The organism is Sphaerisporangium sp. TRM90804, assembly GCF_029846175.1.
Classification (GTDB): Bacteria; Actinomycetota; Actinomycetes; order Streptosporangiales; family Streptosporangiaceae; genus Sphaerisporangium.
The window spans coordinates 172,148-228,796 of sequence record NZ_JARWAC010000017.1; the positions used below are offsets into that span (position 1 = coordinate 172,148).

A 56,649-nucleotide genomic window follows, 5' to 3' on the forward strand; every position below is an offset into this window, starting at 1 on the left:
GGAGGGGGAGCCGGGCACGCCGCTGGGCTGGCCGACCATCCGCAAGCAGTTCAGGTTCTGCGTGCCGCCGGGCTACACGGCGGTGCTGTACTCCGACGGCCTGGTCGAGAACCGCAAGCGCGGTCTGGACGCCGGGCTGGCGGAACTTTGTTCGGTCGTCGGCGAGGCACCCCCGGAAGTCGTAGGAAATCCTCATATGTTGCTTGACTTCCTGGTGGACCGCATGCTGGCGGGGTATGAGCAGGACGATGACGTCACGGTGCTCGCCGTCCACGTGCCGGCCGCCACAAAGAGTGACTGAATGAAACAGTCATAACGGTTGCTTTCGGGTATCGGTGACCCGCTTCCGTACGCACTACTGTTTCGGTCGGCCTAGGGTGGAGAGGCAACCGCCGTGAGGCGGGCGTACGGAGTGCGGGGTCATGCCAGAATGCTGGGCAGGTACGTCGCGGTTCGCACGGCCCACCACCGAAAGAAGCAAGCGCCCCTAGCGGGCACCTGGGTCCATTCTCACCATGCGTTCGTTCGAGAGGTGTTCGTGTCGCCTGCAAGTTCGACTCGCTCGAAGCCGTCTGAGCTGAACGAGCCCGTCATTCAGCGGCTCATCGAGCGTGGCCGCTCGCAGGGTTTCCTCGAGTCTGAGGATGTCCGCAAGGCCTTCGAGGAGGCGGACATCCCGATGTCGCACGCCGCTGGGTTCCTTCGGAACCTCAGCAAAGAGGGTGTGACCGTCGTGGTGACCGCCGCGGACTCGGCGGCGCCCAAGAGGTCTCGTGGCCCGGCCAAGCGTCGCACCGCCGCCCCCGTCAAGAAGACCAAGTCCGCCACCGCGGCGGCCAAGGAGCAGCCCGATACCGTCACGGCCGTGGTGAGTGGCGCCGGGGGCGATGCCGCGGCGCCGGCTGACAAGCCGCCCGCCGGGAAGCCCGCGGCGAAGAAGGCCGCGCCGGCGAAGAAGCCCACGCCGGTCCCCGCCGCTCCCGCCAAGGTCGCCACCCCTGCCGCCCTCGCCAAGAAGGCCAAGCCGGAGGTCGCCGTGCCCGCGTCGCCATCGCCAAAGATCGAAACCAAGCCCAAGGTCGCCTCGGAAGACGACGAGGAGATCGACATCGAGGGTGATCTCGAGCTGGAGGACTTCGACATCGACGTCGAGGTGGACGCCGAGGTCGCCGAGGTCGAGGCCGAGCCCGACGCCGAGGTCGCCGAGGCCGAGCCGGACGCCGAGGTCGCCGAGGTCGAGGTGGAGGCCGAAGAGGAGCCCAAGCCCGACGTCGAGGTCCAGAGCGACGACGAGGTCCTGATCCTCTCCGACGACGACGACGACGCGCCGGTGGCGCAGGTCGCCGCCGCCGGGGCCACCGCCGACCCGGTGAAGGACTACCTCAAGCAGATCGGCAAGGTCCCCCTGCTCAACGCCGAGCAGGAGGTCGAGCTGGCCAAGCGCATCGAGGCCGGCCTGTTCGCCGAGGAGCAGCTCGCCAACGACGGCGAGCGGCTGCCGGTCGACGTCCGCGCCGAGCTCGAGTGGATCGCCGAGGACGGCCGCCGCGCCAAGAACCACCTGCTGGAGGCCAACCTCCGCCTGGTGGTCTCGCTGGCCAAGCGCTACACCGGCCGCGGCATGCTGTTCCTCGATCTGATCCAGGAGGGCAACCTCGGCCTGATCAGGGCGGTCGAGAAGTTCGACTACACCAAGGGCTACAAGTTCTCCACGTACGCCACGTGGTGGATCCGCCAGGCGATCACCCGGGCCATGGCCGACCAGGCGCGCACCATCCGCATCCCGGTCCACATGGTCGAAGTGATCAACAAGCTGGCCCGGGTGCAGCGGCAGATGCTGCAGGATCTCGGGCGCGAGCCCACCCCCGAGGAGCTGGCCCGCGAGCTCGACATGACCCCCGAGAAGGTCGTCGAGGTGCAGAAGTACGGCCGCGAGCCGATCTCCCTGCACACGCCCCTCGGTGAGGAGGGCGACAGCGAGTTCGGCGACCTCATCGAGGACTCCGAGGCCATCGTCCCGGCCGACGCCGTGAGCTTCACCCTGCTGCAGGAGCAGCTCCACTCCGTTCTGGACACCCTGTCCGAGCGTGAGGCCGGGGTGGTCTCCATGCGGTTCGGCCTCACCGACGGCCAGCCCAAGACCCTCGACGAGATCGGCAAGGTCTACGGCGTGACGCGTGAGCGCATCCGGCAGATCGAGTCCAAGACCATGTCGAAGCTCCGTCACCCGTCGCGCTCGCAGGTCCTGCGCGACTACCTCGACTGATCTTCGCCGCCACGGCTCCCGCCCTCGAAGGGTGGGAGCCGTTGGCGTGTGCGGGGGCCTTCGCGGCAGATAGGGGCCACCCGTAACGGCCGGGTCACGAGGGCGGCGGTGTCACTCTCCGTGCCGTGGGCCGTGGCGGCGTCCGTCGGCGCGGGGGCGCCCTCCCACGGGGGAGACGACACGGGGTTAACCCACCCGTAACGTCACAGTAGCCTCACGAGTCACGGCCGCTTCTACGCTCACCCCTCATGGGTGTGATCGAAGTGGATCGGGCTCGTGCTCGGGGGCCACGACTGATCGCAAGCCGGCCATGGATCGACCCCGTCCTCGACGAGGCGGTGAAGGCGCTGGCGCACGGGTACCTCGAACCCGCGCTTCCCGCGCTCGTCGGCTCGCGCGCCGACCCGGAGCTGCGCGCTCTGCGGGTGGAGGCGCTGGGCAGGGCGGCCGTGGGCCTGACCGAGGGCATCGAGGCCCTTCTCGCGCGAGATCCCGCCAATCCGGAGCTGTGCCTGTGGCTGGGCCGCGCCCGTGTCGAGGAGGCGTGGACGCTCAAGCCCGACGTCCGGGCGCGGGCGGTCCAGGCCGGCCGGATCCGGCTGTTCCACCAGGCGATGGAGTCCGCGCGCGGGCCGCTGCTGACGGCGGCGCGCGTGATGCCGTACGACCCCGCGCCGTGGGTCTGCCTGATGTGGCTGGCCCTGGGGCTGGAGGCGTCGCGGCAGGAGAAGGACTCCCTCTGGGAGGAGGCGTCCGGCCGCCACCGCGGGCTGTACGCCGCCCACGCGGCCAGGCTGGTCACGCTGTCCCCGGGGTGGGGCGGCACCAGCCACGAGATGTTCGACTTCGCCCGCGCGACGCTCTCGTGGGCGCCCTCCGGCGACCCGATCGCCGCCCTGCTGCCGCTGGCCTACTTCGAGCACATCGCGGGGGAGGGGGCGGGACGGACGCGCCTGTGGTACTCCTACGAGGTGCAGCGCGAGCTCACCCTGGCGGCCGGCCGGTGGAACGGCAGCCGCGCCGCGCAGCCGCACCCGAGGGCCGTGGAGGCGCACAACGCGTTCGGGGCGGCGTTCTACCTGGCCGACATGCGCCGGCCGGCCAGGGGCCATCTGACGCGCACGGCGGGGCGGTTCAGCGTGCTGCCGTGGTCCCACCTCGGCGACCCCGGCAAGGAGTTCCGCCGGGCGTGCGGGCGGCTGAACGTCGTCACGCCCGGATGACGACGTCCACGTTCCAGGGCCGGCCCTTTCCCGGCGGGGGGCCGAGCTCGGCGGCGTGGCCGAGCGAGACCAGCAGGTCGGCCAGGTCGCGCGGGGTCGCCGGCTCGGCGCCCGCCTCCAGCAGGGAGCGGGCGACGGCGCCGCGGGTGGCCTTGGCCATGTGGCTGACCACCGAGCGGGAGCCGTCGGCGGTCTGCCTGAGCACGCGCACGGTGACCGCCCGCGAGCCCGGACGCCACGCCTGCGCGTAGGTGGAGGAGCGCAGATCGACCACCAGGCCGTCCTCGGGGCCGAGGACCTCCGCCAGGCAGGGGCGCCAGTGGGCCGCCAGGCCGCCCAGCGGGGGCAGCGTGACGCCCATCGAGAGCCGGTAGGGGGGAACGCGGTCGCGCAGGCGCAGGGCGCCCCACAGCCCCGAGAACACGATCACCGAGCGGTCGGCGCGGGCGCGGGCGGCGGCGCCGAGCGTCTGCAGGCCGAGGTTGTCGTACAGCACGCCGGTGTACAGGCGCGCGGCGGCCAGCGTGGGGGCGGTGCGCAGCGCCCGGTTGGCGGCCAGCGCGCCCGCCAGGCCGGGTGACAGGCCGAGCACGGCGAGCGCGGCGTCGCCGGGGCCCTCGGCCAGGGTGACCAGGGCGTCGAGGGCCTTCTCGCGTGCGGAGGTGAGGGCCGGGAAGCTCAGGCCGCCAAGGTCGAGCGGCGGCCCGTCCCCCCGGACGGCCTTGCCCTCGGACGGCGGCAGCAGGATCGGCACGAGGCCAGATCGTAGCCCTCCGCCGTCCGAGGGCATCGGCCGGCCTGAGAGATGGACGCGGCGAGCCCGGAGGACGTCCGGGGGGACGTCGTCCGAGATCGCCGCGTATGTTGAGGTATCGGATCAGAACTATCAGTCAGAGCGGGGGGCGGATGCTCACCGCTCACTGGTGGCTGTTGAGGGGGTTTCGCTGAGGCGCGCCGACTCGTCCTGGATTTCGGCACCCTTGTCGCGCAGAGCCGCGACGTGCCGACGCCCGTGGTGGGCGCAGAACAGCAGCTCCCCGCCCAAGGGGAGGCACGCACGGATGTACGCCTGGGCGCCGCAGCGGTCGCATCGGTCCACGGCGGTCAGCGGCTTTGTGGGGGCGAGAGCTCCAGTCACGTATCGCCTTTCGGGTCACCCCACTGACGTGGGATTTGGCGTCAGTCACTTGGCTCAACATCTAACCGGATGCGTACGTTCCCAATCATGGTCCGGATACGCCGAGAGCAGAATGGGCCCTCACATGGCGGGAATCCGATCGTGTCGAACGCGGGGCTCCCGGTTGGTGGCACGCTGATGGCACGCTGAGGCGCACGAGAAATCAAGAAACGGTAGGCTACGCACACATGTTCGATGCTCGGTGGGAGTGGGAGTGACCGCAGTCAGCACGGAGACGGGCTACACGGCCCGTCATCTGTCGGTGCTGGAGGGCCTGGAGGCCGTCCGCAAGCGCCCCGGAATGTACATCGGGTCCACTGACAGCCGCGGTCTGATGCACTGCCTCTGGGAGATCGTGGACAACGCCGTCGACGAGGCCCTGGCGGGCTTCTGCGACCGCATCGAGGTCGAGCTGTTCCCCGACGGCTCCATCGAGGTCCGCGACGACGGCCGGGGCATCCCCGTCGACGTCGAGCCCAAGAGCGGCCTGCCCGGCGTCGAGCTCGTCTACACCAAGCTGCACGCCGGCGGGAAGTTCGGCGGCGGCTCCTACAGCGCCTCCGGCGGTCTGCACGGCGTCGGCGCCTCCGTGGTGAACGCGCTGTCCGCGCGCCTCGACGTCGAGGTCGACCGCGACGGCCGCGTCCACGAGATCAGCTTCCGCCGCGGCGTGCCCGGCGTCTTCGACGGCGACGGCCCGACGGCCAAGTTCAAGAAGAAGTCCGGCCTGCGCGACGGCGGGTCCGTGCCGAAGAAGACCACCGGCACCCGCGTGCGCTGGTGGGTCGACCGGCAGATCTTCCTGCCCGAGGCCGAGGTCGCGCTCGACGAGATCAGCGTCCGCGCCCGCCAGACGGCCTTCCTGGTCCCCGGCCTCACCATCTCGGTGCGCGACAGCCGGGGGGAGGAGCCGGTCGAGGAGGAGTTCCGCTTCGACGGCGGCATCTCCGAGTTCACCGAGTTCCTCTCGCGCGACGAGGCCGTCTGCGACGTCATGCGGCTGCAGGGCGTCGGCCACTTCCACGAGACCGTCCCGGTGCTCGACGAGCAGGGCCACATGACCTCCACCGAGGTCGAGCGCGAGCTCACCGTCGACGTCGCGGTCCGCTGGGGCAAGGGCTACGAGACCACCGTCCGCTCGTTCGTCAACGTGATCGCCACGCCCAAGGGCGGCACCCACATCAGCGGTTTCGAGCGCGCCCTGGTCCGCACGGTGAACGAGCAGCTCAGGGAGACCCGCCTGCTGAAGAACGGCGACGACCCGGTCACCAAGGAGGACATCCTGGAGGGCCTCACCGCGGTCGTCACGATCCGGGTGCCCGAGCCGCAGTTCGAGGGGCAGACCAAGGAGGTCCTCGGCACCTCGGCGGCCACCCGCATCGTCTCCCACGTGGTGTCCAGGGAGTTCAAGCAGCTCTTCGCCAGCACCAAGCGGGCGCACAAGCTCCAGCTCCGCGCGGTCCTCGAGAAGATCGTCTCGGCCGCCAAGGCGCGCATCGCGGCCAGGGAGCACCGCGACAACCAGCGGCGCAAGAGCGCCCTGGAGAACTCCGCACTCCCGGCCAAGCTGGTCGACTGCCGCAGCGACGCCATCGACCGCAGCGAGCTGTTCATCGTCGAGGGCGACTCCGCGCTCGGCACCGCCCGCGCGGCGCGCGACTCGGAGTTCCAGGCGCTGCTGCCCATCCGCGGCAAGATCCTGAACGTGCAGAAGGCCTCGGTCGCCGACATGCTGAAGAACGCCGAGTGCGCGGCGATCATCCAGGTCATCGGCGCAGGCTCCGGCCGCGGCTTCGACATCGAGGCGGCCCGCTACGGCAGGGTGATCCTCATGGCCGACGCCGACGTCGACGGCGCGCACATCCGCTGCCTGCTGCTCACGCTGTTCCACCGCTACATGCGCCCCATGGTCGAGGCCGGGCGCGTGTTCGCCGCCGTGCCGCCGCTGCACCGCATCGAGGTCACCAACCCCGGGCGCGACAAGCAGAAGTACATCTACACCTACAGCGACGCCGAGCTGCAGAAGGTGCTGCGCGACCTCGAGCGCAAGGGCAGGCGCTGGAAGGACCCCATCCAGCGGTACAAGGGCCTGGGTGAGATGGACGCCGACCAGCTCGCCGAGACCACCATGGAGCCCCGCCACCGCACGCTGCGCCGGGTGCGCATCGAGGACGCCGAGGCGGCCGAGAACATCTTCAGCCTGCTCATGGGCAGCGACGTCGCCCCGCGGCGCGAGTTCATCGTCACCAACGCGGCCGAGGTCGACCGCGACAGCATCGACGCCTGAACCGGCCGGGCCCGGCGGGCCCGGCCGCGTCCTCACAGCTCCACGGGCATCAGTTTGCCGGTGTGGACGTCGTACACGGCGCCGCCGACGGCGACGCGCTCGGGAAGGTAGGGGTAGGTCCGCACGCGCACCAGGTCACGGCGGAGCGCGGCGTCCTGGTCGGCCACGGTGTGGAACTCCAGGCTGCGCGTGTCCATGCCGTACTCCCGGCTGATCAGCTCGTGGACGTCCTCGTCGGTCGACTTGGCCATCCGGCAGTCGGTGTGCGGCATCACCAGCACCCGTTCGACACCCAGTAGGTAGACCCCCAGCACCAGTGTGCGGAGCACGTCGTCGGTGACGCGCGCGCCGGCGTTGCGCAGGATCTTGGCGTCCCCGGCTTGGAGGCCGAGGAGGCCGAGGGGGTCGATGCGCGAGTCCATGCAGGTCACTACGGCGAGACCGCGCAGGGCGCGGCCGGTGAGCGTCGAGTTCTTGAACGCGCGGGCGAACTCCTCGTTGGCGGACAGCAGGTCGTCGAAGGCTCCCATCATGGCGCCAATATTCCCGGATGCCACATTCCGCAACAGCGCCGGGGCACCCGGAATGGCCTTCGCAAAGATCCCACGATCATCCGTCACCCTGGGTGATGATGAGGTCGCTGAAGGTGGAAGATCGTGGAGAGGGCCTCTGGTGGGGATGACCGAATCGCTGTCCGGCTACCTGCGCGCCCGGGCCAGGTGGCGGCTCGACCGCGTCCAGCACAAGGACGCCGGCTGGAACGCGCGCTGCGCCCTGGCGCTGCTGGACGCCGCCGCCTATGTCGAAGTGCTCCCGGAGGACGATCCCCTGGTGCTCGCGCTGGAGGAGGCCGGGTGCTTCGGCGCCCACGGGGGCGGCGAGTTCGAGCCCGGCGAGGCCGTGGCGAGGTTCATCGACTTCTGGCACGAGGGCGAGCCCTGGGAGCTGCTGACCGCCCTCCCCCCGGTCTCCCGGGGGGAGCCCGTGCCCGCGCGCCGCTGACCGCCGGGGCGGTGCCTCGGGGCCCTTGGGCGGCCTCTCACGGGCGGCCCCGCGCACGTCCCCGTCACTCGTTGCCGGGCTTCCACTTGATGCTGCAGCCCAGGCTGGGGTTCTGTGGCCCGGGAACCGGCTGCCCGGCCAGCACCGCGTCGATCGCCGCGCGCAGCGACGCCCCGGTCACCGGCACCCGGTTCGACGGGCGCGCGTCGTCGAACTCGCCGCGGTAGGCCAGGCGCCGGTCGGCGTCGTAGAGGAAGAAGTCCGGCGTGCAGGCCGCCTTGTACTCCTTTGCCACCCGCTGCGTCTCGTCCACGAGGTACGGGAAGGCGAACCCCGCCCGCTCGGCCTGGGCCACGAGGGCGGGCCTGTCGTCGTCCGGGTACCTGACGACGTCGTTGCTGCAGATCGCGAGGGTGGTGAGCCGGTCGTGGTAGTCGGAGGCCAGGGCGCCGATGCCCTGCTCGATGCGCCGCACGTACGGGCAGTGGTTGGACAGGAAGACGACCAGCGTGGCCGGGGTGCTCTTCAGATCGGACAGCGCGACCCGGCCGCCGTCGATCGAGGGCAGGTCGAAGTCGGGCGCGGGGGTTCCCAGCGGAACCATGAGCGAGGTCACAGCCATGCCGCCATTGTCCGTCATGGGGTGACGGGCCCGGCCGGTGCCCCGCTCCGTGGTGCCGCCGCCTGGTTTGGGTGGCGTCACGGGGGAAGCGGGAGGTGCGGGCCCCGGCCAAAGCGGACGGTCCGGAACCCGGATAACCGGTTTCAATCGAAACCGACACCGGTGTAAGTTCAACGCCGGTGTCGGTCATGAGCACACGGGAGTGGCGATGAGCGGAATCGCGGCGATGCGGGCGGTCGTGCTGGACTGCCCCGACCCCAAGGCCCTGAGCGAGTTCTACTCCGCCGTGGTCGGGTGGAAGCCGGCGTACGAGAGCGACGACTGGGTGAGCCTGGCCGACGAGACCGGGAGCTTCAAGCTCTCGTTCCAGCGCGCGGACGACTACCGGGCGCCCGACTGGCCGTCGCCCGAGAAGCCCCAGCAGTTCCACCTCGACCTGACCGTGACCGACCGGGAGAAGGCGGGCGCGGAGGTCGTCGCCCTGGGCGCGGTGAAGCACCCGCACCAGCCGGGTGAGAAGGACGAGGGCTTCACGGTCTACCTGGACCCGGCCGGCCACCCGTTCTGCCTCTGCGACGCCTGACGGCTCACGCGGCGGCGGGTGCCGAGCCCGGCCGCGAGCGAGCCGAAGGGCCCGCCCCCGTGACCGGGGGCGGGCCCTTCGGCATCCGGCGAGGGCCCGCACCGCAGCGGCGGCGGGCCCTTCGTCCGCGCTAGACCTCGGTGTCCAGGGCGACCGCCGCGGCCGAGGCGGGGGTCGGCGAAGCGGCCAGATCGGTGCCCAGGGCCCCGCCGATGGCGGCGACGCCCTGGGCGAGCCGGACGCCCGAGCCGTCGCGGCGGCCCAGCTCGGCCGGAAGATCGACCGGCTTGCCGGTGGAGGACACGGCCTTGACCGGGACGGGCCCGGCCCAGGCCATGATGAGGAGATCCTCGCCCTTGAGGAAGCGCTGCGCGCGGACGCCGCCCGTCGCCCGGCCCTTGGGCGGGAACTCGGCGTAGTCGGACACCTTGGCGCCCCCGGCGTCGGTGCCGGGAAGCGCCGTGGCCGAGCCCGCGATGGTCACGACCCGCGACTCGCGCCCGGGGTCGACCACGCCGAACCAGACCGCCCTGGCGCCTCCGTCGAGCCGGATGCCGGCCATGCCGCCGGCCGGCCGCCCCTGGGGCCGCACCGCCGAGGCGGGGTAGCGCAGGAGCTGCGCGTCGGAGGCGATGAACACCAGATCGTGCTCCTCGGAGGTCAGCTCGACCGCGCCGATGACGGAGTCGTCCGGCTTGAGGCCGATGACCTCGAACTCGTCGCGGTTCACCGGGTAGTCGGGGACCACCCGTTTGACCATGCCCTGGGCGGTGCCCAGCGCCAGGCCGAGGCCCTGCGGGTCGAGCGAGCCCAGGCCCACGACCCGCTCGCCCGGGCTGAGCTCGACGTACTCGCTCACCGGGTGGCCGCCCGACACCGAGGGAGGCGAGGCCGACGGCGGGAGCGCGGGCAGGTCGAGCACGGAGACCCGCACCAGGCGCCCGGCCGACGTCACCACGCCGACCTCGCCGCGCACCGTCGAGCGCACGACCGAGACCAGCACGTCGTGGGAGGAGCGCTCCTCGCCCGAACCGAGCGGGGAGACGCCGGACGTGCGGGCCAGCAGGCCGGTCGAGGAGAGCAGCACCAGGCAGGGGTCGTCGGCGACCTCCAGCGGGATGGCCTCGGAGGCCGGCGTGCCGGCCTCCAGCAGGACGGTGCGGCGGGGCGTGCCGTAGGTCTTGGCGATCTCCTGCAGCTCTCCGGACACCACCCGGCGCAGCCGGTCGTCGGAGGACAGGATGGCGGTGAGCTCGTCGATCTCGCGCTGGAGGGTCTCGCGCTCGCGTTCGAGTTCGAGGCGGTCGAAGCGCGTGAGGCGGCGCAGGGGGGTGTCCAGGATGTAGGTGGCCTGGATCTCCGACAGGTCGAAGACCTCCATGAGACGGGCGCGCGCCTGGGCGGTGTCGTCGGAGGAGCGGATGACCTGGATCACTTCGTCGATGTTGAGCAGCGCGACGATCAGGCCGTCCACCAGGTGCAGGCGCTCCTCGCGCCGGCGGCGGCGGTAGGACGAGCGCCGGCGCACCACTTCGAGGCGGTGGTCGACGTACACGCGCAGGAGCTCGCGCAGACCGAGCGTGCGCGGCTGGCCGTCGACCAGCGCCACGTTGTTGATGCCGAAGGTCTCCTCCATCGGCGTCAGGCGGTACAGCTCGGCGAGCACGGCCTCGGGGTGGTAGCCGTTCTTGATCTCGATGACCAGGCGCAGGCCCTTGTGCCGGTCGGTGAGGTCCTTCAGGTCGGAGATGCCGGAGATCCTCTTGGAGGTCACCAGCTCCTTGATCTTGGTGACCACCCGCTCGGGGCCGACGTTGAAGGGCAGCTCGGTGACGACGATGCCCTTGCGGCGCGGCGTGACCTGCTCGATCGTGGCCTTGGCCCGCATGCGGAACGTGCCGCGGCCGGTCTCGTAGGCGTCCCTGATGCCGGCCAGGCCGATGACGGTGCCGCCGGTCGGCAGGTCGGGGCCGGGGACGAACCGCATGAGCTCGTCGAGCGTGGCCTCCGGGTGCGCGACCAGGTGCCGGGCCGCGGCGATCACCTCGACCAGGTTGTGCGGCGCCATGTTGGTCGCCATGCCGACCGCGATGCCCGCCGCGCCGTTCACCAGGAGGTTGGGGAACGCGCTCGGCAGGACCGTGGGCTCGGTCTCCTGGCCGTCGTAGTTGGGCTTGAAGTCGACGGTCTCCTCGTCGATCGACTGCACCATCAGCATCGCGGCGGGCGCCAGGCGCGCCTCGGTGTACCGCATGGCGGCCGGGAGGTCGTCGGGGGAGCCGAAGTTGCCGTGGCCGTCGACCAGCGGGAGCCGCATCGAGAACGGCTGCGCCATGCGTACCAGCGCGTCGTAGATGGCGGTGTCGCCGTGGGGGTGCAGCTTGCCCATCACGTCGCCGACGACGCGTGAGGACTTCACGTGCCCCCGGTCGGGCCGCAGGCCCATCTCGCTCATCGAGTAGAGGATGCGGCGCTGCACGGGCTTGAGCCCGTCGCGGGCGTCGGGGAGCGCGCGCTGGTAGATCACCGAATAGGCGTACTCCAGGAAGCTGGTGCGCATCTCCATCGAGACGTCGATGTCGACGATGCGCTCCTCGAAGTCCTCGTCCAGCGGGGGTGTGGTAGTCCGTCGGGCCATATCGAACATTGTGCCGAAGGAGCGAACCCCTCCGCGACTCGGCGGCGTTTCCCCCGCCCTCGACCTGCTCGCGGCGCCCCATATCCGCCCGTACCACGGGGCCGTCGGGCCGCGAGGGCCGAAAGTGTCCCACCGAGCTGGTACGAAGGACTCCATGGGCGACGAGAGCGAACCGCGGGCCGCGATGCCATCCCCGACCGCCGCCGGAGGGCCGGCGGCCGGCGAGAGCGAGGCGTCGCTCAGGGAGGAGGCCGAGCGGCGGCTGCGGGCGCTGGCGGGGCAGGACGCCCGGCTCCGGGAGGACCAGTGGGTGGCCATCCGCGCCCTGGTGGTCGAGCGGCGGCGGGCCCTGGTGGTGCAGCGCACCGGCTGGGGCAAGTCGGCGGTCTACTTCGTGGCCACCTCGCTGCTGCGCGCACGCGGGGCCGGCCCCACGGTCATCGTCTCCCCGCTGCTGGCGCTGATGCGCAACCAGATCGCCGCCGCCGAGCGCGCCGGGGTCCGCGCCGCGACGATCAACTCCGCCAACGTCGACGAGTGGGAGCTCGTGCACGCCCAGGTGGAGCGGGGCGAGACCGACGTCCTGCTGGTCAGCCCCGAGCGGCTCAACAACCCCGACTTCCGCGACCTCGTGCTGCCCAAGCTCGCGGCCGGCGCGGGTCTCGTCGTCGTCGACGAGGCCCACTGCATCTCCGACTGGGGCCACGACTTCCGTCCCGACTACCGGCGGCTCCGCACGCTGCTCGCCGGCCTGCCCCCCGGCGTGCCGGTGCTGGCGACCACGGCCACGGCCAACGCCCGCGTCACCCGCGACGTCGCCGAGCAGCTCGGCACCGGCGGCGGCCGGGAGCCCGAGACCGCCGAGACCCTGGTGCTGCGCGGGCCGCTGGAGCGCGACAGCCTGCACCTGAGCGTCGTGCGCCCGGCCACGGCCGAGCAGCGGCTCGCGTGGCTGGCCCAGGCGATGCGCGAGCTTCCGGGGTCCGGCATCGTCTACACGCTCACGGTCGCCGCCACGCAGGAGATCGCCGCCTACCTCCGCGAGCAGGGCCACGAGGTCGCCGCCTACTCCGGCCAGACCGATCCGGCCGACCGCCTCGCCGCCGAGCAGGCGCTGCTGGGCAACCGGCTGAAGGCCCTGGTGGCCACCTCGGCGCTGGGCATGGGCTTCGACAAGCCCGACCTCGGGTTCGTCATCCACGTCGGCGCCCCGGCCTCGCCGGTGGCCTACTACCAGCAGGTGGGCCGGGCCGGGCGCGGCGTCGAGCGGGCGGAGGTCGTCCTGCTGCCCGGCCAGGAGGATCGCGACATCTGGGCCTACTTCGCCTCGCTGGCCTTCCCGCCCGAGGCGGTCGTGCGCGCCACGCTCCAGGCGCTCGGCGAGCGGGGCACGATGTCCACCGCCGCGCTGGAGACCCGCGTCGACCTCAGCCGCACCCGCCTGGAGTCGATGCTCAAGGTGCTCGACGTCGACGGCGCCGTGAAGCGGGTCAAGGGCGGCTGGCAGGCCACCGGGCAGCCCTGGGCGTACGACTCCGAGCGGTACGCCAGGGTGGCCGCCGAACGGGCGGCCGAGCAGCGGGCGATGCTCGGCTACATCGCCACCACCGAGTGCCGCGAGGAGTTCCTGCGCCGCCACCTCGACGACACCACCGCGCGCCCCTGCGGGCGCTGCGACAACTGCACGGGCGTGCACCGCACGGCGGAGGTCGCGCGGGCCGCCGTCGAGGGGGCCAGGGAGCGGTTGCGCCGTCCCGGCGTCGAGGTGGAGCCCCGGCGGCAGTGGCCCACCGGGCTCAAGGAGCTCGGCCTGTCCGGTCGCATCGCGGCCAAGGTGGCGGCCGAGCCGGGCCGAGCGCTCGGGCGGCTGACCGACATCGGCTGGGGCAACACGCTGCGCCGCCTGCTGGCCGAGAGCGCTCCCGACGGGCCGGTGCCCGACGAGGTGTTCGCCGCCGTGGTGGCCGTGCTCAGCTCCTGGGGCTGGGAGCGACGCCCGGGCGCCGTCGTGACGATGCCGTCCGCCACCCGTCCGCTGCTGGTCGCCTCGCTGGGCGAGCGGCTGGCCGCCGTCGGCAGGCTGCGGTACCTCGGCTCGCTGGCCTACCGCCTCGGCCCGCCCGGCCGCCAGCACAACAGCGCCCAGCGGGTGCGCGCCCTGCACGCCACGCTCGGCCCCCCTCCGGCCGACGCCGCCGACCTCGCGGCCGGCCCGGTGCTCCTGGTCGACGACCGCGTGGACACCGGCTGGACCATGACCATGGGCGCCGCCGTGCTGCGCGAGGCCGGGGTCCCCGCCGTCCTGCCGCTGGCCCTCGCCACCACCACCTGACCGCCGGCGGGCACCGATCCCAGACGGTTCTCCGGGACCGGCGGCACGCCCGGCGCTACCCCGTGCGGCTCCTCAGCCTCGTGGGCGGATGAGGGTGTTCTGGAACGAGGTGATCATCCACTGGCCGGCCTGCTTGACGGCGACGTTGGTGTTGATCGAGAGGGCGTCCGGCCGGCAGGCCTTCTCCTGGTTGTAGAGCACGCAGCTCTTGCGGACGATGACCGCCATCGTCGGCGTGATGAACCGCACCTTGTCGTCCATTTCGAGAAGGCGGGTGTTCTTGAGCTGGGTGTTGAAGTACTGCTGGAGCTTGGTGGCGATGGTCGCGCGACCGTGCAGGTGCTCGCCCAGGATGTTCACCAGGTCGGCGTCCGGAGAGTAGATCGAGGCGTACGCCTTGCCGTCCCCCCGCGCCCAGGCGGCTTCCTGGTGCTGCCGCATCTTGGTGAAAGCGGCGAGATCGGACTCGTTGTGCGCCGCGCCCGTGACGGCGGGCGTCGCGCCGCTGGTCGCGGGCGTCACGGCGGCGCCGGTGAGCGCGATGCCGAGCCCGCTCATGAGCGCGATGCCGATCGATTTCCGCCCGTGTCGATGAATGCCCATCGTAAACTCCCGTCGGATGTTGGTCGTCGTCAAACGTGCGAACGTCATCTGATCGACCGTCGACATCCACCACGTGTGCTCCTGCCAGCCCGGCGGATCGCCCGGGCTTACACGGATGGGATCACCGCCCGCTCCGCTGAATACCCGCCGGACGCGGGTGGGCGAAAGCGGTTCCGGTGTGGTGATGTAGGCATGGCGTGTCTTCCGATGCGCGCCCTTGGGCGGGCGTGCCGACGTGGCCTCCTTAGCGAGAAACCTCGATACGTGTCTTACCCCGTTTGTCCGATTTGCTACACATGAATAGAAATGGAGCAATAGGGGCGGAAGGCCCGACTTTCTGGCCGGAGTATCGGCGGGGGATCACGGGTGCGGGAACGCCGGAAGACGTCTCCGCACGCGGAGACGTCCCGTGACCAGGCGGTTACAGGCGGGGGCGGGCGCCGAGGTTGCCGATGGCCTTGGCGGCGAGGGCGTTGCCGGCGGCCAGCGCGTCGGCGGGCTGCTTGCCCTCCAGCCATGGCTGCAGGAACCCGGCCGTGAAGGCGTCGCCGGCGCCGGTGCCGTCGACGATGCGCTCGATGTGGTCGGCCGGGGCGCGCACGGGCTCGGGCCGGTTGTTGGTGTACCAGAGGGAGCCTTCGGCACCCATCTTGATCACGACCTGGGGGAACCAGGCGGTCAGCACCTTGGCGGCGGAGGCGGGATCGTCGCGCCCGGTGAGGACCTTCGCCTGGGACTCGTTGGCCAGCAGCAGCTTGGCGCTGTGCGTCCACTCCAGGAACGGCTCGGCGCCGTTGCGCTCCAGCGGCGCCGCCGAGGCGCAGTCGACCGAGATCGACATGCCCGCGCGGCGCGCGTGGTCGAGCGCGGCCATGCCGGCGTCCCGCGAGCCCTCGTTGAGCAGGGTGTAACCGGAGACGTGCAGGTGACCGCCCTGCATGAACAGGTCGCGCGGCAGGTCTTCGGGGGAGAGGGCGGCGTTCGCGCCTGGATCGGAGAGCAGCGTGCGCTCGCCCTTGTGGGTCACCAGCACGACACAGGTGCCGGTCGGCCGGTCGGGATCCATGACCAGGCGGGCGTCGACGCCGTACCCCATGAGCTCCATGTCACGGTTACGGCCTGTGATGTCGGCGCCGCGGCGCCCGACGAAGGCCACCTCGGCACCCTCTACCGCGAGCCAGGAGGCGATGTTGGCTCCGGATCCGCCACCGTGCATGGTGACGACGGCCGGAGTGTCGCTCGCCCTGGCGAGAGGGTAGCGGGCGCGCGCGACCGCGTCGGTCATGAGATCGCCCACCACGACAACCCGCGTCATGATGTCACCACCTTGTTGGCACTACAGGAGGCTGCTGACAGAAAACCTAACAGCTTCAAGCCAGGGCGTGGGGCATAGAGCGGACACCCGGGCACAGTCGATGCACAAGCGTTGCCCAACGATCCAGACACCGCGCCATTTACCCTCATCAATGTGGAACCTCACTACCCCGCTCATTGGGAGGCCGACGTCGTCCTGGCTGATGGAGGCACCGCTCACCTCCGGCCGATCCGGCCGGCCGATGCCGACCTGCTGCGCGCGTTCTACTCCCGTCTGTCCGACCAGTCCATCTATTTCAGGTTCTTCGGGCCGCGGCCGCGCCTCTCCGACCGGGAGGTGACGTGGTTCACGACCGTGGACTACGTCGACCGGGTCGCGCTTATCGCAACGATAGGTGCGGACATGGTGGCCGTCGTCCGGTTCGATCGGATCGGCACGGAGAACAGTGCCGAGGTGGCGTTCCTCGTCGAGGACGCCCACCAGGGCAGGGGCGTGGCGGGCGTCCTGATGGAGCACCTGAGGGCGGCGGCCAAGGAGCGCGGGATCAGCACGTTCGTTGCCGACGTGCTGCCCTCCAACTCGCGGATGGCGGCCTTCTTCCGCCAGGCGGGCTACACCGCGCAGAGCCAGTTCGAGGACGGCGTCGTCCGCATGATCCTCGACCTGGCGGCGACCGAGACCGCGCGCGAGGTCACCACGGCCCGCGAGCACCGCGCCGAGGCGCGGTCCATCAAGCGGCTGCTCACGCCCGGCTCGGTCGTGGTGGTCGGCGCCGGGCGCGAGGCGGGCGGCATCGGGCAGACGGTGCTGCGCAACCTGCTGGGGGCCGACTTCAACGGCCCGGTCTACCCCGTGCACCGCGAGGTGCGCGCCGTGGCCGGCGTGCGCGCGTACAAGAGCGTGTCGGCGATCGACGGCGACGTGGACCTCGCCGTGGTCGCGGTGCCGGCCGAGTCCGTACTGGACGTGGTGGAGGAGTGCGCGGAGAAGGGGGTCAAGGGCCTGGTCGTCGTCTCCTCCGGCTTCGGGGAGACCGGGCCGGAGGGCCGGGCCCGCCAGGACGACCTGGTGCGCATCGCCCGCGCGTACGGGCTTCGGGTGGTCGGGCCCAACTGCCTGGGCATCGCCAACACCGACCCGGCGGTGCGCCTGAACGCCACCCTGGCCGCCACCCTTCCCGGCAGGGGACGCGTGGGCTTCTTCAGCCAGTCGGGCGCGCTCGGCACCGCGCTGCTGCAGCGGGTCGCCCAGCGCGGCATGGGCATCTCGACGTTCGTGTCCGCGGGCAACCGGGCGGACGTCTCCGGCAACGACCTGCTGCAGTACTGGGAGGAGGACCCGGCCACCGACGTCGTCCTGCTCTACCTGGAGTCGCTGGGCAACCCGCGGAAGTTCGCCAGGCTCGCGCGCCGCACGTCCCGCAGGAAGCCGATCGTCGTGGTCAAGAGCGGCGGCACCACCCAGGGCGTTCCGGTCGGGCACGCCGCGCCGGTGCTGGGGCTGCCCGACCAGGCCCTCAGCGCGCTGTTCGAGCAGGCGGGGGTCATCCGGGTCGACGACCTCACCCAGCTCTTCGACGTGGCCGAGCTGCTCGCCTACCAGCCGCTGCCCGCGGGCAACCGGGTCGGCGTGGTCAGCAACTCCGACGCGCTCGCGCTGCTGGCGGTGGACGCGTGCGTGGCGGCCGGGCTGGAGCCGTGCGCGCCCGCCAACCTGGGAGCCCGGGCGGGCGCCGCGGAGTACCGACGGGCCCTGGCGTCGCTGACCTGCGAGGTGGACGCCATCGTCGCGATCTACATGCCGCCCGTTCCCGGCGACGCCGTCGAGGTCGGGGCCGAGCTGGTGCGGGCCGCGCGCGAGTCGGGCGTGCCGGTGCTCGCCACCTTCGAGGGCCGCATGGGCATGCCCGGCGAGCTGCGCGTCCCCGGCGGCGACGGCGACCCCGCCAAGGGCGCGATCCCGTCCTACCCGGCGCCCGAGGAGGCCGTGCGGGCCCTGGCGCACGTGGTGCGCTACGCCCGCTGGCGCGAGCGCCCGCACGGCGTCTTCCCCGAGCTGCGGGACGTCGACACCGCGGGCGCCCAGGCCGTGCTGGCGGGGATCCACGCCGGCGGCCACTCCGGCGCGGTGGACGCCGCCGAACTGCTCGCCAGGTACGGCCTGGACGTGTGGCCGGCCGAGACGGTGACCTCGCCGGAGGAGGCCGTGGCGGCGGCGGGGCGGCTCGGCCTGCCCGTGGTCGTGCGGTCGGCCGATCCCGGGCTCACCCACCGGGCGGGCACGGTCCGGCTCGGCCTGGCCGATCCGGCGGCCGTGCGGGGGGCGTACGAGGACCTCGTGGCTCGGCTGGGCGAGGGCGTCGCGCTGGCGGTGCAGCGCATGGCCCCGCAGCCCTCGGTCCCGACAGTGGTGCGCATGGTGGACGACCCCGACTTCGGGCCCGTGGTCTCGTTCGGGCTCGGCGAGGTGACCGCGCGGCTGCTCGGCGACGAGGCTTTCCGGCTGGCGCCCCTCACCGGCGAGGACGCCGCGTCGCTCGTGCGGTCGATCCGGGCGGCGCCCCTGCTGTTCGGCCGGCACGGCTACCCGCCCGTCGCGGTCGGCGCGCTGGAGGACCTGCTGGTCCGGGTGGGACGGCTGGCCGACGAGCTGCCCGGGGTCGCACGCCTGGACCTCGATCCCGTCCTGGTGGGGGAGGCGGGCGTGAGCGTGCTGGGCGCCCGCGCCGTGATCCGCGACCCCGTCGGCCCGCGCCCTGACCGGGGCCCCCGGCGCCTGCGCTGATCACCCGCCGGGGTTCTGGGGTGGATCACGGCGTAAGCAAAGGTTTGTAACTTTCGCGGCTTTCGAGACCTATGACAGTCATGGGGAAGAAGTGGCCGGAGGGGCCCCGGCCGCGTGAAAGCCCGGCCCTCATGGGGATGCCGTCTTGACCGGAGGCCATCAAGGCGGACGGCGGTGAGGTGAAACACCATGCCGAGACAGGGCAGGATGGACCCATGAGGGAAACCCGAGTCTCGGCCGCTGGACTGCGCGAGGCCATCGAACGCAGCGGCTACTACCCCGATCTCGTGGCCGACGCGGCGGAATCCGCGCTGGGCAAGGAGGCGGTGACGGCGTATGTCGTCCACCATGAGGCCACCTTCGACCCGGCGATGGAGGTGCGCAGGCACGTCACCGTAGTGGTCCTCTCACCCACCCGGCTCCTGGTGTGCCACACCGACGAGCACCCGCCCGCCGAGGGCGTCACCACCTCGCACGCCTCCACGACGACCGAGGCCGTGCGCCTGAGCCGCATCCAGTCCGTGGCGGTCACCCGGGTCGTGCCCGACCCCGCCTCCTACGTCCCCGGCGTCACGCCGTCGGAGGTGACCCTCACCATCGGCTGGGGCGCCATCTCCCATGTCGACCTGGAACCCGCCACGTGCGGCGACGAGAACTGCGAGGCCGACCACGGCTACACGGGGGCCGTCACCGCCGACGACCTCTCCCTGCGCGTCAGCGAGGCCGCCGACGGCCCCGACGCCGTGAGCAACGTCCTGGCCTTCGCCAAGGCCCTCTCCGAAGCCACCGCCCGCGCCGCCGGCTGACGCCCGCCTCGACGACCCCTCGCCCTCCCGCCCTCGCGTGGCCTCCCGCCGGGAGGCCACTAGGCCGGGTCCCGGGCGAGGACCGTCCGAGGTCGGTGACAGTCCTGAGTGAGGGCGCCCGCGGTCAGGGGCCGCCCGGAGTGAGGCGTCCGAGGGCCGTCCGGAGTGAGGGCCGTCCGGGGCGAGGGGTGCCACGGCCACGGGGCCGCGAGAGGTCGGCCGGGAGCTGGGCCGAGGGCATTTCACCGCGAGGCGGTGGATTCGACCGGCTGACGAGCGTTCGCCGCGGGGGAGTACGGGGCGCCACGGGAATTCACGGGGCGCCCCGGGGCGGCGGGCACGTGGGCTGAGCCGTTCCCGAGGGACACGCGGGTTAGGGGTGCAGGGGGGACCGGATCCGGCCGCCGGCGGTTTATCCTCCGTCCATCCGCTTGAGGCTCCCGAGCACGACCGGAGACAGGCCCCGCCCCGGGTGGGGCGGGGCACGCCCGCCGGCCTCCAGGTGAACGACAGCCCATCACCGACATCACGAAGGAGGAAAGGGACCGCCCGCGCCGCCCGTACGACCACGAAACGGGCGATCGACGGCTGAGGGGCGTCCCGGAATCCCGATGAACCCGTTGATCAACCCCGCCGAGCTCGGCGACGCCACCGTCCTGGACGTCAGATGGCGACTGGCCGGGCCGCCCGGCATCGAGTCCTACCAGGAGGGCCACCTGCCCGGCGCCGTGTTCTGCGACCTGGATCACGACCTCGCCGCCCCGCGCGGCCCCCGGGGCGGCCGGCATCCGCTGCCCTCCGCCGACGCCTTCCAGGAGTCGATGCGCCGGCTCGGCGTGTCCGGCTCCCGCCCCGTGGTGGTCTACGACGAGGCCGACTCGACGGCCGCCGCCCGTGCGTGGTGGACGCTGCGCTACTTCGGCCACCCCGACGTCCGCGTCCTGGACGGCGGCTACCGCAGGTGGGTCGACGAGGGCCTGCCCACCACCAAGGAGGTCCCCTCTCCCGAGCCGGGCGACTTCACCGCCCGCCCCGGCGGCATGCCCGTCCTGGACGCCGCCCAGGCGAGCGCACTGGCCCAGGAGGGCGTCCTGCTCGACGCCCGAGCCGCCGAGCGCTACCGAGGCGAGGTCGAGCCCGTCGACCCGGTGGCCGGCCACATCCCCGGCGCCCTCAACGCCCCCACCGGCGAGAACGTCGAACCCTCCGGCCGGTTCCACCCCCCGGAGTTCCTCCGCGAACGCTTCATCACCCTCGGCGCCCTCCCCGAGGTCCCCGTGGGCGCCTACTGCGGCTCCGGCGTGACGGCGGCCCACGAGGTCCTCTCCCTGCAGATAGCCGGCGTCCCCGCGGCCCTCTACGTCGGCTCCTGGTCCGACTGGATCACCGACCCCACCCGCCCCATAGCCACCACCTGACCCAGCATCGACAGCACCCTGACCCCGGCCACCGATAGCCACCTGACCTGCGGCGGCGGAGCTTGGATGCTCGGTGGCGGGGTGGTGGTCGGCGCGTCGAGGTCGGATGCCCTGCCCCGGAAGGTTCCTGCGGGGCGTCTACCAACCGTTCGGCTCCATCGGGCGGCCTTTCGCCGGTGCCGGATGGCGGGGTGGTGGGCGGTTCACTCCTGGGCCGGGTGGTCGGGCGCGGCCTGAAGTGGCTCCCGTGCCGCCCCGGGTCCCTCCGTCGGCGCCGGCGCGGCGGGGCGGTGGGCGGTGGGGGCGGCGCCGTCAGCGGTGAGGTGCGGGGCTGGGGTGCGATCGGGTGCCGAGGGGGTGGCCCAGGGAGCCGAAGCAGGTGAAGCCGGGGACGGCCGTCTTCTGGCCGGCCTCGGCCAGGGCTTCGGCGGGGGTGCGGCCCGCGAGGAGGAGGGTGTGGAACTCCGTCATGAGGGCCAGGGCCTCGGCGTCGCGGACGGGGACCAGGCCCGCGACGACGCAGGCGGTTCCCTGCTCAAGGAAGGCGCCGGCCAGGCCCAGCGGGGCGCCGTCGACGGGGGCGTGGGCCATGCCCGCGTCGCAGGCGGACAGGGCCACGAGCCACGGCGTCCGGGAGAGCTTGAGCAGGTCGTAGGCCATGAGCGGGCCGTCGTCCAGGGCGAGGCTGGAGAGCAGGGGGCTGCCGGCGCAGAAGGTGCCGTGCGCGGCGATGTGCGCGATGTCGGCCTTTTCGAGCGCTCTCGTGACGTCCGCCCGGTGAGGGGCGACCTGCGCGGCGGGTAGACGGTCCCCCGGGAGGGGGCACAGGCGTCCCCGGTAGGCGCGGACGATCGTGGACGCCTCCGCGTGAGCGTGCTCCAGCCCCGGCCCCGCCACGGCGGTGATTATCGCGCCACCGGGAGCCCGTGCCTCGATGGCCGCCATCGGCGTGCCGGACCTCGACGCCTCCATCAACGCCACCACCGGCGCGCCGGGACTCGGCGCTTCTTCGTGCAGGAGCGGCCCGCTCGGGGACGTGCCGGATGAGGGCGTGTCGACCGGCCTTGGCAGGAGGGGGAGGCGGGGAGGCTGGAGCAGGGCGGCCGCCCGCCACGCTTCGGCGCTGGAGGCGACGCAGACGGCGCGGCCTCTCAGGGGAGGCAGGACCGGCCACGGCAGGGTGTGCAGCGCTCCCGTCGGCACGATGATCAGTGGACGGTCGGCGACGTCCCCGGCCAGGGGCCCGAGCAGCAGGCGAGCGAGCCGCTCCGCCTCCTCGGCCGTGCCGGTGCCGGTGCCGGTGTCACGCAGGCTCGCGCGGCGCAGGCCGTACCGGAGCCTGGTGGTGGCCTCGGTCGCGGCCGTGTAGGAGCCGAGGCGCCGCAGCTCGCAGCGCTCTTCGGTGACGACGACGGCGCCGAGCCCGTCGCCGTGCCTCACCAGCTCGACCAGCGCCGCGCCGTCGAGGGCCGCCCGCAGGCGCTCGGGCGTGACCAGGACGGGCGGGCGTCCGCGTGCCACCGCGCGCCAGTGCTCGGCCCAGCCCAGCACCGTCTCGGCCCCGCCGTCGTCCATGGCCAGCGCGAGCCCGAAGTCGGCAAGCCGCTCGCCGGCCCGCACCGCGTGCGCCCGCACCCCCGGGTCGTCCAGGCGGTCGCTCCCGGCGGTGGCGTCCCGCAAGCCCGCCCGCAGGGCCGCGAAGGCGCCCGGCAGGTCGCCCCGCAGGCTCCGCCGCAGCGCGACGGCGTGGTGGCGAACCACCCGGTGCGTCCGCCCGGCGGGTGCGCGGACGCGACCGTCAGGTGGCCCCTCCACGCCGGTTCCCCCTGACGGGCTGTCAGCGGGATCCGGCACGGAGGTGAGGTCGTCCGCCGCGTGACCGGTGATCAGGCGAAGCTCGGCGCCGGCCGCCGCGTGGTCGGACAGCGCGACGGCCAGTTCGGCCGCGGTCAGCCGAAGCCCCGCAGCGGGAACCGTCCACCCGCACTCGTCCAGCCTCCCCGCCAGCGACCGGGCCTCGGCGAGCAACGCCCTCACCCCACACCCGGCCTCGGGCCGTTCCCTGGCCTCGCGTATCGCGAGGGATGCACCGGGAGCGGTAGGGCCCACGGGCGGCGCCGTGCGCGGCGGGCCGGCCTGGGAAGGTGCTGCGGACGAGGGGGCCATCGCGAGGCGGGCTCGCAGGGCCACCTCCTCGGCGAGCGGGACCCAGGCGTGGCGGCCCTGGGCGGCCAGCTCGGCGCAGGCGAGTTCGGCGGTCATCCGGGCCTGGTGGGGGTTGCCGACCAGCAGTTCGACCTGCGCCAGCACCAGGCGCGACTCGGCGAGCGCGACCGGGGCGCCGGCGGCTGCCAGCTCGGGCACGGCCCGTTCGAGCAGAGCCCGGGCCTCGCCCGGCAGGTACGCGGCCAGCAGCGCGCCGGCGAAGTCGGCGCGCATGGCGGCGAGCCGTTCGGGGTAACCGGTGAGCGCCTGCTCGGCCGACCGGTACCCGGCGAAGGCCGCCGGGATGTCGCCGCGCCGCGTGGCGACGAACGGCACGTTGGCCTCGGCGAGCAGAGCGATGTGGTCGAGGCCCGCCTGCCGCGCGACGGCCAGGCATTCGGACAGGTCGCGGGACGCGGCGTCGTACCGCTCCAGGTACGCGTGCGCGATGCCCCGGTTGAGCAGGGCCCCGGCCAGGAAGCGCGGGTCGCCGGCCCCGGTGAGGCGGGTGATCGCCGTGTCGCAGTGGGCCACGGCCTCCTCGTTCCTGCCCAGACGGCCCAGCGCCACCGCGCGCTGCACGCTGAGCCGGGCGGTGTCGAGGCCGGTGAGGTGCCCCGCGGCCAGGTCGGCCAGGCGGAGGGCGCCCTCGGGGTCACCCAGGTCGGCGTGGATCGGCACCAGCGACAGCCGGGCCTGGGCGGCCCGCGCGGGCAGATGCCGTGCGGCCTCGACGGCCCGGCCGAGATGGCCGGCGGCGAGCGCCAGGTCGCCGAGCTCGCGGGCCGCGAGCGCGATCGCACGGTGCGCCACGGAGACGGCCTCGGCACACCCCGTCACCCGTGCCTCCGCGAGCACGGCCTGCCCAAGCCCTCGCGCCCGCGCCGGATCGGCCCCGGACACCAGCACCGCCTCCTCCGCCCTCGCCACCAGCCTCCCCACGGCACCGGGCGCGGCCTCCGCCAGGCCCGGCGCGGCGGCGTCCGATGGTGGTTCTTCGGGCGCGAGCAACTCGGCCGCGGCGGCGGGGGTGGGGCGGGGGGTCATGGGCGGACTCGGTGCCAGCGGGTGGCCACGGGAGGGTGGGCGGGGCGGTGGCAGACCACGCTGAGCCAGCCGTGGGGGAGGCCGGTGGTGGCGAACTCCCCGGCTTCGGAGGGGTAGCGCACCTTGCTGACGTACGGGGTCCTGATCTCGACGCGGGTGCCCTCGCCGGGGGCGGGGTGGACCTGGCCGGCCAGGTCGAAGTGCGAGTCGCAGATCGCGACCTCCACGTCGATGGTCAGCCCGTCGACGGCGAAGCGGAGCAGGCGCGACTCGCCGTCCAGCGGGCAGCCGTCTGACCAGATGCGGGTGGGGAGGTCCTGGTAGGAACGGCGGTCGGCGCGCGTGCCCGAGCGGGTGCCGTAGCCGCCGGCGGGCGCCGGCGGTACCGCGACCGGGGTGGCGGTGACGGCTCCGGGCAGGTGCAGGCCGAACGCGCCACGGGCGTCGGCGGCCACGCGGGCGGGCATCGGGTCGGTGCCGGCGGCGACCCTCAGGGCCGCCAGCAGATAGTCGTCGCTCATCGCTGCTGCTCCTCCATGATCGACCGCAGCCGCTTGAGACAGCGGCCGCGGGTGGGGCCGATGCTTCCGATCGGCATGTCGAGCCGCCGGGAGATCTGGGCGTATCCGGCCTCCGGCGCCGTCACGAGCAGCCGGAGCAGCGAACGGCAGGGCTCCCGGAGTGTGTCGACGGCCGCCCACAGGCGCCGCCCCTCGTCCTCGGTGAGCATCACGGCCACGGGGTCGCCGTCGGAGGCGGGCAGGTCGTCCGGCAGGCCGGGGAGCTGGTCGCCCCTCTTCTTGCCGATGCGGATGGCCTCGTGGCGGGTGGTGGTGACCAGCCACGCCCCGAGGCGGTCGAGATCGCGGACGGAGTGGTAGTTCTCGACCAGCCGCAGCCAGGCCGCCTGCACGGCGTCGGCGGCGTCGGAGGGCGACAGGCCGTAGGCCCGCGCCACGGCCCACATGCGGTAGCCGAAGCGCTCGACCAGCCCGCGCCAGGCGATCTCATCGGGAAAGCCGTGATCGTAAGGCATGTGGCGACTTCACGTGATGGAGGGAATGCGTACCGTCACCACCCTAGCGGGGGGCGGGAACCGCGACACCGAGTTCGGGGAATCGCCTGCCGCGCCCGGGGTCGAGCACGTGGGCCGCCGCCTCGGCCGGGGACATGTCACGGGCCGCGGCCGCGATGGCCCCGGCCACCACGGCCGCCGAGAACGACGTGCCGCTCCAGACCGCGTAGCTCTGGAAATGATCAAAGTTCGCGAAACTGCTCACCAACGACTCCCCGCACGCGCAGGCGTCGACCCACGGGCCGAACGCGGAGAATCTCGCCCGGTTCGTCCCGGTGGCGTCCAGGGCGCCGACGGCCACCACCCGGGGCAGGGCGGCGGGCCAGAACGGTCGCGAGGAGCCGGTGTTGCCCGCGCAGGCGACCACCACGGTGCCGGTGAACGCCGCCAGCGCCCGCTCGACCAGCGGCGACGGCCGGTCGTCGTAGGTGTGGCAGCCGAACGAGAGCACCAGGACGTCCACCCGCCCCGCCCGCAGCCGGTTGAGCGCCCGAAGGACCCCGGCCTCGTCTCCCGCGCCCTCGCTGTTCAGCACCCGCACCACGCGCAGCCGCACGCCGGGCGCCTGACGCAGCAGCAGGCCGGCGATGAACGTGCCGTGCCCCGCCTGGCCGTCGAGCCGCCCGTCGCCGTCGGCGTCCAGGACCTCGCCGGGCTGGTCGCGGAACCAGTCGCACCCGGTGAACCACGGATGGGGCAGCACGCCGGTGTCGAGCAGCCCCACCGTCACCCGGGACGGCTCTCCCGGCTCGTACGCCGGGGCGGGCGCGGGCAGGGGCGCGCCGGTGGGGCCGCCGAAGTAGAGCGGCTGCCCGGTCACGACGTGGTTGGGGGCGACCTCGTGGCCCCGCCCGGTGAGCTCGGCGGCGATCTCGCAGGGGTCGGCCCCCGGCGCCAGCCTGACGGTGAACCACCCGTCCATGTGCTCGACCGCCTGGGCCCAGCGCCCGGCCACGTCGGGGGAGCGGGCGAGCAGCACGCCGGGGCGGATGACGGCGCTCATGCCGGGGGTGTGCTCGACTGTCTGGACTTCCACGCACGTGCTCCTTCAGCGAGGGGTAAACGCGGTGCGTGTTCTTCCCTATGCGGAGCGTTGCCAAGCGTGATTAGGTATGACCCGGCTCTGGTGCCTTGCCACGACGGACGGTAGTCTCTCCCTCAGTCACTTGTGATCATCCCAGTATGAGGACGTTGGGGAAGGCGCACCTCGTACGAAACGGGAGGTCCGGTGTCTGCTCGTGGCGTGCTGTACGTCCACTCGGCTCAGCCCGCGCTGTGCCCGCACATTGAATGGGCGGTCGCGGGTGTCCTTGGCATACCCGTTGACCTATCGTGGACTCCCCAGCCAGCTCAGCCTGGCACGGTGCGTACTCAGGCCGAGTGGGAGGGCCGTCCAGGAACGGCGGCGGCGATCACGTCGTCGCTCATGGGCTGGCAGCGCATCCGCTTCGAGACGTCCGAGGACGCCTCTCCGGGTGTCGACGGCTCGCGGCATGCCTACACCCCGACCCTGGGGGCGTTCACCGCTGTCATCGGCGTGTCCGGCGACATCCTGGTGCCCGAGGACCGCCTGCGCAACGTGATGCTCATGGCCGCCCAGGGCCGCGTCGTCCTGGAGGAGGAGCTCGACCGGCTCCTCGGCAAGCAGTGGGACGAGGAGCTCGAACCGTTCCGCTACGCCGGCGACGGCGCCCCCGTCCGCTGGCTGCACGCCGCCGTGTGACCACCCGCCGCCCCACCCGGAGGCCTCAGAGCCCCGGCGCCGAGCCGACGAGCGCGCCGACGGCCCGCTCGATGGGCAGTCCCGGCGGGTCCTCCACGCGCTCCGTGCAGCCGAGGATCAGCGCCAGGATCGCCGTGCCCAGCAGGGAACGCCGGTTCGCGTGATCGAGGACGCCGGCCCCGGGGTCGATGAGCGCGCGCAGGGCGATGCCCTCCGTGGCGGCGGTCAGCAGCCCGACGAGGTCGTCCAGCTCCACCCCTGAGCGCAGCCGCAGGCTACGGGCCTTCAGTATCTCCGCGCACACCTCCCGCCACGGTTCCACCAGCCCGTGGTAGTTCTCGGCCAGCGCCTCCCGGATGGCCTCGTCGCCCTCGGCGGCGGCGATGGCCAGCAGTTCCAGCCGGAACTTGGGCCTGTCGATCAGGCTCACGAGGTCGCAGTAGCCGAGTTCCTGGACGGCGGGTACGAAACGCGGCCCTTCCAGCAGGTCACCGATGATGTGAGCGGCCTCGGTGACGTCGCAGTGGGTCGGCTGGTACCGCGACCACAGGCCGAACCGCAGCAGGTCGGCGATGAAGTGGGAGTGGGACCGCCAGGTGCTCCTCAACGTCGGGACGCTGCCCACGACGGGGAACGGATGGGGGTTGTTCGCCACCTCCGCGGCCACCGCGCGCTGCGACAGGAAGCTCAGGAGGGGGCGCCCGATGGAGCTCTCGTCCTCCGGGTCGCTTTGGGTGCGCTCGGCACCCGGGCCGAGGTGGCGCTCGATCAGGCGCATGGCCGCCATGAGGTAGGCGGCGGTGACGGGATCGTTGGCGAGCCTGTCACGGCTCGCGGGCGTGCGCCGGTCGAGTCGCCGGAGCACCTGTGACAGGTCCTGGTCGTAGGGGGACGGGAGCTGCTGCTTCAGCGTCTGCTTCTCGGTCACGCCACTCATGCTCCGTCCACCCGCGCTCGGCTGTACAGGAGCGCGGGCGCGCGGTGGTGCGCGCCGGCGTCCCCGCACGCGCGCTGGAGACACGTTCACGGCGGTCCCCGTACAACGGAGGTGGGACGCGGCGGCACGGAGGCCCGCCGGGTCCGTTCGACAGACGCCTTCTGCCGGCCGGCGAGGGCGGAGGTCGCGACACGTTCACGGAACGGACGTGGGGCGGGCCGTGGACGCGGCGAGGCCCCGCACCTGGGTGCGGGGCCTCGGTGGTCGGGGTCAGAGGGGGATGTTGCCGTGGGCTCCTCGGGCGGGGGTGGCCTGGGAGAGGATCTTGGCGATGGCGCCCCGGGTCTCGGCGGGCTTGATGACCTCGTCGACGACGCCGAGCTGGATGGCGCGGTCGAGGCCGCCGGCGACCTTCTCGTGCTCCTCGGCCAGGCGGGCCTCCAGGGCCGGGCGGTCCTCCTCGGGGACGGCCGCCAGCTCGCGGCGCTTCAGGACGCGGATGGCGGCGACCGCGCCCATCACGGCGATCTCGGCGGTCGGCCAGGCGAAGACCTTGGTGGCGCCCAGCGAGCGGGAGTTCATCGCGATGTACGCGCCGCCGTACGCCTTGCGGGTCACCAGCGTGACGCGCGGGACGGTGGCCTCGGCGAACGCGTGCAGCAGCTTGGCGCCGCGCCGCACGACGCCGTCGTGCTCCTGCCCGACGCCTGGCAGGTAACCCGGGACGTCGACCAGGACGACCAGCGGCACTCCGAAGGAGTCGCACATGCGCACGAAGCGGGCGGCCTTCTCGGCGGAGGTGGAGTCGAGGCAGCCGGCCAGGCGCATCGGGTTGTTGGCGATGACGCCGACCGTGCGACCGCCCATGCGGCCGAGCGTGGTCACGATGTTCGGCGCCCACTTGGGGTGCAGCTCCACACCGCGCTCGTCGAGCAGGCCGTTGACCAGCGGGTGAACGTCGTAGGCCCTGCGTGGCTCCTCGGGCAGCAGCCCGGAGAAGTCGGCCTCCTCCACCGAGGAGAGCCGGACGCGGCCCTGGTGGCCGAGCAGGACGGCCAGGCGCCGCGCGTTGAGCAGGGCGTCGGTGTCGTCCTTGGCCACCACGTGCACGACGCCGCTGCGCCTGCTGTGCGGCTCGGGCCCGCCGAGACCGGCCATGTCGATCTTCTCGCCGGTGACGCTGCGGACGACGTCGGGGCCGGTGACGAAGATGCGGCCCTGGTCGGACAGGATGACCAGGTCGGTCAGCGCCGGCCCGTACGCGGCTCCGCCGGCCGCCGGGCCGAGGACCACGGAGATCTGCGGCACCACGCCGGAGGCCCGGGTCATCGCGGCGAACACGCGGCCGACGGCGTGCAGGGACTCCACGCCCTCGGCCAGACGGGCGCCGCCGGAGTGCCACAGGCCCACGATGGGCACCCGCTCGCGCACCGCGACGTCGTACGCCTGCACGATGTGCTCGCAGCCCTCGCTTCCCATGGCGCCGCCCTGGACGCGCGCGTCGCTGGAGAACGCCACCACGGGCACCCCCTCGACGCGGCCGAGGGCGGCGAGGACTCCGCTGCGGTCCTCGGGGGACAGCAGGTGGGCCGAGCCCTCGTCGAACAGGGCGGTCAGGCGGGTGAGAGGCGCGCGGGGATCAGGTGCCTCCTGTTCGGAGGCAGCGGTCACCACCTCGTTGCCGAGCACGGTCACGGTCGCTCCCAAATCAGACGCTGACGAAGGCGACGGCGACGTTGTGGCCGCCGAACCCGAACGAGTTGTTGATCGCGGCGATCTGGCCGCCGGGGAGCTTGCGCGGCTCGCCCCGGACGATGTCCACCTCGACGCCGTCGTCGAGGTCGTCCACGTTCACCGTGGGCGGGACGATGCGGTCGCGCAACGCCAGGATCGTGAAGATGGACTCGATGCCGCCGGCCCCGCCGAGGAGGTGGCCGGTCATCGACTTGGTGGCGGTGACGGCCGGGTGGTCACCGATGATCTCCGCGATCGCCTGCGCCTCCACGACGTCACCCGCCGGGGTGGAGGTCGCGTGCGCGTTGACGTGCTTGATGTCCTGGCCGGTCAGGCGGGCGTTCTCCAGCAGCTTGCGTGTGGCGCTCATGATGCCGGTGCCGGTGGGGTCGGGCTGGGCGATGTGGTGGGCGTCGGCGGAGTAACCCACGCCGGCGGCCTCGGCGTAGACGCGGGCGCCGCGAGCCAGGGCGTGCTCCTCGGACTCCAGGACGATGATGCCCGCGCCCTCGCCGAGCACGAAGCCGTCGCGCTCGCGGTCCCAGGGGCGGGAGGCGCGCAGCGGCTCGTCGTTGCGCGTCGACATGGCGCGCATCGCGGCGAAGGAGCCGATGTTGAGGGGGTGGATGGCGGCCTCGGTGCCGCCCGCCACGACGACGTCGGCACGCCCGGTGCGGATCATCTCGATGGCGTAGCCGATGGACTCCGCGCCGGTGGCGCAGGCGCTGACGGTCGCGTGGACGCCGGCCGTGGCGCCGATGTCGATGCCGATCCACCCGGCCGAGCCGTTGGGCATCAGCATCGGGACGGTGAAGGGCGACAGCCGCTGCCAGCCCTTCTCCTTGAAGGTGTCGTAGGCGTCCAGGATGGTGGTGATGCCGCCGATGCCGCTGCCGACCACGACGCCGAGCCGGTCGGAGGCGACCTTGGGGCTGCCCGCGTCCTTCCACGCCTGCCGGGCCGCGATCAGCCCGAACTGCTCGGCGCGGTCGAGACGGCGCGCCTCGGGCCTGGGCAGGACCTCACCCGGCTCGACGGCGACCCTCCCGGCGAACTTCACCGGGACGGAGTCGACCCAGTCCTCGGTGAGGGGTGCGATGCCCGACCGCCCGGCGAGGAGGGCCGACCAGGTCGAGTCGACGTCTCCACCGAGGGGCGTCGTCGCGCCGAGCCCGGTGACGACGACACGTACCCGGTCTGTACTCACTTGACGTGCTCCTAAGAATCGACGGGAAGCATGATCGGCGCACGGGGCGGCCACCGGCCGCCGTGCGGCCGGGCCGGGTCGCGGCGTGGGGGTGGCCGCCGGCCGCGCCGGTGCCGGAGCGGCCGGACGCGGCGGGCCGATTCCGCCTGGCGCCGGGGCAGGGCGCCGGGCGCCCGCGTCGGCTAGTTCTGGATGAAGCTGATGACGTCTTTGACGGTCTTGAGGTGCTTGAGCTGGTCGTCGGGGATCTCCACGCCGAACTCGTCCTGGGCGGCGACCGCGATCTCGACCATGGACAGGGAGTCGATGTCGAGGTCGTCGACGAAGTTCTTCTCGGGGGTGACCTCGGTGGCCGGGATGCCGGTGATCTCGTTGATGATCTTGCCGAGGCCCGCGAGGATGTCCTGCTCGGTCGCTGCCATTTCCTGATATCTCCTTTGTTGGGACTTCTCTTGGTCTGCACGGCGGCCGCACGGGCCCTCCGCGCAAGCTCAGGGAATCTCTACCACTTGGCCGGCGTAGGTGAGGCCGGCGCCGAAGCCCAGCAGCAGGGCGAGGTCGCCCGACTGCACCTCGCCGCGCTCGATCATGCGGCTCATCGCCAGCGGGATGGACGCGGCGGAGGTGTTGCCCGCCAGGACGATGTCCTTGGCGATGACGGCCTTGTCGGCGCCGAGCTTGCGCGCGATGGTGTCGATGATGCGCAGGTTGGCCTGGTGGGGCACGAAGGCCGCGAGCTCCGCGGGGTCGACGCCCGCGCGCTCGCACGCCTCCTTCGCCACGGGGTGCAGCGCCGTGGTGGCCCAGCGGAACACCGTCTGGCCCTCCTGGTGCAGGAAGGACTCGCGGTCTCTGACGATGATCGCGTCGTGCTTGTCGCCCGCGCTGCCCCACACGACCGGGCCGATGCCCGGCGTCTCGGCGGGGCCCACCACGGCCGCGCCCGCGCCGTCGGCGAAGATCACCGCGGTGGCGCGGTCGTTCCAGTCGATCCACTGGGAGAGCTTCTCGGTGCCGACGACCAGCACGTTCGTGGCCGAGCCGCCTCGGATGGCGTCGGCCGCCGCGGACAGGGCGTAGCAGAAACCGGCGCAGGCGGCGTTGACGTCGAACGCGCCGGGCGCCTGGACGCCCAGCCGGTGGGCCACGCGGGCGGCGGCGTTGGGGATCTGCGCCTCCAGCGTGCAGGTGGCCACGACGACGAGGTCGATGTCGGCGGCCGACAGGCCGCTCGCGGCCAGCGCCTTGCCGCCCGCCTGCACGGCGAGGTCGATCTCGGACTCCTCGGGGCCGGCGATGCGCCGCTCCTTGATGCCCACGCGGTTCTGGATCCACGCGTCGTCGGTGTCGATGGTCTTGGCCAGGTCGTCGTTGGTGACGACCCCCGCCGGCTGGTAGCCGCCGAAAGCCAGAACCTTCGCACCCGGGGCGCCACGCATGATCCTCACTGGGCGGTCTCCTTGTCGATCACGTCGCGGGCGGCCGCGAGGTCGTCGGGGGTCTTCAGGGCGACCGTGGCCACGCCGGGCAGCGCCCGCTTGGCGAGTCCGGTCAGCGTGCCCCCGGGCAGCAGCTCGATCACGGCGGTCACGCCCATGCCGGCCATGGTGGCCATGCAAAGGTCCCACCGGACGGGGCGCGCGACCTGGTCGACGAGCCGCTCGACGAACGCGGCCCCGCTCGCGACGGCCTGGCCGTCGGCGTTGGACAGCAGGGTGACGCGCGGATCGGCCGGGGTGAGGCCCGCGGCGGCGGTGCGCAGGTGGTCGACGGCGGTGGCCATGTGCTCGGTGTGGAAGGCCCCGGCCACCGACAGGGACCGCAGCCGGGCCCGCGCGGGCGGTTCGGCCGCGAAGGCGGCGAGCTGGTCGAGGGTGCCGGCGGCGACGATCTGGCCGGCGCCGTTGACGTTCGCCGGAGTGAGGCCGTGGCGCTCGATCGACGCCAGGACGTCGTCCTCGGCGCCGCCGAGCACGGCGGTCATGCCGGTGCTGGTGACCGCGGCGGCCTTGGCCATCGCCTGGCCGCGCTCGCGGACGAGGGTGAGGGCCTGTTCGGGCGTCAGCACGCCCGCCAGGGCCGCGGCGGTGAACTCGCCGACGCTGTGCCCGGCGACCACGCCGGGCGACCCGCCGGGGGAGTCGGCGCCGAAGAGGATCTCCGCGACGGCGAGCCCGGCGGCTACCAACAGTGGCTGCGCGACCGCGGTGTCGCGGATCTCGTCGGCCTCCGCGGTGGTGCCGTAAGCGATCAGGTCGAGGCCGGCGATCTCCGACCACGCGGACAGCCGGGCCCTCAGACCGGGCGTCTCAAGCCATGGAGACAGGAAGCCGGGAGTCTGGGCGCCTTGGCCGGGAGCGACGATGACGAGCACAAAATCCACCATGCCCTGTAGGAGTTCACCACAGTGCTAATGATCCGTACGAACTTTGTCACTGGGTTCTTGTAGGAAACCTCTAGTGAAGGTTTCCGGCCTGTTGCAGAACCCCGATCAGGTTACGGTTGTGCGCGACAGCCGCCCGAGGATCAGTCCGACCTGTAGCGTGAAGGCGGACCGTCCCTCCGTGGGCTGGTACCCCGTCAGCTCCGTGATCTTCTTCAGACGGTAACGCACCGTGTTCGGATGGACGAAGAGCAGACGCGCCGTGGCTTCCAAAGAGGTGCCCTGCTCCAGGTAAGTCGCAAGTGTGTCCAGAAGGGGCGTTCCTTCCAAGGGCGCGTAGACGTTCTCGATGAGCTGCGCCCGCGCGTCCTCGTCGCCGTCGATCGCCCGCTCGGCGAGCAGGTCCTCGGCGAGCACGGGACGCGGCGCGTCCGGCCATCCCGACGCCGCGCGCAGCCCCGCCGTGGCGGCGCGGGCGGAGTTCGCCGCCGCCTGCAGGTCGGGCACCTCCGGGCCGATGACGATCGGCCCGGGCCCGAAGCGCGGCACCACGTGCCTGGCGGCGTCCTTGATGCTGTCGGCGCCGCCCACGATGACGATCAGCCGGTCGCCCTGCACGCCGGCCAGCAGGTCCTGGCCCAGGCGCCGGCCCTTGTCACGCATGCCGTCGATGACCATCTGCGGGTCGGTGTCGGGGGCGTGGCCCGCGAGCACGACCACGGGGGAGGACGTCCAGCCGAGGGCGGCGGCCCAGGAGTGCAGCCCGTCGTCCACCTCGCCGCGCACCAGGGCGTCCACGATGAGGGCCTCCAGGCGGGCGTCCCACGCGCCGCGCACCTCGGCCTCGCGGGCGTAGACGTCCGCGGCGGCGAACGCCACGTCGCGGGTGTAGCGCAGCATGGCGTGCCGGAGCTGCTCCTCGCCGCCGGGGGCGGCGAGCTCCTGCACCTCCGCCTCGACCACCTCGACGACGACGCGCACCAGGTCGACGGTCTGCTGCAGGGAGACCGAGCGCTTCAGCTCGCGCGGGGCCGTGCCGAAGATCTCGACGCTGGGGACGGGCCTGCCCTCGTCGGCGTGCTGGAACCAGTCGACGAAGGCGGCGATGCCGGCCTGGGCCACCAGCCCCACCCAGGAGCGGTCCTCGGCCGACAGCGCGCGGTACCACGGCAGCCGGTCGTCCATGCGGGCCATGGCGGCGGTCCCGAGGGTGCCCATCGCCCTTTCCAGCCGCTGTGCGGTGTCCTCGCGTACCCGGTCGTTCACATCCCTAGGGTGCCAGGTCAACGGGAGTGTGACGGCCGTCGGCGTCTCGGGGGCGCCCTCAGATGACCGCCGCGGCGGTGATCAGGCCGATGCTCAGGTGGGTGACGCCGAGCAGGACCGCGGCCGGTTGCAGCGTCGCCTCGTGCACCAGCTCGCGCACCGAGATGCCGGCGACCCGGTCGAACGCCATCGTCCCCAGGGTCTGCATGGCGATGCCGACGAGGCCGAACACCAGGGTGGCCAGCAGCCCTTCCTGCAGCAGGCCCCCGGAGGACCAGATCGAGGCCGAGACGATCAGGGCGATCGCCACGAGGCTGGACGCCGTGAGCAGCGTGGCGTTGGGGTTGCGCTCGACCCGGATCACCTTGCTGAGGCGTCCGGGGACGGCGAGGTCGGTCATGTAGAACCCCACGACCAGCAGCAGGACGCCCACGATCGCGTAGGCGACGATGGCCAGGGCTCCGCGTCCGAGGGCCTCACCCAGCGGGGCGGCGAGCGCGACGGTCATCTGTGTCTCCTTGTGCGGGTGGCGCCGGGCGGGGTCACGAGTGGATGCGGTGCGGGACGAACGACGAGGAGTCGTCGGTGATCAGGCCGGAGGTCTCGCGGATGCCTAGCCCGGCGGCCTCGTCCCCCACCATCCAGGCGCCGAGCACCGGACGCCACCCGTCGAAGCCGGGCAGCGCGCGGAACTCCTGGTAGACGTACCCTTCCGCACCGTAGTCGCCCGGGGTGCGCTGTGAGCCCTCCGGGGCGACGACGCGCATGCCCGCGCCCTCCCTGCCCAGCAGCGGCTTCTCGATGAAGGAGGACAGGTCGCGCGGGCCGTCCAGGTAGGCGGGCAGCAGGTTCGGGTGGCCGGGGTAGAGCTCCCACAGCACGGCGAGCAGGGCCTTGTTCGACAGCAGCATCTTCCACAGCGGCTCGATCCACGTCATGGAGACCTGGCCGGCGACGGCCTGGCGGCCGAACGGGTCGGCGACGACCCACTCCCACGGGTAGAGCTTGCACAGCGTGCGGACGACCCGCTGCTCCATGTCGACGAAGCGCAGGTTGCGCTGGTCCCAGCCGATGTCCTCCATGGCGACCGAGACCGTGGCCAGGCCCGCCTGCGCGGCCGTCTCCTGCAGGTAGCCGACCGTCATGGCCTCCTCGCCGGACTCGTCCATGGCGGTCCAGGCGAAGTGGGCGGGGCCGCTCTGCAGGGGGAGCTCCCGCCAGCGGTCGACGAGGCGCTCGTGCAGGGAGTTCCACTGGTCGTCGCCGGGGTGGACGTCCTGCAGCCAGAACCACTGGACGGAGGAGCTCTCGACCAGGCTGGTCGGGGTGTCGGCGTTGTACTCGAGCAGCTTGGCCGGGCCCTCGCCGTCGTACCGCAGGTCGAAGCGGCCGTACAGGTGCGGGTCGCGCCGCCGCCAGGACTCCTCGACGGCGGGCGCGGCCCACTCGGGGATGGCGAAGTCGCGGTAGCGGCCCTGGGCGACGACGTGGGCCACGGCCGCGAGGCACATGGCGTGCAGCTCCTCGACCTGGCTCTCCAGGGCGAGCACCTCGTCCATGGTGAAGACGTAGTGCACCGCCTCGTCCCAGTAGGGCCGCGGCAGGTCCGCGGGGTGCGCCGAGCGGTGGTAGGCCAGGCCCTGCGACTCGATGGTCTTCTCCCAGCCCGGCCGGGGGGCCGACGTCTGCCTGCGCACTCAGCTCCCCCCGCTTCCGCCGCGGCCGCCGAAGCCGCCGCGCTGGATGACGGCGCCCGACCTGGTGGAGATGTTCGCGTTCGACGGGCGGACCGTCGTGCCGCCGAAGACGCGCGAGGCGCGCAGCGCGCCGCCGAAGTACCAGATGTAGGCCCCGTGCGGGCCGCGGTAGCCCTCCTCGCAGCGGTCGTCGTCCACGACCAGGTAGCCGTCGGCGTCGCGATCGGCCACCGCGACGCAGTCGGCGGTGACGTCGTCGGTGTTCGCGCTGGCGATCGCGGCCCCGACCACCAGGGTCGCCACCACGCCCACCGTCCCCAGCTTGACCGCGCGGGACGACAGCCGCTTCCTCTTGCCCGGACCGCCTCCCGGACCACCACCAGGACCGATGCCGCCGCCCCGTCCGGCACCGCCGCCCCCGCCCTTGCCGCCGTGTGGAAAGGCCGTCGGTCGTGGGTCAGGGTCCGGTCCGGAAGTGGCCATCTGCGTCCGTTTCTTCACTATCGGGGCAAAACATCCGTTCAATCGGTCAACGGACAGCCCGGCGAGGAAGTTTCTCCCCGCTCATCATCGGGCGGCATCCCGCGCCCCACCGAGGATTCTGCCCGGCCGGCACGGCGACGGCACCGGCGGACTGGGTAAAGTCCCGAGGTGTGGAACCGGTCGAGGCGCTCAAGCGGATCGCGTACCTCCTTGAGAGGGCGGGCGAGCCCACCTACCGGGTCCGCGCCTTCCGCGGCGCCGCGGCCACCGTCGAGCGGCTCTCGCGCGAGGAGCTGACGCGGCTCGCGCGCTCGGGCGGCCTCACCGGCCTCCAGGGCGTCGGCAAGGTGACCGCCCTGGCGATCAGCGAGGCGCTGGGGGGCGAGGTGCCCACCTACCTGCGCCGCCTGGAGGACACCGAGGGCCTCGACCTCGACGAGACGGCCGCCGCCCTGCGGGCCGCGCTGCGCGGCGACCTGCACAGCCACTCCGACTGGTCGGACGGCGGCTCGCCGATCAGGGAGATGGCCGCCGCCGCCGCCGGGCTCGGGCACGACTACCTCGCCATGACCGACCACTCGCCGCGCCTCACCGTCGCCAACGGCCTGTCCGCCGACCGGCTGCGCGCCCAGCTCGACGTCATCGCCGCCCTGAACGAGGAGCTGGCGCCGTTCCGCCTGCTCACCGGCATCGAGGTGGACATCCTGCCCGACGGCTCCCTCGACCAGGAGCCCGAGCTGCTCGACCGCCTCGACGTCGTCGTCGCCAGCGTGCACTCCCAGCTCAAGATGGGCGCCGACGCGATGACCCGGCGGATGATCACCGCGATCTCCAACCCGCGTGTGGACGTGCTGGGCCACTGCACGGGGCGCATCGTCCGGGCCGGGGGCCGGCGCGGCGGCCTGCGGCCGGAGTCGGAGTTCGACGCCGAGATCGTGTTCGAGGCGTGCAGGCGGTTCGGCGTCGCCGTCGAGATCAACTCCCGGCCCGACCGGCTCGACCCGCCCAAACGGCTGATGCGGCTGGCCTACGAGATGGGCTGCCTGTTCTCGATCGACTCCGACGCCCACGCGCCCGGCCAGCTCGACTGGCAGCACTTCGGCTGCGCGCGCGCCGCCCGGTGCGGCGTCGAGCCCGAGCGGGTGATCGGCACCTGGCCGCTGGACGATCTGCTGGCCTGGACCACCTCCTAGCGCACCCCGGGTCAACGGGCACAGGGGTTTCCGGTACCGGACGCATCGGGCCGAATGTCGGTGCGCGGACGTAGCTTCGTGGTGTGAACCGTACCGATCGGCTCAGCGCTCTGGTCGAGGAGCTGCGCGCGATCTCCCCCCGGTGCCGGTCCGCGCGGGAGCTGAGCGTCCGGCTCGGGGTGAGCGTGCGCACCGTCGAACGCGACATCTCGGCTCTCCGGAAGGCGGGCGTGCCCGTCTACGCCGAGCCCGGCAGGCGCGGCGCGTACTCCATCGGCGGCGGGCCGCCGGTCTCCCCGCTCGATCTCACGCCGGCCGAGGCCGTGGCCGTCGCGGTGGCGCTGAGCGGCAGCCGCGGGCGGTCCTCCGCGGCCGTCCACGCCCACAGCGCGCTGCGCAAGCTGGCCGCCGCCATGCCGCCGCCCGCGGGTCGGCCGGCCGGCGCCACGGGCGACCCCTCGGTGGACGCCGCCTCCGGCGCCCTGGAGGTGCGCGCCGCGGTGGCCCGCGTCATCGAGGACGCCCTGCTGCTGCGGCGGGTGCTGCGCATGTCGTACGACGACCGCCTGGGCAACCTCACCGAGCGCGACGTCGAGCCGGGCGTGTTCATCGGCGGGCGCGGCGGCTTCTGGTACCTCGTGGCCTGGTGCAGGCTGCGGGAGGACGTCCGGGTGTTCCGGCTCGACCGCATCACCGGCGCCCGGCTCACCGGCGAGACGGCCGGCCCCCGGCGCAGCCTGGAGGAGTTCGCGCCCGCCATCCCGGGCCTGATCACCGGCGACCAGCCGCCCGGCTGACAGCCGGAAGGCCCCCGCGTCTCACGCGAGGGCCTTCCGAACCAGACGGGAGGGTCAGACTCCCATCGACTGCGTCTCGTTGCTCTCCGGGGTCGGCTGGGCCGCGACCTCGGTGACGCCGTTCTTCAGGTGGTAGCGCGCGATGGCCTCGCGCAGGACCTCCTGCTTGAGCTCGCCCCGCTTGACCAGCGCCGTCAGCACCGCCAGGGTGATCGACGCGGCGTCCACGTGGAAGTGGCGGCGCAGCGCCGAGCGGGTGTCCGACAGGCCGAAGCCGTCGGTGCCCAGCGACGACCAGTCACCCGGCACCCAGCGGGCGATCTGGTCGGGCACCGCGCGCATGTAGTCGGTGACGCCGACGAACGGGCCCGGCACGTCGGTGAGCGCCTGGGTGATGTACGGCACCCGCTGCTCGGACTCGGGGTTGAGCAGGTTGTGCTCGTCGCAGTCGAGCGCGTCGCGCCGCAGCTCCGACCACGACGGCGCCGACCACAGCTCCGCGGCCACGCCCCAGTCTTCGGCGAGCATGCGCTGCGCCTCCAGGGCCCAGCGGCCGGCCACGCCCGACGACAGGATGTTGGCCTTGGGGCCCTCGGCCTCGGGGGCCGTGGCGAACCGGTAGAGCCCCTTGAGCAGGCCCTGGACGTCGAGGTTCTCCGGCTCCGCGGGCTGCTGGTAGGGCTCGTTGTAGACCGTGAGGTAGTAGTACACGTCCTCCTGGGCCTCGCCGTACATGCGGCGCAGGCCGTCCTGGACGATGTGCGCCACCTCGAAGGCCCACGCCGGGTCGTACGACACCGCCGCCGGGTTGGTGGAGGCGATCAGCGGCGAGTGGCCGTCCTCGTGCTGGAGGCCCTCGCCGTTCAGCGTGGTGCGCCCCGCCGTCGCGCCGAGCAGGAAGCCGCGGCCCATCTGGTCGCCGAGCGCCCACATCTGGTCGCCGGTGCGCTGGAACCCGAACATCGAGTAGAAGATGTAGATCGGGATCATGTGCTCGCCGTGCGTGGCGTACGCCGAGCCGGCCGCGATCATCGAGCCCATGGAGCCGGCCTCGCTGATGCCCTCGTGCAGGATCTGGCCCTCGACGGCCTCCTTGTACGACAGCAGCAGGTTGCGGTCGACGGCGTCGTAGGTCTGCCCGTGCGGCGAGTAGATCTTGGCGGTGGGGAACATGGCGTCGAGGCCGAAGGTGCGGGCCTCGTCGGGAATGATCGGCACGAACCTGGCGCCGATCTCCTTGTCCTTCATCAGGTCTTTCAGCAGGCGGACGAAGGCCATAGTCGTGGCCACGTTCTGCTTGCCGGACCCCTTCTTCAGGTCCTTGTACATCGCGTCGCCGGGCAGCTTGAGCGCCTTGGCCCGGGTGACCCGCTTGGGGAGGAACCCGCCGAGCGCCGCGCGGCGCTCGCGCATGTAGGCGATCTCCTCGTCTTTCTCGCCCGGGTGGAAGTACGGCGGCAGGTCGCCCTCGAGATCCTTGTCGGGGATCGGGAGGTAGAGCCGGTCGCGGAACTCCTTCAGCTCGGCCTTGGTCATCTTCTTCATCTGGTGCGTCGCGTTGCGCGCCTCGAAGTCCTTGCCGAGCGTCCATCCCTTGATGGTCTGGGCGAGGATGACCGTGGGCTGGCCGACGTGCTCGCGGGCCGCCTTGAACGCCGCGTACACCTTGCGGTAGTCGTGGCCGCCGCGCGACAGCTTGCGGATGTCGTCGTCGGACAGGTGCTCGACCATCTTGCGCAGGCGGGGGTCGTCACCGAAGAAGTGCTCGCGGATGTACGCGCCGGACTCGACGGAGTAGGTCTGGAACTGGCCGTCGGGCGTGGTGTTCATCTTGTTGACCAGCACGCCGTCGACGTCGGCCGCCAGGAGCTGGTCCCACTCGCGGCCCCAGACGACCTTGATGACGTTCCACCCGGCGCCGCGGAAGTACGACTCCAGCTCCTGGATGATCTTGCCGTTGCCGCGCACCGGGCCGTCGAGCCGCTGCAGGTTGCAGTTCACGATGAACGTCAGGTTGTCGAGCTCCTCGCGGGAGGCGACGCCGATGGCGCCGAGCGACTCGGGCTCGTCCATCTCGCCGTCGCCCAGGAAGCACCACACGTGGCTGCGGCTGGTGTCCTTGATCTTGCGGTTCAGCAGGTAGCGGTTGAACCGCGCCTGGTAGATCGCGCCGATCGCCCCCAGGCCCATCGACACCGTGGGGAACTCCCAGAAGTCGGGCATGAGCCGCGGGTGCGGGTACGACGGCAGGCCCTTGAAGCCCTGCGAGAGCTCCTGGCGGAAGGCGTCGAGCTGCGACTCGTTGAGCCGGCCCTCCAGGAAGGCGCGGGCGTAGATGCCCGGCGCGGCGTGGCCCTGGATGAACACCTGGTCGCCGGACTCGCCGTGGTCCTTGCCGCGGAAGAAGTGGTTGAAGCCCACCTCGTAGAGCGACGCCGCGGAGGCGTAGGTGGCGATGTGGCCGCCGACGTTGGTGCGGGCGTTGGCGCGCGTCACCATGACCGCGGCGTTCCACCGCGTGTAGGCGCGGATGCGCCGCTCGACGTACTCGTCACCAGGGAACCAGGGCTCGCGTTCCGGTGGGATGGTGTTGATGTAGTCGGTGCTCCGCAAACCGGGCACCCCCACCTGATGCTCGCGCGCTCGCTCGAGAAGGCGCAGCATCAAGTAGCGGGCCCGCGTGCGCCCCTCTGTCTTGACGACGGTGTCAAGCGACTCGAGCCACTCCTGGGTCTCGCTGGGATCGACATCAGGCAGCTGGCTGGGTAGGCCGTCGCTGATGATCGAAAAACGCTGGCGTCCGGAAGCCACTGGGTCTCGCCTTCCGTGGATGGACTGGTAAGCCTTTATTCGTTGTCTAGGTCGTCTTCCATCCTGGCCGGTTACTCCGGAAAGTGCATCTCTACCCTCCGGTAACCAAGACGTCCCCGCAGGCGAGGCGCCGACCGTGGCCTAGACCACCGATGGTAGGACGATTCTCCCAGTAAGCAGCAAATTGCACAAAACGGGAGGCTCGTCGATCTTTTGGGGTAAGGGTGCCATCGGGGTCTCGCCGTACTTCTGCCTCCCCCTGGCGGGGGACTCTCAACCGCGTCGCGGCACGACGTGCGGGCACGCGCGAGACGCGACCCTCGACTATACGGCCCCGGGCGGTCGGCCCATCCCGAGGGGCCGCGCGACCCGCGCGACCGATCTCCGAGGCCGGACGCGCCTCCTCACAAGGGCCGGACGCCATCGCGGGCAGGGGGGCGGTGACGCCGCTCACCGCGGCCCGGCCCGGCACGCGCGGTCAACCCCTCCCCGGAGACGGCGGCCAAGGGAGGGTGATGGGCGTCCCCGGGCCGGAGCACCGCGTGCTCGGAGGGTAACGTTTCGGTGTTGATTTCCCCTCTGTCCTTCGGGGGAGGCCGTCCACCTCTTTTCGTCCGGCGCCGCCCGTACGAGGCTGGAAGGGATCCGAAGAAGGAGGTCGACGTGTACGCGACCGTAGGCGACCGGCTCCTCGTCCACGGCACTTCGGTGGGCGAGAGGGATCGGCCAGGCATGATCATCGAAGTGCGGGGGATCGACGGTTGCCCTCCGTACGTCGTTCGTTTCGACGACGGACACACCGGCTTGGTGTTTCCCGGGCCCGATGCGATTGTCGTCCCAGTTCAGCGGGGATCATAAGATCCGTTGAGTGAGATCTCAGACGTTCGAGGTGAACACGGGGACCAGGGAACGAGTGCACGACATCACCCGGCAGTGCGAGGAGTTCGCGCGGTCGTGCGGGGGGGACGGGCTTCTGCACGTCTTCGTCCCGCACGCGACGGCGGGGGTGGCACTGCTGGAGCTCGGCTCCGGCAGTGACGACGACCTTCTGAGCCTGCTGGGCGATCTGCTTCCGGCCGACGACCGTTGGCGCCACGCCCACGGCTCGCGCGGCCACGGCAGGTCGCACGTGATGCCGGCGCTCGTCCCGCCCTACGCCACGGTCCCGGTGCTGGACGGCCGTCTTGCGCTGGGGACGTGGCAGTCGATCGCGGTGGTCGATCTCAACGTCGACAACACGGAACGACGTGTCCGTCTGTCTTTTTTGTCGGACTAACAGATAACGGTGCGGGTCACGGTCGTGGCGACCGTTGACGACGATGGGTCACAGCGTGTGGACTGTGCCGAAGCGGCCTCGCGAAGGCCGGTAAGCCGCCGTAGAGCGGGGCCATTCAAGCAGGAGGGATAAACGTGAGCGCGACCGCGGGTCAGGCGCAGGGCGAGCGCGGCCTGGCCGAGCGACTCGGTCTGAAGCCGGGTCAGGTGGTGCAGGAGATCGGCTGGGACGAGGACGCCGATGACGAGCTTCGGCAGTCGATCGAGGAGCTGACCGGCAACGAACTGGTCGATGAGGACGCCGAGGAAGTCGTGGACGTCGTGCTGCTGTGGTGGCGCGACGGGGACGGGGATCTCTTCGACGCTTTGAGCGACGCGATGGCGAGCCTGGCCGACGGCGGCCAGATCTGGCTGCTGACGCCCAAGGTGGGCCGTGAGGGTCACGTCGAGCCGAGCGACATCGGGGAGGACGCCACGACCGCGGGCCTCTCGCAGACCAGCAGCGTCAGTGCGGCCCGCGACTGGTCGGGCACACGGCTCGTCACTCCGAAGGGACGCCGCTAGAGCTTTTCGTCTGCTTCTTCCCCTGCCGTACGGCTGACACGAGCCGTACGGCAGGACGATGCGCCCGGGCGGTCAATCGTTCATCTCGCGTGGGGAGAGTTGTGGCATGGCGGTCGAAGTGGGCGACAAGGCCCCTGACTTCGAGCTGAGAGACCAGCACGGCGCGCCGGTGAGGCTGGCCGACTTCCGGGGGAAGCGTGTCGTGCTCATTTTCTACCCCCTGGCCTTCAGCGGCGGCTGCCACGGTGAGCTGTGCGCAATCCGTGACGAGTTCCTTCTGGCCGCTCCCAAGGACGTCCAGGTTCTGACCGTGTCGGTGGACTCCATGTTCAGCCACCGGGCCTGGGCCGACCAGGAGAAGTTCACCTTTCCGCTGCTCTCCGACTTCTGGCCGCACGGCGCGGTGGCGGAGGCATACGGTGTCTTCGATGAGCACAGGGGCTTCGCCGTGCGAGGCACCTTCGTCATCGACGGCGAGGGCGTGATCCGGTGGAAGGCCGTGAACGCGATCACCTCGCCGCGCGACATCTCCGAGTACCACCAGGTGCTCCAGGACATCTCCTAGCGATGACGCCAGGCATGCCTGGCGAGCGAGACGAAGGCGGTGGCGACGATGCCCTGCTATCGGTGCGGCGTCCGGCAGACGGACCCGGTGCGCGGCGCGAGCCCGTGGCGGCGCGGCGTCCGTCGTGAGACCCAGGTGCTCATCTGCCCCACATGCCAGCGCGAGCACGACCTCGACCTCGACCACTGCGAGTCCTGCGGCTCCACCACGCTCATCTGCCGCCTGGGCGAGGTCGAGTGCCGCTCCTGCGGCGCGGTCCGCTCCGCCCGGACCGACCGCCCCACCGACCCCGCCACCCTGGTCTCCGCGGGCGCCCCCGGCCTCTCCGAAGAGGTGGCCGCCGCCCTGACCCGAGTCCTGGGCCGCCACCCCACCCCCTGAGACCCCCGGCCCCCGTCCGCCGCCCCGAACGGCGCCTTCGGCGCAGCCTTCTCAGGGCGCCCCTACCCAGCACCCTCCCACCGCCGCGCGAGCGATCGCCCTCGGGCCATCCCGTCCCGTTGTGGGGGAGTCCGTCAGGTCTGGCTACGCTACGAGGAGGGATCGGCCGCCCGGACCCTCCTGAAAGGGCGAGATCGACCGGCTGGTCTAGAAGATCGTGAAAGAGGGAAGGAATCCGTGAATCGGCCGGTATCGTCCACCGACGGCCACTACCGGCCCGGCCGCGCGAATCCGTCCACCGATGCGGGGGCATGCGAATGAAGACCTACGTCGTGGCGCTCGACGTCGGCGGCACCGCCATGAAGGGCGGCCTGGTGACCTCCTCGGGTGAGGTCCTGCTCTCCGACCGGCGCGCGACCCCCCGCTCCGAGGGCCCGGCACGTGTCGTCGAGGCCATCCGGGAGTTCATCGACGACCTCGCCGCGGCCGGCGACGGCCCGCCCGCCGGCGTCGGAGTGGCGGTTCCCGGCCTCGTCACCGCCGACGCGGCCCTGTACGCGGCCAACATCGGCTGGAAGGACGTGCCCGCCGCCGAGTTCACCACCCTGGACGTCCCCGTCAGGCTCGGCCACGACGTACGCACCGGCGGCCTGGCCGAGAGTGTGGTCGGCGCGGGCCGATCCGAGCGCGACTTCCTCTTCCTGTCGATCGGCACCGGCATAGCCGGAGCCATAATCGTCGGCGGCACGCCCTACGGAGGCTCGGCCGGCTGGGGCGGCGAGATCGGCCACATCCCCGTCCTGCCCGAGGGCGAGCGCTGCGCCTGCGGCCAGATCGGCTGTCTGGAGACGTACGCCTCAGCGGCCTCGGTGGCCCGCCGCTACGCCGAGAGGACCAGCCGCACCGCCTCCACCCGCCCCCCGGCCTCCCGGGAGGTCACTCCGGCCACGGCCGAAGACGTCGTCTCCCTGGCGATGACCGGCGACCGCGACGCCGCCGCCGTATGGGACGAGGCCCTGGAAGCCCTCTCACTGGCCCTGGCCTCCTACACCCTGCTCCTCGACCCGTCGTCCATCGTCCTCGGCGGCGGCCTGTCCGAAGCCGGCCCCGCCCTCTTCGACCCCCTGGCAGAACGCCTCCAGGAAAAGCTCACCTGGCGCACGGCCCCCCCACTCCGCCCCGCGGCCCTCGGCACCAGCGCCGGCATGCTGGGCGCCGCCCTCCTGGGCCTCCAGGCAGCCGGCTTCCCCGACCCAGGCGCCACATGGAAACTCGATGTGCTCAGGCCCGCCCCGGTACCGTAATGTGTTGTCCGCGCTCCCCAGGAGCCAAGGGCGCTTAGCTCAGCGGTAGAGCACTCGCCTTACAAGCGAGGGGTCACTGGTTCGAACCCAGTAGCGCCCACCACGAGGTTCTGGTCTGAGTTAATGGGTTAGAGCCTCTTGTGCTTTCGGACGTGTGTCAGGGCTTCATCGCGCGGTGATCGCCCGCCTTCTTCAGATGGATTACGCGGGGGTTGCCGATGGGCTGCTGCCGCCTGTCCGACGGAACGTTCGCGGCCCGCTCCGTTGATCCACTTGACCTCAACGCTGCGGGACGGATCGGGCGCCGCGGGCTTGGTGCGGCGAGTCGATGCCCCAGCTGATGACGCGTCGCGGATGGATGCGGATGATCGCGCCGGACGTCCGGGCGGCGCTGTCGGAGGGGGTGTCGATGGCTTCCGCGGTGCCGCGGATCTCCAGGCATCGGATGCTGTCCATGCCGCCCGACATGTCATCGACGACGACGGCGGCCCGTGGCCTCGCCCGCACATTACGGTACTTACGGCTAGCGGCCATGTTGTGACCGCCGATGTCGATCGTGTTGGTCACCGGATTGTAGTAGCAGGACACCGGATTGACCTGCGGACCGTCATCCGGCGCGATCGTGGCCAGACGGCCGAGTCGCTGGGCGGAAAGGTAGGCGATCTCACCTTCGGTGAAGACGGTGGTGTCGATTCGACTCATGCCGTCACCAGCACGATTTTTCCGCGGGCATGACCGGTCTCGATCTCGCGATGCGCGAGGGGCGCTTCCTCCAGGCTGAATCGCTTCCATATCGGCACCGTCAGGTCGCCTTTCTCGTAGCGAGCGACAAGACCGGCGAGCCGGGCGGCTGAGCGGTCGGTCCCGACCCTGCGTACCCCAAGTCGTTGTTCGGCCTGCCAGTCGGCCAGGGTGATGGCACGCTCGGCCGCACCGAGCAGCTGCACGGAGATGTCGTTGGCCTCGCCGCCGACGCAGTCCAGCGCCGCGGTGATGCCGTCCGGCGCCAGCTGCCGGACCCGATCGGCGAGTCCCGGTCCGTACGTCACCGGCAGGGCGCCGAAGCTCTTCAAGTAGGCGTGATTGCGCTGACTCGCAGTGCCGATCACGGTAGCCCCGCGTGCGATCGCGAGCTGTGTCGCGAACGAGCCGACGCCACCGGCCGCCGCGTGTATCAGCAGGCGGTCGCCGGCGGTGACGTTCAGTGCGTCGAGCGCGGTGTCGGCCGTCTGTCCGCTGGCTGACAGGACTCCGGCCTCCGGCCACGGCATGGCGGACGGCTTGCGCACGGCGCTGGTCGCCGGTGCCACGACGGTGTCGGCGTAGCCGACACCGTCGACGAAGGCGATGATCGTCTCGCCTGCCGTGAACTCGGTGACACCGGCGCCGACCATGTCGACGACACCCGCCACCTCGTTTCCGAGGCGCGCGGGGAACACGGCGGGGTTGTACCGGGCGAAAGCGCCACGTCGGTAGCCGGCGTCGAATGGCTGTACGCCGGCTGCCTTCACCCGGACTCGGATCTCCCCTTCCGCAGGGTACGGATCGTCCGTTTCGACCACCTGCAGCACCTCCGGTTCGCCGTACTCGGCGAACGCCACGATTCTCGCCATGTCCTACCCCTTCATGCAGCCCAGGTCGTCCAGGAAGTATCAATCATTTGATTGACGGTTGTCAATCAAATGATTAACTGCTGTACTGGAGCGGTGACCGCGCAAGAAGGAGTCAACGAACAGCCGCGCGCGCCTCGTCGGCACCGCACTCCAGGAGAGCGTGACCGGATGGCCGAGCGAACACGGCAGAAAATCCTCGACGCGGCTATGGTCGAGTTCGGGGCCAAGGGTTACTCCGGCGCCCGGACCGCAGGCATCGCGGCCCGGGCCGGTGTCAATCAGCAATTGATCGCTTACTACTTCGGCGGGAAGCAAGGCCTGCTCGATGAGCTCAGACGGCGCTGGTCCGCCCGCCAGGAGACACTGGTGCCCCCGGAGGCCACCTTCGCCGAGTCGCTACAGGCATATCTCGACGTGACTCTCGATCACCTGGACTGGGCACGCCTGGTCGTGTGGCAGGCCCTCGGCGACGATCCCGGTCAAGGTGCCGAGGAGTCCAATCACGCACAGGGGCAGCGCATCGAAGACGGTGTGCGCCGCATCCGTGACCGTCAGCGCGCGGGCGAGCTCACCGACTCGGTCAGCGCCGAGTTCATCGTGCTGCTCGCGCACATGGCTGCCTTCGCCCCGGTTGCCATGCCGCAGCTGGTGCAGAGCGTTCTAGGCGTCGCCCCCGGCTCCGCGGACTATCGCCGACTGTGCCGAGACCAGCTCGCCACTCTGCTCAGCCCATGCGAAGCCGTTCACGACACCCTGCCAGGATGATCGACGCGTTAGACGACGGCTCAATCGTCGCTCGCCTTGCTGCGGCATTTGGCCGCCCGCCGAACGTCGACGTTCCTCTCACCTCCGGTCATGATCTGGGCTCGGTGTGGTTCGAGCCAGACGTGGCCTGATCGACGGACATCGGTCACCCGGCGCGCAGGAACCCCGCTCGCTGTCGAGGTGCTGTGGCGGCCACCGAGATCAGCGCTGATGGCAGGACGCGTAGAGAGTGTGAGTTCTGGGTGACCAACTGGGTGACAACGACCCCGGACGGGGGCGGACAACGGTGGACGGTCATGGATCGTGCGCCCAGGTCAGGGCCGGTATCGGCCCTGGTCGCGCCCCGCTCGGATCGCCTTGCAGGCGAGGGGTCACTGATTCGAACCCAGTAGCGCCCACCAGCCATAACACCCCGTCTCCAAGGTCAAACGGGTGTGGGTGACTATCGTTTCAGGGCAGTGGGAAGATGCCGTCCATCGCCGTCGCGCCCTCTACGGATCACGGGTCGGAACCGGTGGCGGTGGACGGTTTCGGTGAACGCCGTGGTGGAGTGCCGCACCAGGCGTGATGGTACGGACATATGGCGCCCCGGCGGGCCCGATCAAGGCCAGCGCGCCTCCAAGGTGCGTTCTATGAACCGGGCGTACGGCTCGAACGCCTGCTCGATCTTCGCCCGGTCGCCTGCGTGGAGTGGGACGAGCGGCTGGACGGTGATCAGCACGCGGCTCTTCGTGAGGGTGCGTCTCCAGGTGGCCACGACTCGGCCGGCGCGTACCACGGTGGACTGGAAGACGCCGTTGCCGCCGGGGATGATGGCCGCCTTGTGCTCGTCGGCGACCATGAGCGAGCGGTCCTTGTAGCCCAGGAGGTACTCGTCGAACCCCGGCAGTACGAGTATCTCGTCGTCGTCGGCCGGGGGAGGGGCGGTGTACAGGAGCGCGGCGTCGAGGTACGTCTCGGACCCGTCGACGGTCACGCGAGCCAGAGCGTCGCCGGCCACGGCGATGCCGCGTTTGGCGTCGGCGGCGGTCAGGCCCGTCCAGCCCGCGAAGTCGTGCCGGGTGGTCGGGCCGCGGCCGCGGAAGTACCGCAGGGCGATGACGCCCAGCGCCTCGTCGCGCTCCGGCCGGTGCGGGTCGGGGACCCACTCGTCGAGCAGCACGAAGCTCTGCTCGTTGCCGATGTTGGGTGCGATGCACAGCAGGCCACGCTGACTGGCGTAACCCAGCAGGTGGTAGCCGCGCTGGCCGCTGGGGTCGATGCCCTTGTCGGCGAGCACGGCCAGGCACTGCGACCGGCTCAGCCGCCCGCCTCCCGCCAGTGCCGCGCCCAGCACCTCCATGGCCTCGTCGGTGGTCCGCTCGGAGAGGCCGAGCTGCTCGCGCCGCCGCGCCGCGCCGTTCAGCACCCGGACGCTCATCAGTTCGAGCATCCAGCGGGCGTCCCGGGACGGGACGAAATGGATGGTGCCCCGCATCGGCCATGTGCGCAGCGCCTCACGCCGCTCCAGCGCGGCCGTGACGTCGGCGGCGGTGGATCCGGGCAACCGCGCGCCGAACGACCAAAGACCGCTGGCCAGGTCTTGCGCCTGCATCGCCCCGAGCCAGGTCACCACCTCGGCCACACCCGTCGCCCGCCCGGAACCCCCGGGCGACGCTCGAAGCAACAGGCTGGACATCCGCAGGCCGAGCGCCTGCCGGGGGGTGAGCTCCACTGGTGATCGCCTCCTGTCCCGCCACCGTAGCCTTCGCCACCGACAGTGAGCCGGGGTTCGAAGCTCGGCGACGCCGGTGGATCGTCCCGACCACCGCGGTCACGAGCGCGTCGATCGTCAGCGCGGGTCGCGGCCGAGGTAGCGGAGCAGCTCGTCGACGACCGGGGTGGCGGAAGCGCCGCCGCCGGCCTCGACCACGGGGGCGTAGGCGCCCCACTGGCGCAGCGGTTCGACGATTCCCCGCGCGGCGGCGAGAAGGTGGCCCGCGAGCTCGTCGTCGAGCGGGGACGGCCGGCCCGTGGCGATCGCGATGTCCCAAGCGTGCACGGCGGCGTCGAGCGCGCCCATCACCGCGGCGACCGGGGTGGGCAGGTCACCGTGCGGCAGCGGGGTCGGAACGGTCTCGGTGTCGTCGGACACCGTCGCCCACGCCGCGGCGGTCTGCTCGATGGCGTCCTGCACCAGCGCCGCCACCGTGCCGTCGACGGATCCGGAAGGCGAGAAGGGGTCGTAGGCCGGGCCGTTCCCGATGCCGAGCATCTTCGCGTAGGCGAGCTGGTCGCCCGCGGCGTGCTGAGCCACCTGGGTGACCGTCCACAACGAGCACGGGGTGGCGTGGTCCCACTGGTCGTCCCGCACACCCGCGACGCTGTCCTCCAGCGCCCGGAACGAGGTGGCCAGCACCTCGCGCCAGACCGGACGGAGGGAGGTGACGGTGTCGGTGTCGGTGGTGTTCATGGGCCCTGCCTTTCGAGTTCTTCCTTGCCTGTGACACCAATCTAGGGGCCTATTAGGCTATTTTCGCTCCTAATAGAAAGAGGGAGGTGAGATTTCGATGGCTCCGACGACGACCCGGGTGCTGCGCCTGCTGTCCCTGCTGCAGGACCGGTCGCACACCGGCCGCGAGCTCGCCGAGCGCCTCGGCGTCACCGAGCGCACACTCCGGCATGACATCCAGCGTCTGCGCGAACTCGGCTATCCGGTGCACGCCGCTCGCGGCGCGGTGGGCGGGTACCGGCTCGGGCAGGGCGCGACGATGCCGCCGCTGCTGCTCGACGACGACGAGGCGGTGGCCGTGGCGCTGGCCGTAGGCCTGGCCGAGGACGGCTCCACCGGCATCGCGGACATCGACGCCAGCCTCACCCGAGCGCTCGCCAAGCTCCAGCGCATCCTCCCCAAGCGCCTGCAGCGCAAGGTGACCGCGCTGCGGTCGGCCACCGCGGTCGGCCCCGCCACGGTCGGCTCCCGCGAGCCGGACGCCCCGGTGCCCGCCGCCACCCTCAGCGTCCTCGCCGGCGCGATCCGCGACGGCGCGACCCTGCTGGCGAGCCGCGACGGCGAGGAGACCGAGGTGGAGCCCTACCGTCTGATCAGCTGGCGCCGCCGCTGGTTCCTGGTCGCCTACGACCTCGCCGCGCACACCTGGCGGGCGCTCCCCGTCGCCGCCCTCGCCGACGTCCGGTCCGCGTCCCGCCGCTTCGCCGCCCGACCCCTGCCCGACGACGACCTCGTCGCCTTCGTCCTGCGCGAGGTCGCGCGGACCGGCTGGAAGGTCCACGCCCGCGTCACCGTCCTGGCCCCCGCGGAGACCGTGATCGCCCGCATCAACCCGGCCGTGGGCGTCGTCGAAGCCGTCGACTCCCACACCAGCGTCCTCGTCACCGGCGCCGACGCCCTGGAGACCATCGCCATCTACCTCAGCATGCTCATGATGGACTTCCGCGTAGACGGCCCCCCCGAACTGGTGACCCACATTCGCACCCTCGCCCGCCGCTACACCGAAGCCCTCGACGGGCCGTAGGGCGCTGACGAAGGACGCTCGGTCAGGGGAAGAACATTCGCCCGGCGCCGACTACGGGACCTCCATGGAACACTGCGCCCGGCGCGGAACCTCCGCAGCTCCGGCAAAGCCGTGTGGAGCCGGGCGTGCTGTGGTCCCGAGGTCGACCCGATGCTTTTGCGGTGCAGGCGGAGCATCCCGGCGAAGTGGTTCAGGGTTGAAGGCGACAGAGCGAGCGCGGTACGGGAGAAAGCGTCTGAAGCCTTGGGGGGACGGTTGTTCGTGGTCGTTCGACTCGTCTACCAGGGGCTTCGCTACGTCTGAGGCAGACGCTCAACCCGCGATCATGTGTGATCAGCCAGTCCTCGAACCAGGATGAAAAAGACTCCTTGAGGGGACGGAACCCTGCCTGAACGTCGCCTATGCGGAGTCGATGCCCCCTCATATGGTGCCCCTTGTCGCACTTATTCTCCTGGCGAGGGGCAAACGTGGGGCTCAAATCGCAGATCGAACGATGGTTCGGGGAATGGATCGAAGAGTGGGCGGCGCGTCACCTGGGCGAGCGCGTGGATGCCCACGTCCAGGCATGGGCGGACGCCAACCTCGGCGACCTCGACGCCCGCGTCGGCGAGCGGCTGCGGGAGTGGTCGGCCGGCCAGCTGAAGGACGTACTCGAAAGGGACTTCGGCACCCGGGCCGATTCCTTCGTCGAGGAGAAATTCGACCTTCGGTTCTTCACGTGGGCGGACACCTGGGCGGATCAGAAGCTGAAGGCCCGACTCGACGAGCACTTCGACGGCCGATTCCAAGAGCATCTCGACGACCGGCTGAAAGCCCGCGTCGCCAATGAGATCGACGGCCGGATCGACCGCCGGATCGGCCAATGGCTCCGCATCCAGCAGGCGCGCCAGGCGCAGCAGGCGACGGCGTCGCAGCCGCAGGACGCGCCTTCGCAGAGCGCCGAGCAGCGCCCCGCAGACACCCTGGTGACGGCGGCCGAGCTGGCGCAGTACCTGCAGAGGGTGCACCTGGGATCCAGCCAGGTGCGCCGACTTCTCAAGGGGCGACAGGCTCACACGGGGAAGCCGTACATGTACCGGCTCGGCGACGCCGCCTCCTGGATTCTGCTGCGCGAGCGCAGCGCCCCAAAGGGCGAAGGCGCGCGGCGGGGCGCCGGGCCGGGGCAGGGGCGAGAGCAATCAGCGTGACGGCCTGACCGCTACAGGTTACGGTCGAAGGCGTGGCCAACGACGACGAGGACGCACACCCTACGTGTGGCACCCGCATGGGCGCGGGCGGCGAGCGGATCGACCAGAACGCCACCTCGCCCCGCGAGTCCGTCTGGGTCTCCCGCACGGCCTGCGCGGGAATCGGCCGGACATGACAGACCCCATCCTCTGCCCCGAATGCCGCGGCTCCCGAGTCCAGGCGTTCGGCTCGATGTTCCTCGCCTGCCAGTTCTGCGGCGGGCTGGGCAAAGTCGGCGGCGAGCACGAGTCGGCCGAGACACCTCCGCCGCCCGCCGCGCCGCCGCCGGCATGGGAGCACCGCGTGTGGCAGGACCCCGCCGTGGCCGCCGCCATCCCCTGCCGGTACTGCCTGGGCGCCGGCGCCGTGACCCGCATCGACCGACAGGCCGGCACCCTCGTCAGTGTGCCCTGCCGGTGCTCGGCCCTCTGAGGTGCGCGGCACGCCGCCCACGGTGGCGACGGATGCGGGCGGTTCGGTCGCGAGCGGGAGGATGCCGTCCATCGCCGTCGCGTCTTCCTGGGTCACGGGTCGGATCTGGTGGGGGTAGACGGTTCCGGTGACCGCTGTGTTGGAGTGCCCCACCGGGCGCGAGATCTCCTCGATCAGCCGCGTCATGGCCACGGACGACCAGCGGTTGCCGAGCTGGGTTCGTCGGATCCTCTTCGCCGGACCGGGCTGCGCATCCTGTTGGAACGTGTGCCGGACGCGCACGCCGCGGTCGGGTAGCGCGGTGCTCCGGGTGAGAGCCCGCCGTGGCACGGGTGAGCCGGGCGGCGTTACCGGTGGGGGTGGTCGATCGCCAGGTCGGCGAGCCTTGGGTTGACTTCGGGGAACGAGCCGTCGCCGAAGAGGATGCGTGCCGCCAGGGCACGGCCGGCACGGCCGCGGAGGGCGGTTACCGCCGCCTCCGCCGCGGCGGGGGATCGGATGCCGGCGAACGCGCGGCGCAGCAACAGGCGGCCTCGGAAGCGGTTCCGCAACGCGTTTCCGTCGTATCGGCTCAGCACGCGCGGGTCGCCGGTGCGCAGGTACCCGTTGACGACCGCCGCGGCCAGCTCGGACATGCGCAGGCAGGGGTCTAGCCCGCCTGCCGTCAGCGGCGACACCGCGCCCGCCGCGTCTCCGAGGAGCAGCCCGTCGGGGCACGCCAACCGTCGCAGCACGCCGCCGACCGGGATCGGACCGCCCCGGCGTTCGACCGGCCCGGTCGGCGGTGTGCTGCCGGGCGCGTCCGCGGCGAAGGCGTCCAGCAGGTGGCGGACGCCGGTGCGCATCGCTTTCGGATATCCCGCGACGCCGACATGCGCGTACCGGCCGTCGTCGATGACCCAGCCCAGGTATCCCGGAGCGATCCGGGGGTCCAGCACGCAGTGGAACGCCGGGGTGGTCGTGCCCGGCGCGATCGGGTGGATGATCTCGGCACCGACGAGGAAGCGCCGGTTGACGTCGAGGCCGAGATCACGGGCCACCCGGGAGCGGGCGCCGTCGGCGCCGACGATGAACCGGGCCGTCACCGGTTCCGCGCCCTCGAACCGCACGAGACCCCTCGACGCGTTGACGTACCGCACGCCCAGGAGCACCCGTGCGCCGGCCGACTCCGCCGCGCGGCGCGCGTGCTCGTAGACGGCCGCCATGTCGGCCACGCGGTACTCGTCCCGGTCGCTGGTGAGCCGGACGGGTGCCCGCCGCGACGGCGGGTACAGCAGGACGTCCCGGATACCCGGCCCGAGCAGGTGATCCGGCACGTCGAAGTCGTCGAGGGTTCGGCGCACGAAGATCCCTGTCGTGCGGATGCCCGTCGACAGCGACCTGCGACGGTCGACCACCATCACGTTCAGTTCCCGTCGCGCGAGCAGGCGGGCTGTGTGCAGGCCGGCCAGGCCCGCACCCACGACCAGTACATCCACTGTCTGCATACTTTGCGACGGTAGGGGCGATGCCTCATCCGTACGATGGTTCGCACGCTACATGCCGAATACCTCCACACCGTCGCCACGCTCCAGACCGGGGATCGCTCCTCTGCCGAGAGGTGGCTGTAGAACCGGTGTCATGCTCCTCGAAGCCCGCGCCGGGGGACTTCGGGCGTTCCCTGGGGGTTGACGGCCACGCCGGGACGGGTGAGATCTCGTGCAACGCCCTCGGGCTCGCCAAGAGTTCAGGGGCCTGGGCTGCGGGGTCGTGAGCGGCGGCGGAGCAGTGCCCATGCCATCAGGGCGGCCGATATCAGGCCGGGGCCGCAGTGCACGGCGAGTACTCCGGCGAGGGTGGGGCCACCCCAGTCGTTCTCGTACGTGGCCGGGTCGGACATGTCGATGACGAACGGTTCCGCGAGGGCGCGGACGATCAGGTAAGCGCCTAAGACGAGGCCGAGGATCTGGATGATCTTTCGCATGCCCTTACCGTACGTTCGTGATCTGCTCGATGGCGTTCGCCGGTCGGACCATTCGGGGTGCGGCCTGCATCGCACCCAAGCACGGCTGGGTCTGAGCGATGCCTCGCCAGCGGGCGAGCACCCCCGTGGTCGCGCCGGTGGGGGCGCCGCGACCCTCGACGACCTGCGGGTCACAGCGCCCAGAGGCTCGGCGCGGCGGCCGGCGCGCCGCGTAGAGAGCGGCCGGTGCGGAGGTGGCCCGCGCCGGCCGGGGGTGGTGGGGCGGCTCAGTGCTGCGGGTTGCCGGCGGTCTCCGGCGCGGGCAGCTCCGTGTCGGGGCCGGGGGTGGCCGCCGCGGGCGGGGTTCGCCGGTTCTTGAGGATGCTGAGCAGGGTGGTGACGGCGAGCACCGTCACGATGACGCCGAGGGACAGCCAGTTGCTGATCTCCGGCACCCAGGTCACGTGCTCGCCGCCGTTGATGAACGGCAGCTCGTTCTCGTGCAGGGCGTGCAGCACCAGCTTCGCGCCGATGAAGCCGAGGATGACCGCCAGACCGTAGGAGAGGTAGACGAGCTTCTCCACCAGGCCGCCGAGCAGGAAGTACAGCTGCCTGAGCCCCATCAGGGCGAACGCGTTGGCCGCGAAGACCAGGTACGCGTCCTGCGTGATGCCGAAGATCGCCGGGATGGAGTCGACGGCGAAGACGAGGTCGGCCCCGCCGATGGCCACGATGACGATGAACATCGGGGTCAGCCACCGGCGCCCGTCGCGCTTGATGACGAGACGGCCGTCGTGGTATTCGTCCGTCACCGGGAACAGCCTGCGGACCAGGCGCACGAGGCCGCCGTTGGGGTCGTACTCCCCGCTGCCGTTCTTGTCGGAGACCAGCTTGACGGCGGTGTAGATGAGGATCGCGCCGAACAGCCAGAAGATCCAGCTGAAGCGTTGCACGGCCTGCGCGCCCACGCCGATGAAGACGCCGCGCATGACCAGCGCCATCATGATGCCGATGAGCAGCACCCGGTGCTGGTGGATCGCGGGCACGGCGAAGTTCGCCATGATGATCATGAAGATGAAGAGGTTGTCGACGCTCAGCGAGTACTCGGTGATGTAACCGGTGGCGAAGCCGGCCGCCTGTTCGCTGCCGCCGAAGATCCAGACGCCGACTCCGAACGCCACGGCGCAGCCGACGTAGAACGCGACCCACTTCGCCGCCTCGCCGACACTGATCTTGTGTGGCTTGCGGTCGACCACGACGAGGTCGAGCAGGATGAGCGCGAGCAGCGCGGCGATGGAAACGGCCCAGACCCATCCGGGCACGGACATGGGTGGTGGCATGGTTGATCCTCCGACGGGGCGTTGATACGTCTGTCGGAGGTCTTCTCCGCCCGCGCCACTGCGGGCCGACCGCACCGGGACCTGGTGGTCCGTGATGACGACGCGGCCGCGA

The 56,649-nt window shown here is 71.8% G+C and carries 53 protein-coding genes, 1 tRNA gene and 1 pseudogene (1 of these 55 running past the window's edge); 26 read left to right on the plus strand and 29 right to left on the minus strand.

Going from position 1 to position 56,649, the window contains the following annotated elements; translation table 11 throughout:
* The 3 genes and pseudogenes from PYR91_RS22710 to PYR91_RS22720 form a co-directional block, all read left to right on the plus strand.
* Positions 1-301: pseudogene (locus PYR91_RS22710) on the plus strand (SpoIIE family protein phosphatase) (it extends 1,800 nt beyond the left edge of the window).
* A 237-nt stretch (positions 302-538) separates the two neighbouring features.
* Entirely contained in the window at positions 539-2,266 is a 1,728-nt protein-coding gene (locus PYR91_RS22715; protein ID WP_279782560.1) for an RNA polymerase sigma factor, read from the plus strand.
* 248 nt (positions 2,267-2,514) lie between these two features.
* The gene (locus PYR91_RS22720; RefSeq protein WP_279782562.1) at positions 2,515-3,489 is read left to right on the plus strand and encodes a hypothetical protein; all 975 of its coding nucleotides are present in this window, start codon (positions 2,515-2,517) and stop codon (positions 3,487-3,489) included.
* Here PYR91_RS22720 and yaaA read toward each other — a convergent pair.
* Entirely contained in the window at positions 3,476-4,243 is a 768-nt protein-coding gene (yaaA, locus tag PYR91_RS22725; RefSeq protein WP_279782563.1) for a peroxide stress protein YaaA, read from the minus strand. The genes PYR91_RS22720 and yaaA overlap by 14 nt on opposite strands.
* A gap of 156 nt (positions 4,244-4,399) precedes the next feature.
* Positions 4,400-4,627, minus strand: coding sequence for a hypothetical protein (locus tag PYR91_RS22730; RefSeq protein ID WP_279782565.1), 228 nt, complete (start codon positions 4,625-4,627; stop codon positions 4,400-4,402).
* A gap of 253 nt (positions 4,628-4,880) precedes the next feature.
* Between PYR91_RS22730 and PYR91_RS22735 the strand changes: the two genes are divergently transcribed.
* Positions 4,881-6,953 carry a DNA topoisomerase IV subunit B gene (locus PYR91_RS22735; RefSeq protein WP_279782567.1) on the plus strand — a complete coding sequence of 691 codons (2,073 nt, stop codon included), beginning with the start codon at positions 4,881-4,883 and terminating at the stop codon, positions 6,951-6,953.
* 32 nt (positions 6,954-6,985) lie between these two features.
* On the opposite strand, the gene PYR91_RS22740 is transcribed toward PYR91_RS22735, so the two are convergent.
* Entirely contained in the window at positions 6,986-7,486 is a 501-nt protein-coding gene (locus PYR91_RS22740; protein ID WP_279782569.1) for a carbonic anhydrase, read from the minus strand.
* 145 nt (positions 7,487-7,631) lie between these two features.
* Here PYR91_RS22740 and PYR91_RS22745 point away from each other — a divergent pair, with 145 nt between their 5' ends.
* Entirely contained in the window at positions 7,632-7,955 is a 324-nt protein-coding gene (locus tag PYR91_RS22745; protein ID WP_279782863.1) for a hypothetical protein, read from the plus strand.
* 64 nt (positions 7,956-8,019) lie between these two features.
* Here the strand turns inward: PYR91_RS22745 and PYR91_RS22750 are convergent, their stop codons facing one another.
* Positions 8,020-8,577: a thioredoxin family protein gene (locus PYR91_RS22750; protein WP_279782571.1), complete on the minus strand. Its 558-nt coding sequence runs from the start codon at positions 8,575-8,577 to the stop codon at positions 8,020-8,022.
* A gap of 208 nt (positions 8,578-8,785) precedes the next feature.
* Here PYR91_RS22750 and PYR91_RS22755 point away from each other — a divergent pair, with 208 nt between their 5' ends.
* On the plus strand, positions 8,786-9,160 hold the full coding sequence (locus tag PYR91_RS22755; RefSeq protein WP_279782573.1) for a VOC family protein: 375 nt from the start codon (positions 8,786-8,788) through the stop codon (positions 9,158-9,160).
* 130 nt (positions 9,161-9,290) lie between these two features.
* Here the strand turns inward: PYR91_RS22755 and PYR91_RS22760 are convergent, their stop codons facing one another.
* Positions 9,291-11,798, minus strand: coding sequence for a DNA topoisomerase IV subunit A (locus PYR91_RS22760; protein WP_279782575.1), 2,508 nt, complete (start codon positions 11,796-11,798; stop codon positions 9,291-9,293).
* A 184-nt stretch (positions 11,799-11,982) separates the two neighbouring features.
* Between PYR91_RS22760 and PYR91_RS22765 the strand changes: the two genes are divergently transcribed.
* Positions 11,983-14,130, plus strand: a complete 2,148-nt coding sequence (locus tag PYR91_RS22765) for a DEAD/DEAH box helicase (RefSeq protein WP_279782865.1) — start codon at positions 11,983-11,985, stop codon at positions 14,128-14,130.
* Positions 14,131-14,202: 72 nt separating this feature from the next.
* Here the strand turns inward: PYR91_RS22765 and PYR91_RS22770 are convergent, their stop codons facing one another.
* The gene (locus tag PYR91_RS22770) at positions 14,203-14,733 is read right to left on the minus strand and encodes an SgcJ/EcaC family oxidoreductase (protein ID WP_279782577.1); all 531 of its coding nucleotides are present in this window, start codon (positions 14,731-14,733) and stop codon (positions 14,203-14,205) included.
* Positions 14,734-15,154: 421 nt separating this feature from the next.
* Positions 15,155-16,048: a sugar kinase gene (locus PYR91_RS22775; protein ID WP_279782579.1), complete on the minus strand. Its 894-nt coding sequence runs from the start codon at positions 16,046-16,048 to the stop codon at positions 15,155-15,157.
* A 153-nt stretch (positions 16,049-16,201) separates the two neighbouring features.
* Between PYR91_RS22775 and PYR91_RS22780 the strand changes: the two genes are divergently transcribed.
* The 3 genes from PYR91_RS22780 to PYR91_RS22790 all read left to right on the plus strand — a co-directional run bounded on the left by PYR91_RS22780 (position 16,202) and on the right by PYR91_RS22790 (position 21,056).
* The gene (locus PYR91_RS22780; RefSeq protein ID WP_279782581.1) at positions 16,202-18,832 is read left to right on the plus strand and encodes a bifunctional GNAT family N-acetyltransferase/acetate--CoA ligase family protein; all 2,631 of its coding nucleotides are present in this window, start codon (positions 16,202-16,204) and stop codon (positions 18,830-18,832) included.
* A 215-nt stretch (positions 18,833-19,047) separates the two neighbouring features.
* A complete protein-coding gene (locus PYR91_RS22785; RefSeq protein ID WP_279782583.1) occupies positions 19,048-19,638 on the plus strand; it encodes a DUF5998 family protein in 591 nt (196 codons plus the stop codon).
* Between the two features lie 611 nt (positions 19,639-20,249).
* Positions 20,250-21,056 carry a sulfurtransferase gene (locus PYR91_RS22790; RefSeq protein WP_279782584.1) on the plus strand — a complete coding sequence of 269 codons (807 nt, stop codon included), beginning with the start codon at positions 20,250-20,252 and terminating at the stop codon, positions 21,054-21,056.
* 312 nt (positions 21,057-21,368) lie between these two features.
* On the opposite strand, the gene PYR91_RS22795 is transcribed toward PYR91_RS22790, so the two are convergent.
* Genes PYR91_RS22795 through PYR91_RS22810 form a run of 4 tightly spaced genes read right to left on the minus strand, consistent with a single transcriptional unit; the run spans position 21,369 to position 26,419 of the window.
* Positions 21,369-24,308, minus strand: a complete 2,940-nt coding sequence (locus PYR91_RS22795) for a CHAT domain-containing tetratricopeptide repeat protein (RefSeq protein ID WP_279782586.1) — start codon at positions 24,306-24,308, stop codon at positions 21,369-21,371.
* Complete coding sequence (locus PYR91_RS22800) at positions 24,305-24,829, minus strand: hypothetical protein (RefSeq protein ID WP_279782588.1); 525 nt, start codon at positions 24,827-24,829, stop codon at positions 24,305-24,307. Before PYR91_RS22800 ends, PYR91_RS22795 begins: the two co-directional genes overlap by 4 nt.
* On the minus strand, positions 24,826-25,344 hold the full coding sequence (locus PYR91_RS22805) for a sigma-70 family RNA polymerase sigma factor (protein ID WP_279782590.1): 519 nt from the start codon (positions 25,342-25,344) through the stop codon (positions 24,826-24,828). The genes PYR91_RS22800 and PYR91_RS22805 overlap by 4 nt, the downstream gene beginning before the upstream one ends.
* Before the next feature lie 43 nt (positions 25,345-25,387).
* Positions 25,388-26,419 carry a S8/S53 family peptidase gene (locus PYR91_RS22810; RefSeq protein WP_279782592.1) on the minus strand — a complete coding sequence of 344 codons (1,032 nt, stop codon included), beginning with the start codon at positions 26,417-26,419 and terminating at the stop codon, positions 25,388-25,390.
* Between the two features lie 192 nt (positions 26,420-26,611).
* On the opposite strand from PYR91_RS22810, the gene PYR91_RS22815 reads away from it, so the two are divergent.
* Entirely contained in the window at positions 26,612-27,106 is a 495-nt protein-coding gene (locus PYR91_RS22815) for a DUF3145 domain-containing protein (protein WP_279782593.1), read from the plus strand.
* A gap of 25 nt (positions 27,107-27,131) precedes the next feature.
* Here PYR91_RS22815 and PYR91_RS22820 read toward each other — a convergent pair whose 3' ends face one another.
* From PYR91_RS22820 to PYR91_RS22865, 10 genes are all read right to left on the minus strand, one after another.
* A complete protein-coding gene (locus PYR91_RS22820; protein WP_279782594.1) occupies positions 27,132-28,034 on the minus strand; it encodes a TetR family transcriptional regulator C-terminal domain-containing protein in 903 nt (300 codons plus the stop codon).
* A 279-nt stretch (positions 28,035-28,313) separates the two neighbouring features.
* On the minus strand, positions 28,314-29,738 hold the full coding sequence (locus tag PYR91_RS22825; RefSeq protein ID WP_279782596.1) for a carboxyl transferase domain-containing protein: 1,425 nt from the start codon (positions 29,736-29,738) through the stop codon (positions 28,314-28,316).
* Positions 29,739-29,751: 13 nt separating this feature from the next.
* The gene (fabF, locus tag PYR91_RS22830; protein ID WP_279782598.1) at positions 29,752-30,984 is read right to left on the minus strand and encodes a beta-ketoacyl-ACP synthase II; all 1,233 of its coding nucleotides are present in this window, start codon (positions 30,982-30,984) and stop codon (positions 29,752-29,754) included.
* A 182-nt stretch (positions 30,985-31,166) separates the two neighbouring features.
* On the minus strand, positions 31,167-31,406 hold the full coding sequence (locus tag PYR91_RS22835) for an acyl carrier protein (protein WP_279782600.1): 240 nt from the start codon (positions 31,404-31,406) through the stop codon (positions 31,167-31,169).
* Positions 31,407-31,475: 69 nt separating this feature from the next.
* Positions 31,476-32,423 (minus strand): ketoacyl-ACP synthase III, encoded by a 948-nt coding sequence (locus PYR91_RS22840; protein WP_279782867.1) that lies wholly within the window; start codon positions 32,421-32,423, stop codon positions 31,476-31,478.
* A 5-nt stretch (positions 32,424-32,428) separates the two neighbouring features.
* The gene (locus PYR91_RS22845; protein WP_279782869.1) at positions 32,429-33,358 is read right to left on the minus strand and encodes an ACP S-malonyltransferase; all 930 of its coding nucleotides are present in this window, start codon (positions 33,356-33,358) and stop codon (positions 32,429-32,431) included.
* 117 nt (positions 33,359-33,475) lie between these two features.
* The gene (locus tag PYR91_RS22850) at positions 33,476-34,585 is read right to left on the minus strand and encodes a helix-turn-helix domain-containing protein (RefSeq protein WP_279782870.1); all 1,110 of its coding nucleotides are present in this window, start codon (positions 34,583-34,585) and stop codon (positions 33,476-33,478) included.
* Positions 34,586-34,691: 106 nt separating this feature from the next.
* Positions 34,692-35,141, minus strand: a complete 450-nt coding sequence (locus PYR91_RS22855) for a DUF350 domain-containing protein (protein ID WP_279782602.1) — start codon at positions 35,139-35,141, stop codon at positions 34,692-34,694.
* 34 nt (positions 35,142-35,175) lie between these two features.
* Complete coding sequence (locus PYR91_RS22860; RefSeq protein ID WP_279782604.1) at positions 35,176-36,330, minus strand: glutathionylspermidine synthase family protein; 1,155 nt, start codon at positions 36,328-36,330, stop codon at positions 35,176-35,178.
* Complete coding sequence (locus PYR91_RS22865; RefSeq protein ID WP_279782605.1) at positions 36,331-36,642, minus strand: hypothetical protein; 312 nt, start codon at positions 36,640-36,642, stop codon at positions 36,331-36,333.
* A gap of 341 nt (positions 36,643-36,983) precedes the next feature.
* On the opposite strand from PYR91_RS22865, the gene PYR91_RS22870 reads away from it, so the two are divergent.
* Together PYR91_RS22870 and PYR91_RS22875 are read left to right on the plus strand one after the other, a co-directional pair.
* Complete coding sequence (locus PYR91_RS22870) at positions 36,984-38,006, plus strand: PHP domain-containing protein (RefSeq protein WP_279782607.1); 1,023 nt, start codon at positions 36,984-36,986, stop codon at positions 38,004-38,006.
* Positions 38,007-38,089: 83 nt separating this feature from the next.
* Positions 38,090-38,803, plus strand: coding sequence for a YafY family protein (locus tag PYR91_RS22875; RefSeq protein ID WP_279782609.1), 714 nt, complete (start codon positions 38,090-38,092; stop codon positions 38,801-38,803).
* A 54-nt stretch (positions 38,804-38,857) separates the two neighbouring features.
* Here the strand turns inward: PYR91_RS22875 and aceE are convergent, their stop codons facing one another.
* Positions 38,858-41,614, minus strand: a complete 2,757-nt coding sequence (gene aceE, locus PYR91_RS22880; RefSeq protein WP_347943388.1) for a pyruvate dehydrogenase (acetyl-transferring), homodimeric type — start codon at positions 41,612-41,614, stop codon at positions 38,858-38,860.
* A 663-nt stretch (positions 41,615-42,277) separates the two neighbouring features.
* Between aceE and PYR91_RS22885 the strand changes: the two genes are divergently transcribed.
* From PYR91_RS22885 to PYR91_RS22915, 7 genes are all read left to right on the plus strand, one after another.
* Entirely contained in the window at positions 42,278-42,472 is a 195-nt protein-coding gene (locus PYR91_RS22885) for a DUF1918 domain-containing protein (protein WP_279782611.1), read from the plus strand.
* Positions 42,473-42,482: 10 nt separating this feature from the next.
* Positions 42,483-42,890: a secondary thiamine-phosphate synthase enzyme YjbQ gene (locus tag PYR91_RS22890; RefSeq protein WP_279782613.1), complete on the plus strand. Its 408-nt coding sequence runs from the start codon at positions 42,483-42,485 to the stop codon at positions 42,888-42,890.
* A gap of 134 nt (positions 42,891-43,024) precedes the next feature.
* The gene (locus PYR91_RS22895) at positions 43,025-43,453 is read left to right on the plus strand and encodes a DUF3052 domain-containing protein (protein ID WP_279782615.1); all 429 of its coding nucleotides are present in this window, start codon (positions 43,025-43,027) and stop codon (positions 43,451-43,453) included.
* Positions 43,454-43,559: 106 nt separating this feature from the next.
* Positions 43,560-44,018: a peroxiredoxin gene (locus PYR91_RS22900; RefSeq protein ID WP_279782617.1), complete on the plus strand. Its 459-nt coding sequence runs from the start codon at positions 43,560-43,562 to the stop codon at positions 44,016-44,018.
* A gap of 48 nt (positions 44,019-44,066) precedes the next feature.
* A complete protein-coding gene (locus PYR91_RS22905; protein ID WP_279782619.1) occupies positions 44,067-44,399 on the plus strand; it encodes a hypothetical protein in 333 nt (110 codons plus the stop codon).
* Positions 44,400-44,710: 311 nt separating this feature from the next.
* Positions 44,711-45,703, plus strand: coding sequence for an ROK family protein (locus PYR91_RS22910; protein WP_279782621.1), 993 nt, complete (start codon positions 44,711-44,713; stop codon positions 45,701-45,703).
* Positions 45,704-45,731: 28 nt separating this feature from the next.
* A tRNA-Val gene (locus PYR91_RS22915) sits at positions 45,732-45,806 on the plus strand.
* A 176-nt stretch (positions 45,807-45,982) separates the two neighbouring features.
* Here PYR91_RS22915 and PYR91_RS22920 read toward each other — a convergent pair.
* Together PYR91_RS22920 and PYR91_RS22925 are read right to left on the minus strand one after the other, a co-directional pair.
* Positions 45,983-46,405 (minus strand): PPOX class F420-dependent oxidoreductase, encoded by a 423-nt coding sequence (locus PYR91_RS22920; RefSeq protein ID WP_279782622.1) that lies wholly within the window; start codon positions 46,403-46,405, stop codon positions 45,983-45,985.
* A complete protein-coding gene (locus PYR91_RS22925; RefSeq protein WP_279782623.1) occupies positions 46,402-47,316 on the minus strand; it encodes an NADP-dependent oxidoreductase in 915 nt (304 codons plus the stop codon). The genes PYR91_RS22920 and PYR91_RS22925 overlap by 4 nt, the downstream gene beginning before the upstream one ends.
* Before the next feature lie 168 nt (positions 47,317-47,484).
* Here PYR91_RS22925 and PYR91_RS22930 point away from each other — a divergent pair, with 168 nt between their 5' ends.
* Entirely contained in the window at positions 47,485-48,081 is a 597-nt protein-coding gene (locus PYR91_RS22930; RefSeq protein WP_279782625.1) for a TetR/AcrR family transcriptional regulator, read from the plus strand.
* A complete protein-coding gene (locus PYR91_RS22935; RefSeq protein WP_279782627.1) occupies positions 48,078-48,212 on the plus strand; it encodes a hypothetical protein in 135 nt (44 codons plus the stop codon). Before PYR91_RS22930 ends, PYR91_RS22935 begins: the two co-directional genes overlap by 4 nt.
* 470 nt (positions 48,213-48,682) lie before the next feature.
* Here PYR91_RS22935 and PYR91_RS22940 read toward each other — a convergent pair whose 3' ends face one another.
* Both PYR91_RS22940 and PYR91_RS22945 read right to left on the minus strand, forming a co-directional pair.
* Positions 48,683-49,795, minus strand: coding sequence for a winged helix DNA-binding domain-containing protein (locus tag PYR91_RS22940; protein WP_279782629.1), 1,113 nt, complete (start codon positions 49,793-49,795; stop codon positions 48,683-48,685).
* Positions 49,796-49,912: 117 nt separating this feature from the next.
* Positions 49,913-50,533 (minus strand): TIGR03086 family metal-binding protein, encoded by a 621-nt coding sequence (locus PYR91_RS22945; RefSeq protein WP_279782631.1) that lies wholly within the window; start codon positions 50,531-50,533, stop codon positions 49,913-49,915.
* A gap of 97 nt (positions 50,534-50,630) precedes the next feature.
* On the opposite strand from PYR91_RS22945, the gene PYR91_RS22950 reads away from it, so the two are divergent.
* The 4 genes from PYR91_RS22950 to PYR91_RS22965 all read left to right on the plus strand — a co-directional run bounded on the left by PYR91_RS22950 (position 50,631) and on the right by PYR91_RS22965 (position 53,255).
* Entirely contained in the window at positions 50,631-51,596 is a 966-nt protein-coding gene (locus PYR91_RS22950; protein WP_279782632.1) for a WYL domain-containing protein, read from the plus strand.
* A 467-nt stretch (positions 51,597-52,063) separates the two neighbouring features.
* On the plus strand, positions 52,064-52,783 hold the full coding sequence (locus PYR91_RS22955) for a hypothetical protein (RefSeq protein ID WP_279782634.1): 720 nt from the start codon (positions 52,064-52,066) through the stop codon (positions 52,781-52,783).
* A gap of 32 nt (positions 52,784-52,815) precedes the next feature.
* On the plus strand, positions 52,816-52,959 hold the full coding sequence (locus PYR91_RS22960) for a hypothetical protein (RefSeq protein WP_279782636.1): 144 nt from the start codon (positions 52,816-52,818) through the stop codon (positions 52,957-52,959).
* Positions 52,956-53,255 carry a hypothetical protein gene (locus tag PYR91_RS22965; RefSeq protein WP_279782637.1) on the plus strand — a complete coding sequence of 100 codons (300 nt, stop codon included), beginning with the start codon at positions 52,956-52,958 and terminating at the stop codon, positions 53,253-53,255. The genes PYR91_RS22960 and PYR91_RS22965 overlap by 4 nt, the downstream gene beginning before the upstream one ends.
* A gap of 347 nt (positions 53,256-53,602) precedes the next feature.
* Here the strand turns inward: PYR91_RS22965 and PYR91_RS22970 are convergent, their stop codons facing one another.
* The 3 genes from PYR91_RS22970 to PYR91_RS22980 form a co-directional block, all read right to left on the minus strand.
* A complete protein-coding gene (locus tag PYR91_RS22970) occupies positions 53,603-54,742 on the minus strand; it encodes an NAD(P)/FAD-dependent oxidoreductase (RefSeq protein WP_279782639.1) in 1,140 nt (379 codons plus the stop codon).
* Positions 54,743-54,981: 239 nt separating this feature from the next.
* Entirely contained in the window at positions 54,982-55,218 is a 237-nt protein-coding gene (locus PYR91_RS22975) for a hypothetical protein (protein WP_279782641.1), read from the minus strand.
* A gap of 266 nt (positions 55,219-55,484) precedes the next feature.
* Positions 55,485-56,537, minus strand: a complete 1,053-nt coding sequence (locus tag PYR91_RS22980; protein ID WP_279782643.1) for a TerC family protein — start codon at positions 56,535-56,537, stop codon at positions 55,485-55,487.
* Positions 56,538-56,649: the final 112 nt, after the last annotated feature.

Bases quoted from the DNA above. Each gene is read 5' to 3' on its own strand.
- PYR91_RS22720 (WP_279782562.1), top strand. From the start codon at position 2,515: ATGGGTGTGATCGAAGTGGATCGGGCTCGTGCTCGGGGGCCACGACTG.
- PYR91_RS22740 (WP_279782569.1), bottom strand. From the start codon at position 7,486: ATGATGGGAGCCTTCGACGACCTGCTGTCCGCCAACGAGGAGTTCGCC.
- PYR91_RS22745 (WP_279782863.1), top strand. From the start codon at position 7,632: ATGACCGAATCGCTGTCCGGCTACCTGCGCGCCCGGGCCAGGTGGCGG.
- PYR91_RS22750 (WP_279782571.1), bottom strand. From the start codon at position 8,577: ATGGCTGTGACCTCGCTCATGGTTCCGCTGGGAACCCCCGCGCCCGAC.
- PYR91_RS22755 (WP_279782573.1), top strand. From the start codon at position 8,786: ATGAGCGGAATCGCGGCGATGCGGGCGGTCGTGCTGGACTGCCCCGAC.
- PYR91_RS22760 (WP_279782575.1), bottom strand. From the start codon at position 11,798: ATGGCCCGACGGACTACCACACCCCCGCTGGACGAGGACTTCGAGGAG.
- PYR91_RS22765 (WP_279782865.1), top strand. From the start codon at position 11,983: ATGCCATCCCCGACCGCCGCCGGAGGGCCGGCGGCCGGCGAGAGCGAG.
- PYR91_RS22770 (WP_279782577.1), bottom strand. From the start codon at position 14,733: ATGGGCATTCATCGACACGGGCGGAAATCGATCGGCATCGCGCTCATG.
- PYR91_RS22775 (WP_279782579.1), bottom strand. From the start codon at position 16,048: ATGACGCGGGTTGTCGTGGTGGGCGATCTCATGACCGACGCGGTCGCG.
- PYR91_RS22785 (WP_279782583.1), top strand. From the start codon at position 19,048: ATGAGGGAAACCCGAGTCTCGGCCGCTGGACTGCGCGAGGCCATCGAA.
- PYR91_RS22790 (WP_279782584.1), top strand. From the start codon at position 20,250: ATGAACCCGTTGATCAACCCCGCCGAGCTCGGCGACGCCACCGTCCTG.
- PYR91_RS22795 (WP_279782586.1), bottom strand. From the start codon at position 24,308: ATGACCCCCCGCCCCACCCCCGCCGCCGCGGCCGAGTTGCTCGCGCCC.
- PYR91_RS22800 (WP_279782588.1), bottom strand. From the start codon at position 24,829: ATGAGCGACGACTATCTGCTGGCGGCCCTGAGGGTCGCCGCCGGCACC.
- PYR91_RS22805 (WP_279782590.1), bottom strand. From the start codon at position 25,344: ATGCCTTACGATCACGGCTTTCCCGATGAGATCGCCTGGCGCGGGCTG.
- PYR91_RS22835 (WP_279782600.1), bottom strand. From the start codon at position 31,406: ATGGCAGCGACCGAGCAGGACATCCTCGCGGGCCTCGGCAAGATCATC.
- PYR91_RS22840 (WP_279782867.1), bottom strand. From the start codon at position 32,423: ATGCGTGGCGCCCCGGGTGCGAAGGTTCTGGCTTTCGGCGGCTACCAG.
- PYR91_RS22850 (WP_279782870.1), bottom strand. From the start codon at position 34,585: ATGGGCACCCTCGGGACCGCCGCCATGGCCCGCATGGACGACCGGCTG.
- PYR91_RS22855 (WP_279782602.1), bottom strand. From the start codon at position 35,141: ATGACCGTCGCGCTCGCCGCCCCGCTGGGTGAGGCCCTCGGACGCGGA.
- PYR91_RS22900 (WP_279782617.1), top strand. From the start codon at position 43,560: ATGGCGGTCGAAGTGGGCGACAAGGCCCCTGACTTCGAGCTGAGAGAC.
- PYR91_RS22905 (WP_279782619.1), top strand. From the start codon at position 44,067: ATGCCCTGCTATCGGTGCGGCGTCCGGCAGACGGACCCGGTGCGCGGC.
- PYR91_RS22910 (WP_279782621.1), top strand. From the start codon at position 44,711: ATGCGAATGAAGACCTACGTCGTGGCGCTCGACGTCGGCGGCACCGCC.
- PYR91_RS22920 (WP_279782622.1), bottom strand. From the start codon at position 46,405: ATGAGTCGAATCGACACCACCGTCTTCACCGAAGGTGAGATCGCCTAC.
- PYR91_RS22925 (WP_279782623.1), bottom strand. From the start codon at position 47,316: ATGGCGAGAATCGTGGCGTTCGCCGAGTACGGCGAACCGGAGGTGCTG.
- PYR91_RS22930 (WP_279782625.1), top strand. From the start codon at position 47,485: ATGGCCGAGCGAACACGGCAGAAAATCCTCGACGCGGCTATGGTCGAG.
- PYR91_RS22935 (WP_279782627.1), top strand. From the start codon at position 48,078: ATGATCGACGCGTTAGACGACGGCTCAATCGTCGCTCGCCTTGCTGCG.
- PYR91_RS22945 (WP_279782631.1), bottom strand. From the start codon at position 50,533: ATGAACACCACCGACACCGACACCGTCACCTCCCTCCGTCCGGTCTGG.
- PYR91_RS22950 (WP_279782632.1), top strand. From the start codon at position 50,631: ATGGCTCCGACGACGACCCGGGTGCTGCGCCTGCTGTCCCTGCTGCAG.
- PYR91_RS22965 (WP_279782637.1), top strand. From the start codon at position 52,956: ATGACAGACCCCATCCTCTGCCCCGAATGCCGCGGCTCCCGAGTCCAG.
- PYR91_RS22970 (WP_279782639.1), bottom strand. From the start codon at position 54,742: ATGCAGACAGTGGATGTACTGGTCGTGGGTGCGGGCCTGGCCGGCCTG.
- PYR91_RS22975 (WP_279782641.1), bottom strand. From the start codon at position 55,218: ATGCGAAAGATCATCCAGATCCTCGGCCTCGTCTTAGGCGCTTACCTG.
- PYR91_RS22980 (WP_279782643.1), bottom strand. From the start codon at position 56,537: ATGCCACCACCCATGTCCGTGCCCGGATGGGTCTGGGCCGTTTCCATC.